Annotated in this window: 57 protein-coding genes and 6 pseudogenes (2 of these 63 only partly in view); 24 read left to right on the top strand and 39 right to left on the bottom strand. The window is 59.7% G+C overall.

Features of this window, described 5'->3' with window-relative positions:
• The 6 genes in view from P3R82_RS05550 to P3R82_RS05525 are tightly spaced (at most 54 nt apart) and all read right to left on the bottom strand, a layout consistent with a single transcriptional unit that may run on beyond the window.
• Positions 1–936 carry the beginning of a sugar phosphate isomerase/epimerase and 4-hydroxyphenylpyruvate domain-containing protein gene (locus P3R82_RS05550; RefSeq protein WP_283193336.1) on the bottom strand. 978 nt of this gene lie to the left of the window's left edge, so 936 of the gene's 1,914 nt are visible here — the first part of the coding sequence; its start codon is at positions 934–936; its stop codon lies beyond the left edge, outside the window.
• Positions 933–1,385 (bottom strand): type II 3-dehydroquinate dehydratase, encoded by a 453-nt coding sequence (gene aroQ / locus P3R82_RS05545; protein WP_283193335.1) that lies wholly within the window; start codon positions 1,383–1,385, stop codon positions 933–935. Before aroQ ends, P3R82_RS05550 begins: the two co-directional genes overlap by 4 nt.
• A 52-nt stretch (positions 1,386–1,437) precedes the next feature.
• On the bottom strand, positions 1,438–2,670 hold the full coding sequence (locus tag P3R82_RS05540; protein WP_283193334.1) for an aminotransferase class III-fold pyridoxal phosphate-dependent enzyme: 1,233 nt from the start codon (positions 2,668–2,670) through the stop codon (positions 1,438–1,440).
• 4 nt (positions 2,671–2,674) lie between these two features.
• Complete coding sequence (locus P3R82_RS05535; RefSeq protein WP_283193333.1) at positions 2,675–3,961, bottom strand: TRAP transporter large permease; 1,287 nt, start codon at positions 3,959–3,961, stop codon at positions 2,675–2,677.
• Positions 3,958–4,425 carry a TRAP transporter small permease subunit gene (locus P3R82_RS05530; RefSeq protein ID WP_283193332.1) on the bottom strand — a complete coding sequence of 156 codons (468 nt, stop codon included), beginning with the start codon at positions 4,423–4,425 and terminating at the stop codon, positions 3,958–3,960. The genes P3R82_RS05535 and P3R82_RS05530 overlap by 4 nt, the downstream gene beginning before the upstream one ends.
• Before the next feature lie 54 nt (positions 4,426–4,479).
• Positions 4,480–5,412 carry a TRAP transporter substrate-binding protein gene (locus P3R82_RS05525; protein ID WP_349294040.1) on the bottom strand — a complete coding sequence of 311 codons (933 nt, stop codon included), beginning with the start codon at positions 5,410–5,412 and terminating at the stop codon, positions 4,480–4,482.
• A gap of 210 nt (positions 5,413–5,622) precedes the next feature.
• Here P3R82_RS05525 and P3R82_RS05520 point away from each other — a divergent pair, with 210 nt between their 5' ends.
• On the top strand, positions 5,623–6,504 hold the full coding sequence (locus P3R82_RS05520) for a LysR family transcriptional regulator (RefSeq protein ID WP_283193330.1): 882 nt from the start codon (positions 5,623–5,625) through the stop codon (positions 6,502–6,504).
• 79 nt (positions 6,505–6,583) lie between these two features.
• Here the strand turns inward: P3R82_RS05520 and pcaQ are convergent, their stop codons facing one another.
• Positions 6,584–7,492: a pca operon transcription factor PcaQ gene (gene pcaQ / locus P3R82_RS05515; protein WP_283193329.1), complete on the bottom strand. Its 909-nt coding sequence runs from the start codon at positions 7,490–7,492 to the stop codon at positions 6,584–6,586.
• 96 nt (positions 7,493–7,588) lie between these two features.
• Here pcaQ and pcaD point away from each other — a divergent pair.
• The 5 genes and pseudogenes from pcaD to P3R82_RS05490 all read left to right on the top strand — a co-directional run bounded on the left by pcaD (position 7,589) and on the right by P3R82_RS05490 (position 11,280).
• Positions 7,589–8,399: pseudogene (gene pcaD / locus P3R82_RS05510) on the top strand (3-oxoadipate enol-lactonase).
• Positions 8,399–8,812 carry a 4-carboxymuconolactone decarboxylase gene (pcaC, locus tag P3R82_RS05505; RefSeq protein ID WP_283193328.1) on the top strand — a complete coding sequence of 138 codons (414 nt, stop codon included), beginning with the start codon at positions 8,399–8,401 and terminating at the stop codon, positions 8,810–8,812. The pseudogene pcaD and the gene pcaC overlap by 1 nt, the downstream one beginning before the upstream one ends.
• 1 nt (position 8,813) lies before the next feature.
• The gene (gene pcaH / locus P3R82_RS05500) at positions 8,814–9,554 is read left to right on the top strand and encodes a protocatechuate 3,4-dioxygenase subunit beta (protein ID WP_283193327.1); all 741 of its coding nucleotides are present in this window, start codon (positions 8,814–8,816) and stop codon (positions 9,552–9,554) included.
• 1 nt (position 9,555) lies between these two features.
• Positions 9,556–10,176: a protocatechuate 3,4-dioxygenase subunit alpha gene (gene pcaG / locus P3R82_RS05495; RefSeq protein WP_283193326.1), complete on the top strand. Its 621-nt coding sequence runs from the start codon at positions 9,556–9,558 to the stop codon at positions 10,174–10,176.
• 18 nt (positions 10,177–10,194) lie between these two features.
• Positions 10,195–11,280: a 3-carboxy-cis,cis-muconate cycloisomerase gene (locus P3R82_RS05490; protein WP_283193325.1), complete on the top strand. Its 1,086-nt coding sequence runs from the start codon at positions 10,195–10,197 to the stop codon at positions 11,278–11,280.
• A 166-nt stretch (positions 11,281–11,446) separates the two neighbouring features.
• Here P3R82_RS05490 and P3R82_RS05485 read toward each other — a convergent pair whose 3' ends face one another.
• The 18 genes and pseudogenes from P3R82_RS05485 to P3R82_RS05400 form a co-directional block, all read right to left on the bottom strand.
• Positions 11,447–11,890: a nuclear transport factor 2 family protein gene (locus P3R82_RS05485; protein WP_283193324.1), complete on the bottom strand. Its 444-nt coding sequence runs from the start codon at positions 11,888–11,890 to the stop codon at positions 11,447–11,449.
• On the bottom strand, positions 11,883–12,395 hold the full coding sequence (locus tag P3R82_RS05480; RefSeq protein ID WP_283193323.1) for an Lrp/AsnC family transcriptional regulator: 513 nt from the start codon (positions 12,393–12,395) through the stop codon (positions 11,883–11,885). The genes P3R82_RS05485 and P3R82_RS05480 overlap by 8 nt, the downstream gene beginning before the upstream one ends.
• A 23-nt stretch (positions 12,396–12,418) precedes the next feature.
• Entirely contained in the window at positions 12,419–12,706 is a 288-nt protein-coding gene (locus tag P3R82_RS05475; protein WP_283193322.1) for a YciI family protein, read from the bottom strand.
• A gap of 11 nt (positions 12,707–12,717) precedes the next feature.
• Positions 12,718–13,605, bottom strand: a complete 888-nt coding sequence (locus tag P3R82_RS05470) for an NAD(P)-dependent oxidoreductase (protein WP_283193321.1) — start codon at positions 13,603–13,605, stop codon at positions 12,718–12,720.
• Positions 13,602–14,084, bottom strand: a complete 483-nt coding sequence (locus P3R82_RS05465) for a VOC family protein (protein ID WP_283193519.1) — start codon at positions 14,082–14,084, stop codon at positions 13,602–13,604. The genes P3R82_RS05470 and P3R82_RS05465 overlap by 4 nt, the downstream gene beginning before the upstream one ends.
• An 86-nt stretch (positions 14,085–14,170) precedes the next feature.
• Positions 14,171–14,479, bottom strand: coding sequence for a putative quinol monooxygenase (locus P3R82_RS05460; protein WP_283193320.1), 309 nt, complete (start codon positions 14,477–14,479; stop codon positions 14,171–14,173).
• Between the two features lie 114 nt (positions 14,480–14,593).
• Complete coding sequence (locus tag P3R82_RS05455) at positions 14,594–15,643, bottom strand: extracellular solute-binding protein (protein WP_283193319.1); 1,050 nt, start codon at positions 15,641–15,643, stop codon at positions 14,594–14,596.
• A gap of 29 nt (positions 15,644–15,672) precedes the next feature.
• The gene (locus P3R82_RS05450; protein ID WP_283193318.1) at positions 15,673–17,376 is read right to left on the bottom strand and encodes a putative 2-aminoethylphosphonate ABC transporter permease subunit; all 1,704 of its coding nucleotides are present in this window, start codon (positions 17,374–17,376) and stop codon (positions 15,673–15,675) included.
• Position 17,377: 1 nt separating this feature from the next.
• The gene (locus P3R82_RS05445; protein ID WP_283193317.1) at positions 17,378–18,562 is read right to left on the bottom strand and encodes a putative 2-aminoethylphosphonate ABC transporter ATP-binding protein; all 1,185 of its coding nucleotides are present in this window, start codon (positions 18,560–18,562) and stop codon (positions 17,378–17,380) included.
• Positions 18,563–18,621: 59 nt separating this feature from the next.
• Positions 18,622–19,458, bottom strand: a complete 837-nt coding sequence (locus P3R82_RS05440) for an aldolase/citrate lyase family protein (RefSeq protein ID WP_283193316.1) — start codon at positions 19,456–19,458, stop codon at positions 18,622–18,624.
• A pseudogene (locus P3R82_RS05435) lies at positions 19,451–20,601 on the bottom strand (NADH:flavin oxidoreductase/NADH oxidase). Before P3R82_RS05435 ends, P3R82_RS05440 begins: the two are co-directional and overlap by 8 nt.
• Entirely contained in the window at positions 20,598–21,764 is a 1,167-nt protein-coding gene (locus P3R82_RS05430) for a CoA transferase (protein WP_283193315.1), read from the bottom strand. The pseudogene P3R82_RS05435 and the gene P3R82_RS05430 overlap by 4 nt, the downstream one beginning before the upstream one ends.
• Entirely contained in the window at positions 21,761–22,936 is a 1,176-nt protein-coding gene (locus P3R82_RS05425) for a CoA transferase (protein WP_283193314.1), read from the bottom strand. The genes P3R82_RS05430 and P3R82_RS05425 overlap by 4 nt, the downstream gene beginning before the upstream one ends.
• Position 22,937: 1 nt before the next feature.
• Positions 22,938–23,297 (bottom strand): MaoC family dehydratase, encoded by a 360-nt coding sequence (locus tag P3R82_RS05420; RefSeq protein WP_283193313.1) that lies wholly within the window; start codon positions 23,295–23,297, stop codon positions 22,938–22,940.
• A gap of 9 nt (positions 23,298–23,306) precedes the next feature.
• Complete coding sequence (locus P3R82_RS05415) at positions 23,307–23,741, bottom strand: hypothetical protein (protein ID WP_283193312.1); 435 nt, start codon at positions 23,739–23,741, stop codon at positions 23,307–23,309.
• A 31-nt stretch (positions 23,742–23,772) separates the two neighbouring features.
• Positions 23,773–24,729: a hydroxymethylglutaryl-CoA lyase gene (locus P3R82_RS05410; protein ID WP_283193311.1), complete on the bottom strand. Its 957-nt coding sequence runs from the start codon at positions 24,727–24,729 to the stop codon at positions 23,773–23,775.
• Between the two features lie 21 nt (positions 24,730–24,750).
• A complete protein-coding gene (locus P3R82_RS05405; RefSeq protein ID WP_283193310.1) occupies positions 24,751–25,224 on the bottom strand; it encodes an acyl dehydratase in 474 nt (157 codons plus the stop codon).
• A 9-nt stretch (positions 25,225–25,233) separates the two neighbouring features.
• Positions 25,234–25,788 (bottom strand): MaoC family dehydratase N-terminal domain-containing protein, encoded by a 555-nt coding sequence (locus tag P3R82_RS05400; protein WP_283193309.1) that lies wholly within the window; start codon positions 25,786–25,788, stop codon positions 25,234–25,236.
• A gap of 194 nt (positions 25,789–25,982) precedes the next feature.
• Between P3R82_RS05400 and P3R82_RS05395 the strand changes: the two genes are divergently transcribed.
• From P3R82_RS05395 to panB, 4 genes and pseudogenes are all read left to right on the top strand, one after another.
• A complete protein-coding gene (locus P3R82_RS05395) occupies positions 25,983–27,044 on the top strand; it encodes a maleylacetate reductase (protein WP_283193308.1) in 1,062 nt (353 codons plus the stop codon).
• Positions 27,045–27,100: 56 nt separating this feature from the next.
• Positions 27,101–27,956: pseudogene (locus P3R82_RS05390) on the top strand (dioxygenase).
• Positions 27,956–28,132, top strand: coding sequence for a hypothetical protein (locus P3R82_RS05385; protein ID WP_283193307.1), 177 nt, complete (start codon positions 27,956–27,958; stop codon positions 28,130–28,132). Before P3R82_RS05390 ends, P3R82_RS05385 begins: the two are co-directional and overlap by 1 nt.
• Positions 28,129–29,007 carry a 3-methyl-2-oxobutanoate hydroxymethyltransferase gene (panB, locus tag P3R82_RS05380; RefSeq protein WP_283193306.1) on the top strand — a complete coding sequence of 293 codons (879 nt, stop codon included), beginning with the start codon at positions 28,129–28,131 and terminating at the stop codon, positions 29,005–29,007. The genes P3R82_RS05385 and panB overlap by 4 nt, the downstream gene beginning before the upstream one ends.
• 315 nt (positions 29,008–29,322) lie before the next feature.
• Here panB and pcaF read toward each other — a convergent pair whose 3' ends face one another.
• Genes pcaF through P3R82_RS05365 form a run of 3 tightly spaced genes read right to left on the bottom strand, consistent with a single transcriptional unit; the run spans position 29,323 to position 31,977 of the window.
• The gene (pcaF, locus tag P3R82_RS05375) at positions 29,323–30,528 is read right to left on the bottom strand and encodes a 3-oxoadipyl-CoA thiolase (RefSeq protein WP_283193305.1); all 1,206 of its coding nucleotides are present in this window, start codon (positions 30,526–30,528) and stop codon (positions 29,323–29,325) included.
• Between the two features lie 10 nt (positions 30,529–30,538).
• Positions 30,539–31,243: a CoA transferase subunit B gene (locus P3R82_RS05370; protein ID WP_283193304.1), complete on the bottom strand. Its 705-nt coding sequence runs from the start codon at positions 31,241–31,243 to the stop codon at positions 30,539–30,541.
• Positions 31,240–31,977 (bottom strand): 3-oxoacid CoA-transferase subunit A, encoded by a 738-nt coding sequence (locus P3R82_RS05365; RefSeq protein ID WP_283193303.1) that lies wholly within the window; start codon positions 31,975–31,977, stop codon positions 31,240–31,242. Before P3R82_RS05365 ends, P3R82_RS05370 begins: the two co-directional genes overlap by 4 nt.
• 127 nt (positions 31,978–32,104) lie before the next feature.
• Between P3R82_RS05365 and P3R82_RS05360 the strand changes: the two genes are divergently transcribed.
• Both P3R82_RS05360 and P3R82_RS05355 read left to right on the top strand, forming a co-directional pair.
• A complete protein-coding gene (locus P3R82_RS05360; protein ID WP_283193518.1) occupies positions 32,105–32,863 on the top strand; it encodes an IclR family transcriptional regulator C-terminal domain-containing protein in 759 nt (252 codons plus the stop codon).
• 712 nt (positions 32,864–33,575) lie between these two features.
• Positions 33,576–34,043: a DUF4437 domain-containing protein gene (locus P3R82_RS05355; RefSeq protein WP_283193302.1), complete on the top strand. Its 468-nt coding sequence runs from the start codon at positions 33,576–33,578 to the stop codon at positions 34,041–34,043.
• Positions 34,044–34,326: 283 nt separating this feature from the next.
• Here the strand turns inward: P3R82_RS05355 and P3R82_RS05350 are convergent, their stop codons facing one another.
• Complete coding sequence (locus P3R82_RS05350) at positions 34,327–35,487, bottom strand: ROK family transcriptional regulator (protein ID WP_283193301.1); 1,161 nt, start codon at positions 35,485–35,487, stop codon at positions 34,327–34,329.
• A 184-nt stretch (positions 35,488–35,671) separates the two neighbouring features.
• On the opposite strand from P3R82_RS05350, the gene P3R82_RS05345 reads away from it, so the two are divergent.
• The 7 genes from P3R82_RS05345 (at position 35,672) to P3R82_RS05315 (ending at position 42,501) form a co-directional block, all read left to right on the top strand.
• On the top strand, positions 35,672–36,979 hold the full coding sequence (locus tag P3R82_RS05345) for an extracellular solute-binding protein (RefSeq protein WP_283193300.1): 1,308 nt from the start codon (positions 35,672–35,674) through the stop codon (positions 36,977–36,979).
• 71 nt (positions 36,980–37,050) lie between these two features.
• Positions 37,051–37,941: a sugar ABC transporter permease gene (locus P3R82_RS05340; protein WP_283193299.1), complete on the top strand. Its 891-nt coding sequence runs from the start codon at positions 37,051–37,053 to the stop codon at positions 37,939–37,941.
• A gap of 3 nt (positions 37,942–37,944) precedes the next feature.
• Positions 37,945–38,862, top strand: a complete 918-nt coding sequence (locus P3R82_RS05335) for an ABC transporter permease subunit (RefSeq protein WP_183898607.1) — start codon at positions 37,945–37,947, stop codon at positions 38,860–38,862.
• A gap of 4 nt (positions 38,863–38,866) precedes the next feature.
• Positions 38,867–39,991 (top strand): sn-glycerol-3-phosphate ABC transporter ATP-binding protein UgpC, encoded by a 1,125-nt coding sequence (ugpC, locus tag P3R82_RS05330; RefSeq protein ID WP_283193298.1) that lies wholly within the window; start codon positions 38,867–38,869, stop codon positions 39,989–39,991.
• Positions 39,988–40,818 carry a glycerophosphodiester phosphodiesterase family protein gene (locus P3R82_RS05325; RefSeq protein WP_283193297.1) on the top strand — a complete coding sequence of 277 codons (831 nt, stop codon included), beginning with the start codon at positions 39,988–39,990 and terminating at the stop codon, positions 40,816–40,818. The genes ugpC and P3R82_RS05325 overlap by 4 nt, the downstream gene beginning before the upstream one ends.
• 19 nt (positions 40,819–40,837) lie before the next feature.
• On the top strand, positions 40,838–41,668 hold the full coding sequence (locus P3R82_RS05320; RefSeq protein ID WP_283193296.1) for a glycerophosphodiester phosphodiesterase family protein: 831 nt from the start codon (positions 40,838–40,840) through the stop codon (positions 41,666–41,668).
• Positions 41,665–42,501: an inositol monophosphatase gene (locus tag P3R82_RS05315; RefSeq protein ID WP_283193295.1), complete on the top strand. Its 837-nt coding sequence runs from the start codon at positions 41,665–41,667 to the stop codon at positions 42,499–42,501. The genes P3R82_RS05320 and P3R82_RS05315 overlap by 4 nt, the downstream gene beginning before the upstream one ends.
• 35 nt (positions 42,502–42,536) lie before the next feature.
• On the opposite strand, the pseudogene P3R82_RS05310 reads toward P3R82_RS05315, so the two are convergent.
• The 7 genes and pseudogenes from P3R82_RS05310 to P3R82_RS05280 form a co-directional block, all read right to left on the bottom strand.
• Positions 42,537–42,672: pseudogene (locus P3R82_RS05310) on the bottom strand (ATP-binding cassette domain-containing protein); the annotation flags it as partial.
• A 41-nt stretch (positions 42,673–42,713) separates the two neighbouring features.
• Entirely contained in the window at positions 42,714–43,085 is a 372-nt protein-coding gene (gene mnhG, locus P3R82_RS05305) for a monovalent cation/H(+) antiporter subunit G (protein WP_283193293.1), read from the bottom strand.
• Entirely contained in the window at positions 43,082–43,363 is a 282-nt protein-coding gene (locus P3R82_RS05300; protein ID WP_283193292.1) for a K+/H+ antiporter subunit F, read from the bottom strand. The genes mnhG and P3R82_RS05300 overlap by 4 nt, the downstream gene beginning before the upstream one ends.
• Complete coding sequence (locus tag P3R82_RS05295; protein WP_283193291.1) at positions 43,360–43,836, bottom strand: Na+/H+ antiporter subunit E; 477 nt, start codon at positions 43,834–43,836, stop codon at positions 43,360–43,362. Before P3R82_RS05295 ends, P3R82_RS05300 begins: the two co-directional genes overlap by 4 nt.
• A complete protein-coding gene (locus P3R82_RS05290) occupies positions 43,836–45,467 on the bottom strand; it encodes a monovalent cation/H+ antiporter subunit D (RefSeq protein WP_283193290.1) in 1,632 nt (543 codons plus the stop codon). The genes P3R82_RS05295 and P3R82_RS05290 overlap by 1 nt, the downstream gene beginning before the upstream one ends.
• Positions 45,464–45,799, bottom strand: coding sequence for a Na+/H+ antiporter subunit C (locus P3R82_RS05285; RefSeq protein ID WP_283193289.1), 336 nt, complete (start codon positions 45,797–45,799; stop codon positions 45,464–45,466). The genes P3R82_RS05290 and P3R82_RS05285 overlap by 4 nt, the downstream gene beginning before the upstream one ends.
• Positions 45,799–48,703: pseudogene (locus P3R82_RS05280) on the bottom strand (monovalent cation/H+ antiporter subunit A). The gene P3R82_RS05285 and the pseudogene P3R82_RS05280 overlap by 1 nt, the downstream one beginning before the upstream one ends.
• 105 nt (positions 48,704–48,808) lie before the next feature.
• On the opposite strand from P3R82_RS05280, the gene P3R82_RS05275 reads away from it, so the two are divergent.
• A complete protein-coding gene (locus tag P3R82_RS05275) occupies positions 48,809–49,099 on the top strand; it encodes a helix-turn-helix transcriptional regulator (protein WP_183898596.1) in 291 nt (96 codons plus the stop codon).
• 9 nt (positions 49,100–49,108) lie between these two features.
• Here P3R82_RS05275 and P3R82_RS05270 read toward each other — a convergent pair whose 3' ends face one another.
• Positions 49,109–49,975 carry an MBL fold metallo-hydrolase gene (locus P3R82_RS05270; protein WP_283193288.1) on the bottom strand — a complete coding sequence of 289 codons (867 nt, stop codon included), beginning with the start codon at positions 49,973–49,975 and terminating at the stop codon, positions 49,109–49,111.
• A 137-nt stretch (positions 49,976–50,112) separates the two neighbouring features.
• Between P3R82_RS05270 and P3R82_RS05265 the strand changes: the two genes are divergently transcribed.
• On the top strand, positions 50,113–50,736 hold the full coding sequence (locus P3R82_RS05265) for a TetR family transcriptional regulator C-terminal domain-containing protein (protein WP_349294034.1): 624 nt from the start codon (positions 50,113–50,115) through the stop codon (positions 50,734–50,736).
• A gap of 170 nt (positions 50,737–50,906) precedes the next feature.
• Here P3R82_RS05265 and P3R82_RS05260 read toward each other — a convergent pair whose 3' ends face one another.
• Positions 50,907–51,221, bottom strand: a complete 315-nt coding sequence (locus P3R82_RS05260) for a PepSY domain-containing protein (protein WP_283193286.1) — start codon at positions 51,219–51,221, stop codon at positions 50,907–50,909.
• A 131-nt stretch (positions 51,222–51,352) separates the two neighbouring features.
• Here P3R82_RS05260 and P3R82_RS05255 point away from each other — a divergent pair, with 131 nt between their 5' ends.
• From P3R82_RS05255 to P3R82_RS05245, 3 genes and pseudogenes are all read left to right on the top strand, one after another.
• Positions 51,353–51,646, top strand: a complete 294-nt coding sequence (locus P3R82_RS05255) for a PepSY domain-containing protein (RefSeq protein WP_283193285.1) — start codon at positions 51,353–51,355, stop codon at positions 51,644–51,646.
• Positions 51,646–52,310, top strand: a pseudogene (locus P3R82_RS05250) (response regulator transcription factor). Before P3R82_RS05255 ends, P3R82_RS05250 begins: the two are co-directional and overlap by 1 nt.
• A complete protein-coding gene (locus tag P3R82_RS05245; RefSeq protein ID WP_283193284.1) occupies positions 52,297–53,658 on the top strand; it encodes a HAMP domain-containing sensor histidine kinase in 1,362 nt (453 codons plus the stop codon). Before P3R82_RS05250 ends, P3R82_RS05245 begins: the two are co-directional and overlap by 14 nt.
• 179 nt (positions 53,659–53,837) lie before the next feature.
• On the opposite strand, the gene P3R82_RS05240 is transcribed toward P3R82_RS05245, so the two are convergent.
• Positions 53,838–55,508, bottom strand: partial view of an ABC transporter substrate-binding protein gene (locus P3R82_RS05240; RefSeq protein WP_283193283.1) — the 3' portion only. The gene runs 27 nt beyond the window's last position; the window shows 1,671 of its 1,698 coding nt (coding positions 28–1,698); the start codon falls outside the window, past its right edge — the gene reads right to left on this strand; its stop codon occupies positions 53,838–53,840.

Raw genomic sequence — 55,508 nt, 5'->3', positions numbered from 1 at the left:
CGTTGACAGGATTGCTTCGAGCTCGGGCTGTTGTGTCTCATCGGTGGTGAACTCGAGAAATTCGACGCCTTCGGCCCGAACTCGATTGGGCATGACGTGATCGTCGGTGCGAATGTCGGGTTCCTGGCGAACGACCTGATCCATGAGATAGACCAGAGAGCGATGGCCGTCTTCGGCGATTGCTCGGGCGGACCCGCCGCGGAACTGGTCGTTGAAAATCTCGAGGGAGAGCGGACCGTCATAACCGGTGGCAGCCACCGCCGACATAAAGTCGACCACGGGCAGATCGCCTTCGCCCGGCATGTTTCGGAAGTGCCTGCTCCAATACAAGAGATCCATGTCGATCATCGGAGCATCGGCGAGCTGAACGATGAAAATCTTGTCGCCGGGGATCGAGCGGATCGTGTTCGGGTCGATCTTGCGGGAGAGCGTGTGGAAGCTGTCAAGGATCAGACCGATACTCGGATGATCCGCTCTTCGCACGATCTCCCACGCATCACGGTGATCATTGACGTGGCGCCCCCAAGCAAGCGCCTCATATCCGACCCGAACGCCATGCTCGGCGGCGAGTTCTCCCAACTGACGAAAATCCTTCGCGGCACGATCAATGCCGCCAAGAGAGATTGGCGACACGTTCGAGCAGATCAACATCAAGTCGGTGCCGAGCTCGCCCATCACGTCGAATTTGCGCTTAGCCCGCTCGAATGCGCGGGCGCGATGCGGCTCGGGCATTCCCTCAAAGTCGCGAAAGGGCTGGAAGAGGGTGATCTCCAGCCCATGATCGCGCACCATCGCGGCGACCTCTCGAGGAGAAGCATCGAAGGTCAGAAAATCGTTCTCGAAGATTTCGACACCGGTGAAACCAGCCTTGGCGATCGCCGCGAGCTTGTCGGGAAATTCACCACTGATGGAAACGGTCGCGATCGAGGTTTTCATTTGCTGTCTCGACTTGCGTTGAATTTCGAGATCGCGCCGCGGAGCGCCAGCTGATAGCCGTCAGTCCCCATGCCAACGACGATCCCATCGGCGCGATGCGAGACGAACGAGTGATGCCGGAAGCTCTCGCGTTTATGCACGTTGGAAATGTGTATTTCGATGACCGGGCCCTCGAAGGTGTTCAAGGCATCCAGGATCGCAACGGAAGTATGCGTGAACGCGGCCGGATTGATCACGATGGCGGCGCCGTCTTCTCGCGCCTCGTGGACCCAGTCGATGATCTCGTATTCTCTGTTGCTCTGGTGAAAGCGGATCTCGAAGCCGAGTTCTTTCGCCAGCGCTTGGAGCTCGACCTCGACATCCGCGAGAGTCTTGCTTCCGTAAATATGCGGCTGCCGTTTTCCCAAAAGGTTCAGGTTCGGTCCGTTGAGGATGTAGATTACAGGCATCTTTTTCACTCCCTTGATGCAAAGTCGGCCGGAACTGGTCCGGCCGATGTTGTCATGCTGCTATCTGCTTTGCCGCGTCCGCGAAGCTCTCGGCGAGCTGGTGCATCACCGCCTCGCTGTTGCGGGCCGAAATGTAATGCCTGCCATAGGTGCTGAACATCGACATTACGCCTGCCCGCCGAAGAGCGATGTGCATGTCGGCGGTGAAGGACGGATCGGCCTTCTGAACCGCCTCCTGGTAGTCGGCAGGTGGTTGCCCGCCGCGCCAGAGGGTGAAGACCGTTCCGTACCCGCTCGTCGTGACGTCGAACCCTCTTTCCGCGAACGATGAGCGGATGCTTTCGCGTAGCGCATCGCCAGATTGACGAAGACGCTCGTAGTCGATCGTGTCGATGATCTCCATCGATGCCTTGACCGCAGCGCAGGCGACGGGATTGCCGTTGTAGGTGCCGGCGCGCCCGACACGCTGATCTTCAAAGGCCGACATGATATCCGGCCGTCCAACCAGCGCGGCGACCGCATAGCCATTGCCGATAGCCTTGCCGACTGTTGCCAGATCCGGTGACACGCCCAGGAAGTGCGAGGCAAGGCCCGCGTGGACGCGGAAGCCCATGAGAACTTCATCCATGATGACGAGAGCGCCGTTCCGCCGCGCAAGCGAGACGACGTGCTCCAGGTAACCCGGCTTCGCGACGACGCATCCCGCATTTGCCATCATCGGCTCCAGGACAATCGCCGCGATGTCGTCGCACTCGGAGAAGAGAAGTTCGGCGTCGGCGATATCGTTGAACCGGAGCAGCAACGTGTCGCCGCTGCTCGGGCGAATGTTCGTCCCCATAAGAGCCTCCGGGGAGCCGGCATTGCCAAAGGCAACGTCGTCGAACCAGCCGTCATATCCCGCGGCCATCTTGACGATCTTCCTCTTGCCGGTCACCGCACGCGCGGTCCGGCAGGCCAGATGAACCGCCTCGCTTCCGGAGTTCAGGAAGATGACCTTGCTGAGATCCCCGGTGTGAGCTGCCAGCGTCGCGGCAGCATCCTCTTCGAGTGCGTGGGCATAAGCAGGCATGGAGCCGCGTTCCATCGCAACGCGCACAGCTTCCGTTACTTGCGGGTCCGTGTGGCCGAGAAACGTCGCGCCGAAGCCGAGAGCGGTATCGACGTACTGCCGACCATTCTGATCCCAGACATAAGGTCCCTGGGCTTTGTCGACGAGGAACCGTTCTCCGTCCAGCTCAGGCACCACCCGACCCGCGCTGGAGATTCCACAGACAAGATGTTGCATTGTATTAAACTCCAAATAGCTTCGGAAGCCATTCTGTCAGCTGAGGAAAGGCAACCAGACCGGCGACACAGATGACGCTTGCGATCCAGTAGGGAACAAGCCAAACCGATACCGACCACATGTCGAGTTTGGCGACGTTGCACACGACGAAGATGTTCGTACCGATTGGCGGGGTGAAGAGACCGATACCCAACGTCATCGTGAACACGATCCCCGTCTGATATGGCGTCAATCCCGCCGCGAGAGCGATAGGAACGAGGATCGGCGCGAGAATGATCAGGGCGGGGCCGAGGTCGAGCCAGAAGCCGACGATCTTCAGCAGGACAAGGACAAGAATGATCGTGACGATCGGGCTTGTGTCCAATCCGGTGATCCACGCCGCGGCGTTGGCGGGCACCTGCTCTACGGTCAATATCCAGCCGAATGGCGTTGCAAGCGCCATGATCATCATGATCACGCCTGTCGTCGCCACCGCCGCCGATGCGGCGGCATAAAGCGAACGGAGCGGCAGTTCGCGATAAACGAGAATTCCGACGAGGAAGGAGTAGACAACTGCCAGCGCCGACGCTTCGGTCGCGGTGGCGATACCACCGATGATCGATCCGAGGACGAGAACTGGCATCAGGAGTGCCGGCAAGGCGCCGACGATGTCCCTGCCTATCTCGCCCCACGCCACGGGAACCTCGTTTCTCGGGAAATTGTGCCGCTTCGCAACGATATACGACGTGATCATAAACGTCGCTGCAATGAAGGCGCCCGGCACGAGAGCAGCAACCAGGAGGCCACCAATGGACGTGTTGGTGAGAACGCCGTAGAGGATGAGGATCACGCTTTGCGGACCGATGATCCCGAGAGTTCCAGACGCCGCGGTTACGGCGGCGGCGAACGCCTTCGGATAGCCGCGCTGTGCCATCGCGGGGATCATGATCGAGCCGACGGCACCGGTATCGGCCGTGGCCGAGCCGCTGATGCCACCGTAAACCAGCGCAGTTGCTACGTTGACAAGCCCGAGGCCGCCGGTAATTCGACCGAATATGTGTTCAGCGACACGCATGATGCGCGCCGTGAGCCCGCCGCGGTTCATCAATTCGCCCGCGAAGAGGAAGAGCGGGATCGCCGCCAGAGTTATCGCGTCGGCGCCGCGTAGCGTCTGCTGCGCGAACCACGCCGTGGGCAAGTTGAGGCCGCCGGCATAGATGGTGATGAGGCTGGCAACGCCCATGCACCATGCAATCGGGACGCCGATGAGCAGGAGGAAGGTAAAACTAACGATGAGAACTGCAACGGTCATGTCCGCACCTCTTTCTGTCGCTTCGCGAAGACAGTGAGAGCCAGCAGCCTTCTGGCGCCGATCACCAACGCGCCGATCCCGAGTACGAGAACGGTTGCGGTGATCACACCCGTCGGCATGCGCAGCACGGCCGTCGGGACCATTGCGGAGCGCTGCCATACGGCAAGCCCGCTGATCAGAAACGCCGCGCCCATGGTGACAAGGGCCAAGACGGAAATCAGATCCAACACGCGCTTCAACCCAGCCGGCGCGGCGTGGTTGAGCGCTTCGAAGGCGACATTCTCGCCCCGCAATTCAGCGTTCAACAGGCCAATGAAGGTGATCCAGATGAAGGCGATGCCCGCCACCTCGAACGACCACTCCACGCCACCGAACTCGAAGTAGCGTGCGATCACGCCGAGCAGTGTGGAGAAGAACATGACAACGAAGGAAACGACGCCCAACAACTCGAGGGCGCGCGCCACCGGCCCCGCCGCAACGGCGGGGCAGACGTTTCTAACGGCTCCATGGGTTCAACCTCAGTTCGCCGACGCGGCTTTTTCGACCGCCGACACCAGATCAGCGCCCCATTCCTTGGCGAACTGGGCGTATACGGGCTTTACCATCGCCGAGAAGGGAGCGGTATCGACCTTGGTGACGGTTACGCCCTTCGATTCCAGCGCGCTCTGGGTTTCTGCGTAAGCGCGGTCGAGTTCGCTTCTGTACCAGGCGACCGTATCGGTCGCTGCCTTGCGGATCGCCGCCTGTTCTTCCGGCGCCAGCTGATCGAACCGATCCTTGTTCATGAACCACCAGTTGGCGGTCCAAATGTAGTTGGAGATGGTGAGCTGCTTTGCGACTTCATACCACTTGGAATCGTAGTAATCGCGCATTTCCGGCTCGACAGCCGCGACGACATGCGACTGGAGCGCGGTATAGACCTGACCGAATGGAATGGACTCGGCCAGCGCACCGAACTGCTTCATCGTTGCGAGAATTACCGGGTTCGGAGGCGTGCGAATTTTGACGCCGGCGAGATCGGCCGGCTTTTCGATGGGCTTGCTGGTCGCGAACTGGCGGAAGCCCGAATCCAGGGCTCCGAGGATCATATAGCCACGATCCGCACCAAAACCCTGGACGGTCTGGCCTTGCTCGCTGTCCAGAAACTTGTGAACGTTCGCCGCGTCCTTGAAGAGAAATGGGAGCGACAAAACGTTGAGCCGAGGATCGATTGCATCGATCGAACCGCCCAGGCCGATATCAATGGCGCCGGCTCCGACGCCATCGGCGATCGGCCCTTCGTCGCCGAGCTGACCATTCGGGAAGATCTGGACCACGACGGATCCCTTGCTCTCCTCCTTGACCTCGGCGGCGAACTTCTCGACGGCCTTGTTGATCAAGCTTTCCGGCGAAGAAGCGTGCGCAAGACGAAGCGTGGTCTCAGCGGCAGCGGTGGTAGCGAACGCGCACATGGCCGAGCCGGCCAGAAGTGCTGCGACAATTGTAGAAGTGAATCCGAGTTTCACGTTGTTCCCCTGTTTTTGGTGTCGGTAGACCTCTAGAAACATAATCGGATGATCGTCGGACGAAAGGAGAGATTTCTTATCGATGCATAAGCGTCACTGATCTTTCACAAAATGCCCGCGGCGCGTATAGTCACGGGGCAAACATGGCGTGGTGACATGAGAAATCTCGATAGCGATGCTTTGGCCGCTTTTTTGGCCGTGGCGGAAACCGGCAGCTTTACCGCGGCAGCTGAGAGGCTGGGACGAACGCAGGCAGCGGTCAGCATGGCCATCGCCAAATGGGAAGAGAAACTGGACCTTCGTCTGTTCGATCGAGCGCATAGGCGCGTCTCCCTCACCCCAACCGGAGACCGTTTGCTGGAATATGCGCGTCGGATCAGAGCGATAGAGGACGAAGCCCTGGCAATGCTGCTGGAAGGGCGTAGCGAGAGCCGGGTGCGGCTCGGAATGCCGGATGACTACCTGACACTTTTCGGCAGAGCGCTTCTCGATCGCTTTGTTCCGCGCCACCCCAACGTCAGTCTGGACCTTAGGCACGATTTCTCCCATCGATTGGAGCAGATGGTGGATACGCGGGATCTGGACATCGCAATCGTGACCCAAGGCCTGTCCGAAGCGAAAGGCGAGGTTATCCGCGAGGAGCGCCAGATCTGGTGTTGCGCGCCTTCGCGTTCACCCGAGACCGCAACCAACCTGCATCTGGCGCTGTTTCCCGAGGGTTGCCGCGCACGTCCTCACATTCTTTCGGCGCTCGACAAGGTTGCGAGGACCTGGAGGGTCGTCTACTCGTCGTCGGACATAGCGGGCATCAAACTGGCGGTGGCATCCGGTGACGTGTTGACCGTTCTGCCCGAAAGCGCCGTCCCGGAGGATTGGCGTCGTCTTGACGAAAGTGACGGACTTCCCGCCTTGCCGCTTCTTCGGCTCGCAATGATCTTGCCGATGCATCCACGCCTGCCGGTTCGACAGCTTGCGTCATTCCTCAGATCTGAATTTCAGTCGCCCTACCAGCAGCTTCATGTAGCTCAAGCCGTGTGATCTTCCGTGTCGATCTCGGTCGATGACGTCAAGCCGCGACCGGCGTCGCACGCCTATATCGCGACGACGGCGGCATCCGTTACTGCACCGCCGATCTTATTGCCCGCAGAAGCAGGTCCATTGGCAAGGAGGACATTGCACCCGCTCTCACGGTGAGGCCTACCGGGCCGCGCGTGTCGCCAGTGTCGATTGGAAGAGCTGCGAGAAGTCCGTCGGCAATATCCCCGGCGACCACTCCCTCCGAGATAATCCACACGGCATCGGTTGCCCGAAGGAACGAACGACCGAAAGCGTCCGACACCGTCTCAACCTGCCTCGTTGAGAGAGAGATCCCGTTGGCGATCAGAAACTGCTCGACGATCGGCCGAATGACTGAATCGCGAGTTGGCATGAGCATCGCAAATGTCGATAGACCGGCAAATACGTTCGCTCCAGGGGCGAGAAGCGGGTGTCCGGCGCGCACGACAAAAAGGACTTGCTCGGAATAAAGATGTTCGAACGATAGACCGGTCATCTTCTCCGCGGACGCGAGCCGCCCAACGACGAGATCCAACTCGCCGATCTTCAATTGCTCCAGGAGCACGGAATTTTCCCCGGTCACGATTTTCACGGGGGTTCGCGTATCTTCGGCAAGGAAACGCGACATGGCCTTGGGCATCACCCGAGCCGATACGGTCGGTAGCGCGCCAACACGCAATGGCGGCCCGGCCTGTTCGAAATCCGGAGAAACGGCATCCAGTGCCTGTCGCAGAGCGGTGAGCGTTGCCCCGGCGTGCCTGAGAAAAACCTCGCCTTGTGTCGTCGGCCGAATGCCGCGCCCATCACGCTCGAAAAGGGGAATCTGCAAGACGTCCTCAAGTTCGCGGATTGTCTTGGTCACAGCCGGCTGGCTGATGTTGAGAGCTTCGGCGGCCATTTTGACGCTTCTGAGACGCGCAACCTCAACGAAGGCGTGCAACTGCCGGATCTTAACACGGGACTTGATCATGCTTTCATAACCAATGGGTTATTTATATCGGCCATTTTGTCATTTTACTTAACCACATCTCATTTGCAATAACGGTGCTTAGGCATGGAGGCGCGAATGGATTTTCTGGCTGTCGACGACATTTCGCTGCATTTCCGAATTCAGAACCTGCCAACCCGCGCGCAAGACAGACCCATTATCGTGTTCTGCAATTCGCTCGGCACGGACTTCCGGATTTGGGACGAGGTCATTGCGGCCATGGGCGATGAGTTTGGCTACGTGCTTTACGACCAACGCGGACAGGGATTGTCGGGGGTCGGCACAACGCCATACTCGATAGAAAGTCATGCGGAGGACTTGATAAGGCTGCTCGATCATCTGGAACTCGGCGACTTGATGATCTGGGGCTTGTCTGTCGGCGGCCTCATTGCCCAGTCGGTTTATGCGAAGCGACCAGATCTCGTGCGGGCGCTGGTGTTATCGAATACGGCACACAAGATCGGCACCGCCGAGACCTGGAACGCGCGTATCGATATTGCTCGCGGCGGCGGCCTGGCGGCGCTGGTCGATCCGGTCATGGAGCGCTGGTTTACGCCCGCGTTTCGCCGGCCGGACAACGCCCTTTTTCTGGGATGCCGCGCCATGCTCGCCCGTCAACCGGTCGATGGTTACTGCGGAACATGTGAAGCAATTCGCGATGCGGATTTCAGCGATGTGTCTGCCCGCATCGCCGTCCCAACGCTCTGTGTCGCGGGCGACCAGGACGGCGCAACTCCACCGCCACTTGTCCAGGAGTGCGCGAACCTGATCCCTCATTCCCGCTATGCGGAAATCTCCGGATTGCGGCCATATTCCCTGCGTCGAACAACCCGCGCTCTACGCCGCTACCGTGAGTGCCTTTCTCAATAATTTGTCGGAGCTCAATTGATGACACACGGTGGCAACCAAGCCGATCGCTACAGCCTGGGCATGGCGACGCGCCGCTCTGTTCTGGGTGATGCGCATGTGGACCGCGCAACGGCCCAGGCGGACGACTTCGACCAGGCGTTCCAGACGCTGATAACCGAGAGCGCATGGGGAACCGTATGGTCGAGCACGCAGTTGACGAAACGGGAGCGGTCCATTGTCACCATTGCGCTTCTGGCGGCTCTCGGCCAGGACGAAGAGCTGGCGATGCACGTTCGCGCGACAACCAACACCGGCGCAACGAAGGATGATATCCGTGAGGCGCTGATGCATGTCGCCATCTATGCCGGCGTACCGGCGGCCAATCATGCATTCAAGATCACAAAGCGGACGCTCGCCGACATGAGTGACGGCAAAGACGAGAACAGGAGCTGACATGGCTGATCATCCACCGGAAACTGGGCCATTCTTCGCGCGCGACCGGGCGACACAGCCGCCAGCCCATACTCCGTGGTATAAAACGAGCATTCTGCGGTCGCCCCAGCGGGCGCTGATCTCGCTGGATGGAACGAAGAGCGAGATCACCGGACCGGTCTTCGGCCACGGAATGCTGAATGCGCTCGACAACGATCTCATCCTCAACTACGCCCGCCCCGGCGAAATGCCGATTGGTCCGCGCATCCTGGTGCATGGCCGGGTTCTCGATGAGCGCGGCCTCGGCGTGGCTGGCGCGCTCTTGGAGTTCTGGCAGGCAAATGCCGGCGGGCGCTACCGCCACAAAAAGGAAACCTACCTCGCCGCCATCGATCCGAATTTCGGCGGCGTCGGCCGTACCATCACCGACGAGAACGGCTACTACTGGTTCAAGACCATCCAGCCGGGCGCCTATCCCTGGCCGAACGGTGTAAACGACTGGCGGCCCGCACATATTCATTTCTCGGTTTTCGGACATGGCTTTGCCCAACGCCTGATTACTCAGATGTATTTCGAAGGGGACCCGATGATCTGGAACTGTCCCATCGTCAAAACCATCCCCGACGAGAGCGCGATCCGGCAGCTGATCGCTCCGCTTGACATGAATGCCACGATCCCGATGGACATGCGTGCCTACAGGTTCGACATCGTCTTGCGCGGTCGCCGCTCGACTTTCTTCGAGAACCGCCCGGAGGGCAACTGAGATGGTTCAATCACTGTCCTACCTCAAGGAAAGCGCTTCGCAGACGGCCGGCCCCTATGTCCACATTGGCTGCACGCCGAACTTCGCGGGCATAAAGGGGGTATTCGAGAAGGATCTTGGTTCCGGTGCGCTCTATGACGAGCAGACGCAGGGCACGCGCATCACCATCCGAGGGACTGTCTATGATGGTGGCGAAAATGCGCTGAAGGATGCGCTGATCGAGATCTGGCAGGCGGACGCTGCCGGTCTTTACAACAGCCCCGGCGAGACGCGCGGAACTGCCGACCCCACCTTCCTTGGTTGGGGCCGCTCGCCGGGCGACATGGAGACTGGCGAGTTCGTTTTCGAGACGATCAAACCCGGCAGCGTGCCGTTCAGAGATGGCCGCTGGATGGCGCCTCATGTCACCTTCTGGATCGTTGCACGCGGCATCAACATCGGCTTGCAGACGCGCATGTACTTCTCCGACGATGAGGCCGCGAATGCACAGGACCCGGTGCTTGCCCGCATTGAACACAAGGCCCGCATTTCTACGCTGATCGGCAAGAAGGAAGGCGACAGCACCTATCGCTTCGACATCCATCTCCAGGGCGATAAGGAAACCGTCTTTTTCGACATCTAGAGGATTGCCAGCGAAATCATGAGTGTATGCGCATTTGAACACCCGATCCTGTCGGGCCTGCTCGGTGACGGGGAGCTTGCAGCCTTGTTTGACAGCGAGGCGGATATTGCCGCCATGCTGCGCTTCGAGCTTGCTCTTGCGCAGGCGCAAGCCGAATGCGGCGTGATATCGAACCAGGACGCCGAGAACATCGCATCGGCGATTGCGAAATTCCGGCTGGATCTTTCCGCTCTTCGGGCGGCTCTTGGGATCGACGGTGTTGTCGTTCCGGAATTGGTAAGGCAGTTGCGAGCAACCGTCGGCCAGCCAAGCGACGCCAAGGTTCATTTCGGCGCCACCAGTCAGGACGTCATCGACAGCAGCTTGATGCTAAGGCTGAAGGCAGCCGCCAACGTTCTCGTCAGACGGCTTGCGGCAGTTGCCGACAGCCTCTCCGCACTTGTCCAACGCGACGGTCACCGCTCGCTTATGGGTTACACCCGCATGCAGGCAGCGATCCCGATCGGCGCCGCCGATCGGATCATGACCTGGCAAGCGCCTTTGGAAAGAGACCTGTCTCGGCTCTCGGTACTTTTGGAAGCGAATTTTGCAATTCAGTTCGGTGGTGCGGCCGGAACTCTCGAAAAACTTGGCGACAAGGGTTCGGCCGTGCGGGCCGCGCTTGCCACACGTCTCGATCTCGTTGACCTGCCGCAGTGGCACAATCAGCGAGATTTGCTCGCCGAGTTCGCCGGAGTGCTCTCTCTGATCACAGGGACCCTTGGAAAGTTCGGGCAGGATATCGCGCTTATGGCCGAAGTCGGCGGCGAGATCGTGCTGGCGGGCGGGGGTGGGTCCTCGGCGATGCCGCACAAGCAGAACCCCGTGGCAGCCGAACTCCTGGTGACGCTTGCGCGGTTCAATGCCGCCCAGATATCAGCCATCCATCATTCGTTGGTGCACGAACAGGAGCGCTCCGGCTCAGCGTGGGTTTTGGAGTGGCTTGTCTTGCCGCCGATGGTTTCAGCCACGGGCGTGGCGCTACTGACGGCGGACCGTCTCCTCGGACAAATTCAGATGATTGGCCGAGGTTCCGGGGGCTTGATCGACGACAGCGGTATCTAGCGCCGCGACGACGGATTCCTGCGTGGCCGGTCGGCCACCACGTTCATCGTCGCTTGCTCGTGGCAAGCTGTAGATACTGTATGCACCCCCAAGTTCGGCCATACCGCGAAGTAAACTGTCAATTGCCGACCGGAAAATGGACCGCATCCGAAGTGGCTTCCCGCGTTCAGTTCTGCGTAGGCCAGATTGATCGCGCGATGACGTCCACCTGCCGTCGAGAAAATTTCCACACACCATCAATCCGCAGATAGCTGTCGTCATAAACGATCTGAAAGGTGTGACATGCCCCGGACTGGTACCTGTCGCCGATGTGGCTCACGTTCAGAAAATGATGGGCGGTGCAATACACCGTTCCGGTGGCCGAATTTCCATTGAGCTCGACAAGCTGCGTTGAAACGAGATGCTGTGTTTTCGAATACCGCGCCAGTTGTACGGCAGGCATTCTGAGAACCTCGCCCAGCGATCTTGGCGGTGCGGCGCCACTCGTCAGGATCATTTCATCGCAAAACAAATCCCGCCACATAGCGTCATTGCCCGTGTCCAACGCTACTGCATAGCGATGGGACAGGCTTTTGACTTTCTCTGTCTCGATGATGGGATCTTCAATCATTGTTCTTGTTCGGGAAGATTTCGAAGTCGTTGCTGCGCTTCAATATCCTCGTAATGCTCGTGGTCGACATTTGCTGACATCCCGGCAACGAATGTATGCGCCGGATCAACTCGTAGGCATCGACCCTGGTACGGGCCACTCCCGCCGCGCGGATGTCGAAGGTTCCGATACAGACGCCGACAAAGATCATCTGCTCCATGTCGTTCAGCTGCTCGGCCATTTCCTCGAGATGGCCGGACTTCACGATGATATCGAAATTCAGATAGTGATCGTAGCCCGCCATCAGCGGGTTGATCCAGGCGCCGAACCGGATTGCCTTGCTGTTCTGCAGCCTCGCCAGTCTCTTGCGAACGGTCGCTTCGGAAATGTCCAGCTGGCGCGCGACGTCGGTGTTCTGCAGCCTGCCATCGCGTCGCAATATATTGATGAGTTTCGCATCGACATCGTCGATGATCACCCGTGCGCCCTCGACTTCCGCGGGATCGTCCTTATCGTTCTGGCTCACTCGTCTTTTCCTCATGGTTGGGTTCATCCCTGTCGTTTGACGAACCCGGTAATGCTTGTCGAGCACCAAATACCGGCTTTGTGGAAGGGATCAGCTCGATTGAAACTTTCGACCGCATCTTTTGAAGCCGCCTCGACGACAAAGAGACTCCCGATCATAGTCTCGCTTACGTCATCGATCAAAGGGCCCGACATGACGATCTTCACGCCGAACCCCGATGTATCCGCCAGAAATGCCTTATGCGCGTCATAATGAGCGAGGCGGTTGTCAAGGCTGCCTTCGTGATCGAGGGCGTGGATAACGTAGAGCATTGATTTTCTCCTTAGACCCGAGCCGGTTCAGCAAGACCCGAGCGCCGTTCGATCGACTTGACGATCGCGATGAAATCCTCGTCGCCGAGCCCCTCTTCGACCAGGGCGGAGAATGAAGACCGCACGAGCCTTGCAATCGGGGTGACCACGTTCGACGCTTCCGCGGCACCCACAACCAGCTCGAGGTCCTTGAGCATCTGCTTGCCGGAGAATGTCGAGGAAAAGTCGCGTTGCTTGAGTGGCGAAACCTTGTAGCGCACAACCGGCGAGGCGACCGCACTTTCATCGAGCAGATCAAGCATGTCGTTCCAGCCGATATTGCCCGCACGCGCGAGCGAAAGCGATTCCGCCATCATACCCGCCGTTGTCGCAACCATCAGATTGAGCGCAAGCTTGGCATAGCGCGCCTCGTCGGCGTGTCCGAGATAGCGTTGTGCCTTGGAAAAGCAGGCGAGCAACGGCAGCGCTTCATCGAAGGCCACCCTCGGGCCGGAGGCGAGTGCCGTCAGCGTGCCGGCTTCCGCAAGGGTTGGGCCGCCGGAAAGAGGGCAACGGAGATAGGCGATCCCCTGTTGCTCGCACAGACTTGCCAAGGCTGCGGACGCGGCCGGGCTGACCGTGCTCGTCTCGATCAGCGTACTTCCTTTCGCCATGCTGCCCAGCATGCCGCCGTCACCAAAGACGGCCTGTAGGGCCCCATCGTCGGGCAGGGAACTGACGACGAAGCGGCTCCCGGCCGCTTCCTGCGCGAAATCCGTGCCGATCTTGACGGATCGCTGCTTTGCCAAGGCAAGGCGCTCGGGCGAACGGTCATAAGCCACCACCGCAAATCCACCCGCCACAAGCCGGCCTGCCATCGGCAACCCGAGCTTGCCAAGTCCGATCCAGGACACGGTCATAGCGATGCTCCTTCGACGGTTTTGTCGCAAGCCAGGCCATTCGGATAGCTGACCAACTCGAGTTGCATGCCCCACGGAGCAAGAAAATAGATCCAGGTCAGGCCGGCGGAAGGGCCTTCGGTCATTGTCACAGGTCCCTTCAAAACCTTCACGGAATGGTCGCGAAGATAGCGCACGGCGGCATCCATATCTTCGACATACAAACCGATGTGACTTGCGCCGAAGTCGGAGTTGGCGGGGATATGCGTCTTCTGATCGGGCGCCTGATACTCGAAAAGTTCGATCATCGTGCCGTTACCGGTATCGAGCATCCGCAATTTTCGAATGACGCTGCGCGGGTGAACGAGAAGATAGTCCTGCATCCAGTCGTCATCCGCAATGAAGGGACCGACATCATACAGAACCTTGCAGCCGAGCATGCCGGCGAAGAAATCGGTCGCCTGCTCGATATCGGGCACCGTTACACCGATATGGTCCATTCCACGCCTGCCGGGTAAGCCCTGTTTCATTTCTCTACCTCCCTTCGAACATGAAGGGCAGGCGCGTGAAGCGCCTGCCTGAGTGATCACTTGACGCCCGATGGATGGGCGCTTTCCATGTCGTAGAAGGTGATGTCGGCATCCTTGGTCAGGTAGGAGAGGCGGTTTTCCCAAAATCCCTTGAGATGCGGCGTTTCCAGATGTTCCTCGAAAGCCTTCCGGTCCTTCCAGTTCTCGTAGAACATGAAATGAAGCCGATCGTCCGAAGATCGATGGAAATGATAGTCAACGCAGCCCGCCTCCTGGCGGGTAGGCGCGGCGAAGGCGTGAAGCACTTCTTCAAGCTCCGCAGCTTTTTCGGGCTTGGCGTGAAGATGGGCGATGAGTGTAAGCATGAGTTCCTCCTTTGGTTGCATTTCAGCCCGTTTCGGGCACAGGGAGTCCTGGCCGCCGGCCGCTCGGGTCGGCGGAAACATTGTCGATGCAGTTGGATGGGCGGTGCCGGCGAACTACTTCGCTGGCTTTGGCTCGGACTTCGCCTGGTACTGAGCGCCCCATTTGTTCAGTATGCGATCGCGGTTGTCGTTGCCCCACGCAATATCGATCTTCAAGGCGCGCTGATCGCCGTTTTCAACGGCATTGGGTTGGCTGCTTTTGATACCGTTTCGCGCCACGATTCCGTAGTATTTTGCGTAGGCTTCGTTCGCCTTCTGGCTGATCGAGAAATCGAGAAGCAGTTTCGCGAGTTCAGGCTTCTTGGAACCCTTTGGCAGGGCCGACGCCTCGATACCCCAGCCCGTTCCATCGGACGGCACCAGCAGATCGATCGGCGCGCCCTTCGACTTCAGCGGCGAGGCGTTGAAGTCCGTCGACAGGCCCACGACGTATTCACCGGCGGCGGCCTGCTTGCAGGGCGTGGAGCTGGAATTGGTATACGACGCCACGTTCTTATTGAGCGCGTCGATATAGGTCCAGGCTTTGTCCTCTCCCATAGATTGGATCCAGGCCATGATGTAGGCGTAACCAGTGCCGGACATCTGCGGACTGGGCATCGTAATCTGGCCCGCGTAAACAGGCTTCGTCAGATCCGCCCAGGATTCCGGCTTGGGAATACCGCGCTTTTCCGCTTCCACCGTATTGAAGCAGATCAGGTTCAGGAACATGTCCAGACCGGTCCATGCCGGCGGCTTGTTGACCGCATCAACGAAAAGCGGTTTCAGCTCCTCCACTCCCTTTGGCGAGTAGCGCTCGATAAGACCCGCCTGGTCGAGCGTGATGATCTCGGGAACAGGCAGGCCCCAGATGACATCCGCTTTCGGGTCCGCCTTTTCCGCGATAATCCTCGCGGCCAGCATTCCGCCAGCCTCGCGTACCCAGTTAATCTTTACGTCTGGATACGCCTCGTTGAAGGCGGCCGCGTAAGGTGCTAGGACCGACGGCAGCAGCGCCGTGTAAACCGTAAGCTGACCGGAAGGCTGCTGAGCGAAACCGGAACCGCCGGCGCCGATCGCGGCCAGGCATACGACGCCTGCCATCAAGTGCTTCATCCTGCTTTTCATGCTTGTTCTCCTCCACTTCGTTATGGTTTTCATCGATGCGCCTGCCGCCATCTCTGCGTATGGGTCAGCAGATATTTCGTGACCACGGTTTGGCAGAGCTTCACGATGGCGGACGTCAACAGGATCATCACCGCCATGGCCGCCGCGTAGGCGGTGTCGCCGGTGTCGTCCATTTCGACGACCGCGATGGAAGCAAGCTTGCCGCCGGGTCCGTAGAGAAAGATCACCGCTGCAACTGTTGTCATCGCATTGACGAAGAAGAACGTCGCGATGTCGATCAATGCCGGGACGCAGATGGGTAGCGTCACCCGCCACATCGTCTTCCAGAACGGCGTTCCAAGCGCCTCGGAGGCCGCTTCGAATTCCTCGTCGAGTTGCCTCAAGGCGGTGACCGCCGTCAGATGCGGAACGGTGTAGTAGTGGGCAATCGTCACCATCACCAGGATGGCGGTTGTTCCGTAAAGGAAATTCAACGGGTTGCTGGGCGAGTTGAAGAAGAAAATATAGCCGAGACCAAGCGTGATGCCGGGTATCGCGATGGGCATCATCGCGAAAAGCTGCATGATGCCACGGAGCGCGAAAGGCACTTTCGTCTTCTCCGCCAGATATGCGCCGACGAACACCACCGCCGTGCCGACAATCGCCGTCCAGGCCGCCATCCGCAAACTATTCACATAGGATGACCATCCGGACGTATTGACGACCGAGAAGTCGTAATTGCCGAGCGCAAGCGTCAGATCATAGGGCCAGAATGTCACCAGAGAGGCAAAAATCGCCACGCCGATTATGAACAATATGATGGCGGCAACGATGACCGTGAAAGCCGTCACGGCTATATCGGTCAACGGGCGGCTTTTCGGGCGCAGAAGCACGGACCGGGCGCTCAGTTGCGACGTCTGACCGCGCCTGGCCAAGCGTTCAATGGTAAAGGTCACAATCGTCGGAAGAATAAGCAGTACACCGATAACCGCACCCAGCTGGAATTTCTGCTGGCCGATAATCTGCTTGTACACCTCGATCGCCAACACCGAATATTGCCCGCCGATGACCTTGACGATACCGAAGTCCACGATCGCGATCGTGAACACGACCGCCGCCGCATTGACCAGGCCGTAACGGGCGGCGGGAAGCGTGATCGTCCGAAACGTACGATAGGGCGAGGTTGCGAGCGTTTCGGCGACTTCGTAAAGGCGGGCATCCGAGTTCGCCAAGGCCGTCGTCAGGATCAGCGTCGCGAAGGGAAAGGCGTAGAAAACCTGCGCCGTCACGATACCGATCGGCCCGTAGATACTCTGGCCCTGCAGAGCGTAAGTCAGAAAACCCTGGTTACCGAAAATGTAGATCAGAGCGATGGCAGGCAGCAGCGAAGGTGCCAGGATGGGCAGGTATGCGATGCCCTTGAACAAGGCTTTGAACGGCAAGCGCGTTCGCGTCAACGCGTACGAATAACCGAATGCAAGCGGCACGGTGATCGACGTGGTCAACACAGCAATGAAGAGGCTGTTCACAATCGACTGACGCAAAGCCGGGTTCGCAAAATACGCCTGATAGTTGCTCAGTCCGACGAAATTCCCTTTGTCATCAAACATGCTTTGAGACAGGAGCGAAAAGATAGGAATGACAACCAGGATCAGCAGCAACAGGACACATGCCAGCATGGCAATCGTCCGGATGGTGCGTTCCATTCCGCCGGTGCCGGAAGAGGAGGAAATAACGGACACGGTCGATGCCATATCAGCCCCTCTCGACATTCTGCTCGGCTGCGAAATAGGTGAAGTGTTGCGGGCTAAAGATCATCCGCACGGCTTCACCTACCTGAAAGGACAGCTCGTTCTGAGTGCCGGCGGACAGATCGATGATGATCGGCGTCTTTGATAGTGCGTCCGATGACACCGCTACCCGATAGAAACTTCCGAGAAATTCGACTTTCTCAACGCGTCCCAGCGTTCCGCCGGAGGTTGCCCCCGGTGAAGTGAGCTGAATATGCTCGGGCCTGACGCAAATATCGATGGCGCCGTCCGAAAGCTTGTCGCCTTCCATCGTGGGGAACGTATTCTGGGCGATCTGGATCAGCGTGCCGGATACGTTGCCGCCGATGAAATTTGCCTTTCCGACGAAGTTGGCGACAAAGCGCGTCGAAGGCCTTTTGTAAATTTCGATAGGCGCTCCAACCTGGTCGATTCTGCCTTGATTCATGACCACGATCCGGTCGGCCATGGTCAGCGCCTCTTCTTGATCGTGGGTGACCATGATTGTCGTCAGGCCGAGTTGCTTCTGCAGTTCCCTGATCTTCTCCCGCAAGTAAACGCGAACCTTGGCATCAAGCGCTGACAGCGGTTCGTCCAGCAGGAGAAGCTTGGGAGACGGTGCGATTGCGCGGGCCAGCGCCACACGCTGCTGTTGCCCGCCAGAGAGCTGTCTTGGGTATTTCTGTTCAGACCCGGTGAGCTCGACCAATTGAAGGAGCTCCTTCACCCGGCGATCGATGACGTCGGCGGAGAGCTTCTGATTGTGCAATCCGTAGGCGACGTTCTCGCGTACCGTCAGGTTGGGGAAAAGCGCATAGGATTGAAAGAGAATGCCGAAATGGCGGGCTGCCGCCGAATCGCCGGAGATGTCGCGATCACGGTGGGAAATCGTCCCCGCCGTCTGCTGTTCTAGCCCTGCGATAATTCGCAGCAAGGTCGACTTTCCGCACCCCGACGGCCCGAGAAAACATACGAACTCGCCTTCCTGAATATCGAGATCGATACCTTCGAGGGCGGTGAAGGCTCCGAACGCCTTGTTGACGTTCTTCAAGGACAGGAAAGATGGTGCGTTTCTCGCCCCGTCAGCCGACGACGGGCCGGAAACGGAATGCAGGTCCCTGCTGTCGGCTCCGGACGCAGTTCTCTCAACAGTATCTGCAATCACGCTCATTCCTCCTCACATCACGATGCCGCTCCTCCGCGGCAAATATTTCGCTTACGTCCTTAGGCCTAATAACTTCCGGATTTTGCAACAACCTCCTTTGTCGGCTCCCCCGTACTCCTCCATCCAGCAGCAGCATTCACCGACTGCTTCCCTCCCTGAGACAGAAGGCCCACATCGGAACCGAGCGGCAGAATCGTCACGCCCTGCGACACCATCGAGGCGACTTCGGAATCCGAGACCGCAAGTCCGTGCGCGGCTGGCACGCCATGCCTTCTTGCCGCACCGAAAATCTGGCTCAAGGCGTCCGCGACGGCCGGATGGTTGGCAAATGGCGTGCTGCCGATGGAAAAGGCGAGATCGGCGGGTCCCGAGCAGACCGCATCCAGCCCAGGCGTGGTCACGATCGCATCCAGCTCCGGCAAAGCCTTGATGTCCTCGATCTGTATCATCACGATCAGATCGTCATTGGCACACTCCGCGTATTTGGCAGCGCCCGCGAAATATGAGGACGCTCGCCACGGCCCCCAGCCTCGGATGCCCGCAGGCGGGTATTTTGTTGCACGAACCACTTCGCTCGCCTGCTGCGCCGTCAGCACATTGGGCACGAGGATACCCGCCGCACCGATATCCAGGACCCTCTTGATATGGTGAGGATCACTTCCCGGCACGCGCACGATCGGAACAGTGGCGGATGCTTCCAAGGCAGCGAGCATTGTCTGCAAGGTACCGAGATCGATCGCCGTATGTTCGAGATCGATGAAAAGCCAATCGTAGCCGCAAGCTCCCATGATTTCCGTAACCATCGGCGAGCCGATCGCGTGCCAGGCGCCGAATGTGGGCTCACCCTGGCGCCAGCGCTGCTTGAGACGACGTGCTTTCTGAAGAACCGAGAGATCAGGCACGGCGGCTCTCCCCCACTGCCCGGTCTTTATCCGCATCGACCAGAACACGCGGTTTGCGAAGGCGGGCGCGCTCGTATTGAGGCGGATAGAACGACTTCTCGCCGAGTTCCGCGGCAGCTCGCCAGGGCCAGCGCGGCTCCCTCAACGCGGCCCGACCGATGGCGATCAGATCAGCCGACTGTTCGGTGAGAATGCGTTCAGCCTGCACGGGCTGCTCGATCAGCCCAACCGCGATGGTGGGGATGTCGCATTCCTTGCGGATGCGTGCACTGAGATGCACCTGATATCCCGGGCCGATGGGAATGCGCTGCAAGTCGCTGATGCCTCCCGACGATACGTCGATGGCATCGACGCCGGCAGCGGCAAGCTCGCGCGCGATATCGATCGTATCTTCGAGCGCAAGGCCGCCATCGACCCAATCCGTCGCGGAGACGCGGACGATAACGGCACGTCTTTTGTCCAGAACGTTCCGAACCGCGCGAACCACTTCCAGCAGGAGCCTCTGCCGATTTTGCAGAGATCCGCCATACCTGTCCGACCGGCGATTGCTGATGGGCGACAGAAACTGGTGCAGCAGATAGCCATGGGCGGCGTGGACCTCCACGACATCGAAACCGAGCCGGTTCGCGCGCGCCGCGGATTCCGCAAAAGCCTCGACGACGCGATTTATCTCGGCTTCGTCCATCTCCACAGGCGCCGGCCAGTCCGGGAGGTGAGGCAGAGCCGATGCACCGATCGTCGGCCATGGATCGTCCTCGGGCGCGAGTGGCGAACTCCCCGTCACGAAGGGCCGCGCCGCGCCCAGGGCAGATGGACGGATCCTTTTCTTCCGGTGTGGCTGAGCTGAATACCGATCTTGGAAGGCCCGATGCCGCGAATGAACGACAGAAGTTTCCGAAGGGCCTCTTCGTTCTCATCCGAGTAAAGGCCCAGATCGCCATGCGTGATGCGCCCTTCCGGGCTTACGGCCGTCGCTTCCAGCATGATCAACCCTGGTCCGGCAGCGGCAAATTGGCCCAGATGCATGGCGTGCCAATCCGTGGCGCTGCCGTTTACCGCGCTGTACTGACACATCGGCGAGATGACGATGCGGTTTTCAAGGTGCACCGCGCCGAGATCGAAGGAACTGAACAGGTGGCTCATACGATCACCCCCTCCGTCACCAGACGATCGATTTCCTCCGGCGGGATGCCCAGGAGATCGCCAAAAACATACTGGTTCGCGTCGCCAAGCGCGGGCGCAGCGCTCGTGCGACCCCGTTTGCCGCCGATATCCTTCCATGGAAGAGCGATCGTCTTGAGGTGCTCAACATCGGGGAAGAGACCCGAACCGGCTTTTGTGTGCTCGTCGATGACGTCGGCGATCGAACGGGATCTTGCCGCTGACAGGCCGTTCGAGACGAGCAATCGTTCCACGACATCCGCATCCTCATCCGCCAGCCAGCCAGCGACCATCGCATTGAGATCGTCTCGCTTCGAAATTCGTGCTTCCCTCGTCGCATAGCGTTCGTCCTGAAACAGTTCAGGCCGCCTCATCAGACCGCACAGGGCCTTCCATTCGGCATCGCCGGCAACCGAGAGCGCGACCCAGGCATCCGCACCAGCACACTTGAAGCATCCTGCCGGCGCGCAATCGGCGGTACGATTTCCGCCCTGTTCGCGCGTTTCCAGCCCCAGTTGCAGCCGGATGACAGATTCCGGGAGGAGCGCCACGGTGCTTTCCAGCATGGACAGATCGATATAGCTGCCCATGCCCGTGACCTTGCGATGCCGCAAGGCGGTCACGATCGCCAGCACTTCCCACATCGCGGTGACCGGATCGGTCCAGGCTGGGAGAATGCCCATGGATTCTCCACGCGGATTGGGCTCACCGATCATCCCGACCCGTCCGCTATAGGACTGCAGCAAGGTACCGTAGGCGAGGTAATCCTTTTGCGGTCCGCTGCGGCCCACGCCGGAGGCCGAGACATAGATCATCCGCTCGTTGATACGCTTGACGCTTTCGTAGTCGAGCCCGTGGCCCTTGAGAACGCGTGCGCTGAAATTCTCGACGAGAATGTCGCTCTTGCGAATAAGCTCCCGAACGATTTCCTTGCCCTCGGGCGTGGTGAAATTGATCGTCGAGCTTTTCTTGTTGTTGTTGACGACGGCCGGCCAGCCCTGGCGCTTGCGGTATTCGGGCCGCAGGCCGGACTCGACCTTGATGACCTCGGCACCCATCGCGCCCAGCATCTTGGTGGTCATTGGCCCAGCCAGAACCCAGCTGAAATCGACGACGCGAATACCTTCAAGGAGTTTCTCGATCATAACGCCAAGGCTCCTTCACGCTGCATTTCGTCAACGGAACGGGCGCCCAAGACGGTCTCGGCGTCCGCAATCGCGCCGATGCGGATGGTCCGCTCCTGCTCCAGGCACTTCCCATCCGCGCTGACCATATGGAACGGCAGGCCAGGTATCCGGATGGCGCGGCCATCCGGCAAGACCGCGTGGTCGAAGAAGCGACGCGCTGCGAGCTGTTCGTTCGCAAGCAGATCGTCGGGCGTGTTGATCGGGAAGCAGGGCACCCGGGCGCCTTGCGCCATCCCGAAAATATCCGTCTTGGATCGCTGCCGCGACCAATCCGACATCAGTGCCTGCAGTCGAAGCGCATTGCGGCTGCGGCTTGCGCCATCGCCACACAAGTCGGCGTCCCCGGACCAGTCCGGCGTATCGATGAGTTCGATCCAGCGATCCCATTGATGCTGCTCGCGAGGCGAGATCACCACCCATCCGTCGGCACATTGCAAAAGCCAGATCAGGCCTCCCGCGATCTCGGGACCGCGGCCTTCCAACCCCTTGCGGGCAAATGTTCGATCGCCCGCAACCCAATCGGCGACCGGTTCGACCAGCAAATGCGAATAGAAGTCGGAGAGCGAGAAGCGAATATGCTCGCCCTTGACCTGTTTGTCACCGTTGGCGATCAGGGATACGGCAGCGCCGGCCATGGCAACCGCTGCCGCAAGCGGGCCCTCGAGATCGGCTCCGGCGATGGGCGGCTGGCTTTCCGGCGAACTGACGGGAGCAGCCTGGTGCCAGGCCAACCCGGAAGCGTGCTGCACGATCATATCGCTGTTGGCCGCCCGGTTCACATCGTTGAACGCGGATACCGAAACGACATGGAGCGTCGGGCAGCTTGCGGCCAGATCGGCCGGGACGCCCAGGACATGCGTGTCGTGCAGGAAGACATCCGCGCGGCACAGCAGCTTGACAAGGAGCTCCTGCCCCCGCGCTGACGACAGGTCAAGTCCGACCCGGTGTTTCTGCCCATTCAGATAGACGTTCAATGCCTCGGCTATGCCACCTTTCGAGCAGACGGATGATGCCTCTTCTATGCGAACGACCTCAGCGCCAAGCGATGCCAGCAGCCGTGCGCCATAAGACACGACATGGGAACTTCCCGCTTCGACGATCCGTACTCCCGAAAGGGGCAATAACGACATATCACGCTCCAACGCTGGCTTTGCCGACGGTGACCTTTTCACCCTGCTGGTTTTCAAGCCAGACATCGCAGTGCATGCGTCCTGCCTCGGTTTCCGTCACTTCACCCTTGGTCACGACGGTCTCGCCGGCCTTGACGGTCTTGATGAAGCTGACGGCAATCTCGCCGCTTTCGAGATAGCGCTTGCCGAACGTGGCGATCATCATTTCACTCAGATAGCCGGCAAGCTGCCCGCCCTGAACGATGGCACCGGAGAGACCGACCTTCTTGGCCGCCTCCTCATCACTGTGAAAGTTTCCGTCGCCGGAATAACGGGTCATCCGCGGCAGATCGATCGTCTTTCTGATTTCTGCGAATTGCATGGGGCTCTCCTATTCCGCCGCGGCGGCTTTTTCGGCCAACATCAGCTGGGTCCGGCGATCGGTCAGCAATGCGTTGCCCTTGTCATCGCGGAACACTGCTTCCAGCGTCACGAAGTTCTTCCCACGCTTTTCGTATTTCTCGACGACATATCCGGTCGCCGTCAGCGTCTGGTTGGCGTGGACGGCGCCGGAGAAGACGAAACTCTGCTTGGCGCGCATGTTCGGTCCGACCTCGTGCATCAGAAAGTTCTGGAACAGATCGTCCATTCCGAGCTTGCCGAGCATGTCGGAAGGCAGCAATCGCGCCTGCCCCGGCGTGGCCTCGAAAAGCTTGTGGTCGAGTTGCATGATGTCGAGATATTCGTCGAGCATCGCATCGCTGACGGCGAGCGTGGTCCGCCCTGTCTGCGTTCCGATCTCGAGCTCCTCCCAAGTTACGGGCATTCTTAAACCTCCTAGAATGATGATGGCGGCTTTATGCTGCCTTGGCTTCGGCGAAGCGGGCTCGTGTTCCGCCGGTGTAGACCTTGCTGGATACGGGATGCCCGACCAGGCGTTCCGCGAGTGCGGTGGCGACAAGCAGCCGATCGAGGTCGATACCTGTCTCGATCCCCATCTCGTTGCACATGAACACGAGATCTTCCGTGCTGACATTCCCCGCCGCACCCTTGTGACCGGCGAACGGGCAGCCTCCGAGCCCGCCGACGGCGGTATCGAATTCGCGAACGCCGAGCTCCATGGCCGCGATCGTGTTCGACATCGCTGTCCCGCGCGTATCGTGGAGATGCATCTTGAGCTTGACCGTCGGCCAACGGTTGCGGATGCCCTCGATCAGCGCCCGCGTCCGCTTCGGCGTGCCCCAGCCCATGGTATCGGCCAGGATGACCCGCTTGAGACCGGCCTGCCCTTCGGGCAGAAGCTCCGCGACGCGGGCGAGCAGTTCGATAACCTTCTGCGGCGCGATATCGCCTTCGAAATTGCAGCCGAAGGCGGCCATGACGCCGATGCCGTCGGGCGCGACGCCTGCCGCGACATAGCGCTCGATCCACTCAGGCATTTCCGCGATTACCTGGTCGATATTGCGGTTCTGGTTGCGCTGCACGAAGGCTTCGCTCGCCGTGACGATCAGATTGCCTTCGAGATGCAGCTTGCCGGCGGCGACCGCCTGGTCGAGACCGCGTGCGTTCAGCCACAGGGCGCGATAACGAACGTCGTCGAGGACGGGGAGCTCTGCCACGAGTTCCGCCGTGTTCGCCATCTGCGGCACGGCCTTGGGATTGACGTAAGAACCGACTTCGAGGTCCTTGACGCCCGCTTGCAGCAGGGCGTCAATCAGTTCCTTTTTCTCTTCGAGCGTCAGGATCTTCGGCTCGTTCTGGATTCCGTCCCTCAGCCCGACTTCGGTGAGGTGGATGCTGGATGGATAATTCATGGAAACATTCCTTGCAAATCGTCAGGCGAGAACAGCCGGATTGAACGGATACGGCACTGCGGCGCCACCTTTCAGAGGCACGACGACCACGGCGGTGCCCGGCGTTCCCTCGGCGCCCTTGTCGTTGCGCAACCCGACTTCGAGGCTGACGACGCCATATCCTTTTTCGACCCGCTTTTCGGTCACACGCCCCCAGGCGGTCAGCGTCTCGTTGGGAAGGTTCATGCCGCGGAACTGGAATGCGAGCTTCCAGAGCCAGCCGGTCTCGCCGACCCAATCGCTCAGCAGCTGGATCAGCACGTTCTGCTTGTAGGCACCGCTGATCAGGACGTCCGGCAGCTTGTCGTGTTCCGTTGCGTACTTCCAGTCGTAGTGGATCTTGTGCCAGTTCTCCATGGCGGCCGACCAGCGCATCATATGACCCGTCGTAATCGGCCCCTTGTTCAGAACCGGCACTTCGCTGCCAACCTCGATATCTTCAAACGCGAGCGTCATGGTTCCCCCCTAGCGCAGAATGTTGGTCGATACGGCCGTGTAGAGAGGCCGGTCGTCCTGGGTGAAGTAATCTTCCTGGATCAGGATGAAGACCATCGGTCCATTCTTGCCATCCCGCTGATAGATGTCCTTGTAGCTGGCCCGGCAGAAAATCCGGTCTCCGACCCGTGCATTCGAATGGAATTCGTACTCGTAGCCGCCATTGAGCAGCCGGGGCAGCGGTATGTTGACCGGCGGCAGGCCCGGACGAAGCGAGCGCTGCACGCCGTCGAAATCCGACGCGCCGGAAACTTCGAGCGGATCGGGCTCGGTTGGTCCGCGACGAATGATGTAGAGGGCCGGGAATGCAAGCGGCGCCACAAGGCCGCCGTACCGGCTTTCCTTCGCCCACTCCGGATCGGTGTACTTGGGCGAGAAGTCAGAAATCGCCTGGAAAAAGCGACGGACCTCGCTCGCCTCCACCGGATGCGGAGCTTCTTTGACTGGGCCGGAAACACCGATCAGAGCGGTGATCTCCTCCGTTATGTAATTGGTGCCGACCAGGCTTTCCGCTGCCTGTGACATGTGCGCCTCCCTTTGCTGTCGCTTCGATATGCACTCAGAACAATCCAAAAAAAAACGTAAGTCAACACTAATTTTCAAAAAAAATACGAATATCGTCGATTGACGCGCATTAATTGCTTGTGTCAGTAATCAGTACGCCATCATTGGACGAAATTCGTCACAGTGCGACAAAAAGACAACCTGAAGGGGTTTCCATGTCCAACCGATCATTCGAATACTCAGGAAGATCGCCCCATGTGATATTCGCGACAGGCAGCCGCTCTCGCCTCGCCGAGCAAGCGAAGAAGCTGGACTGCGGCACGCTGATCGTACTGGCGACGCCAGAGCAACAGGATATCGCCGAGGAGATGCATGGCCATCTGGGCTCGGCATCGGCGGGAATTTTCGCGAAGGCGACGATGCATACGCCGGTTCATGTGACGGAACAGGCCATGCAGGAACTTCGAGACCGCAAAGCAGGCGGAATCCTTGCGGTTGGTGGAGGGTCGACGATCGGATTGGGAAAGGCTCTGAAACTGCGAAGCCGCCTTCCTTACATCGCCCTGCCCACGACCTATGCCGGTTCGGAAGTCACGCCGATCCTTGGAGAAACTTCGGGAGGCGAAAAGACGACGATACGTGATCACAGCCTGATGCCGGATATCGTTATCTACGACCCCGACCTCACGACAAGCCTGCCTGTTTCGATGAGCATCGTCAGCGGAATAAACGCGATCGCCCACGCGGCGGAGGGCCTTTACGCAGCGGACCGCAATCCCATCAGCTCCATCGCGGCTATCGAAGGCATACGAGCGCTTCGCACCGCCCTGCCCGTCATAAAATCATCTCCACAAGACAAGAAGGGCCGAGCTGACGCGCTCTATGGCGCCTGGCTTTGCGGAAGCGTCCTCGGCAGCGTCGGCATGGCGCTGCATCACAAGATCTGCCATGTTCTGGGTGGAAGCTTCGACCTACCGCATGCCGAAACCCATGCCATTATGCTTCCGCATTCGATATCCTACAATGCGGACGCCGCCACCGAAGCCCTGGCGCCACTGCGGGAACTGTTTGGCGAACGGATTGCCGGAGGGCTCTACGATTTTGCGGCCTCCCTCGGCGCTCCCCTTGCTCTTCGAAACTTCGGCCTGACGGAACGCGATCTCGATAAGGCGTCGGATCTCGCGGTAAAAAATCCCTATCTCAACCCGCGCCCCATCGAGCGTGGCGCGATCCGCGAAATGCTGCAGAACGCTTGGGAAGGCAATCGACCTGAATAGAGCTGGGCATTCTGTTGCGACGCGCTCGCCGAATGCTCAATACGAAAGAGGACGGCATGATGCAGTATTTTACCGAACAGAACTCAGTCGAGGCCGTCAATGCGCGCATCGGGAAGGATATCGACCCGCGATTCCAGGAAATCATGGAGTGTCTGACCAGACACCTGCATGCATTCGCGAAGGAAATTCATCTGACGCAGGAGGAATGGTCGCAAGGGATCGATTTCCTCACGAGAGTAGGGGCAGACCTGCAGCGGAGAAAGGCAAGAGTTCATTCTTCTCTCCGATACGCTTGGATTGTCGATGCTCGTGGACGCCATCAACAACCGGCGCCCGTCCACCGCGACCGAAAATACCGTTCTGGGACCTTTCCATGTCGAAAATGCTCCCATCCGGTCGATGGGCGATTCCATAATTCTGGATGGCAAGGGCGAACGCTGTCTCTACGAGGGCCAGGTCCTCGATCTCGACAACCGTCCGATCAAAGGCGCCCGCATTGACGTCTGGTCGGATAACGCCGACGGATTCTACGACGTCCAGCAGCCCGATATCCAGCCGAAGTGGAACAACCGAGGTGTGTTCATCACCGGCGCCGACGGACGCTACAGCTTTATCGGGATAAAGCCGGTTTCTTACCCCATACCCGACGACGGACCCGTTGGTGAGATGCTTCAAGGGCTCCGGCGCCACCCCCACCGTCCGGCACACATGCATTATCTCGTAACGGCCGCGGGCTATCAAAATGTCATCACCCATACATTTGTCGGGGACGATCCCTACCTGGCTTCCGACGCCGTGTTCGGTGTCAAGTCTTCGCTGATCGCACCGTTCGAAACCATGTCGGAAGGCACCGCCGAATGGCGATCTCACTTCGATTTCAGGCTTGTGCCCAACCAGCGAGGTGATCTCTGATGAAGGAAGCGCAGGAAATGCGGCTCACTTCGACGGTTGAGGCGATGCGTCCGGCACTTGCCGGCGCCAACGCGAACCTGCTTGTCGTCGCGCTGCTCGCCCCGGTCAGCACCACGAGATTTCTGAACCATCGCGTCATTGCCAACAAGCCCGAAGCAGAGGGAGTTCTTCCATGAGCGCAGCGTCACGCCCCAGTCGCCTTACCGCAAATCGAATCCGGGCCATGAAAGGCGGCACCCCGATCGTCTGCCTGACCGCCTACACGACACCCATTGCCAAAATTCTGGACGAGCATTGCGATCTTTTGCTGGTCGGAGATTCGGTAGGCATGGTCCTCTATGGCATGGAAAGCACCATCCCGGTGACACTCGACATGATGATCGCCCATGGCAAGGCGGTGATGCGCGGCTCCAAGAGAGCATGCGTCGTCGTCGACATGCCTTATGGGAGCTATCAGGAATCGAAGGAGCAGGCCTACCGAAACGCGGTGCGCATTCTCCAGGAAACCGGCTGCGACGCCGTCAAACTGGAGGGCGGCGAGGAAATGGCCGAGACGATCTCCTTCCTGTCGGCACGCGGCGTTCCCGTGTTGGCGCATATTGGCCTGATGCCGCAACAGGTGCATACAACCGGCTATCGATCCGTTGGCCATACCGAAGCGGAGACCGCGAAAATACGCCGTGACGCGACCGCGATCGGGGGATCGGGGGCATTCGCGATCGTCCTGGAAGGCACGGTGGAATCGGTGGCGCGCGAAGTCACGGACGTTCTCCAAATCCCGACAATCGGCATTGGCGCTTCGGCGGCATGCGACGGCCAGATTCTGGTTTCCGACGATATGCTCGGGCTCTTCAGCGAATTTACGCCTCGTTTCGTAAAACGATATGATGAGCTCGGCAGGAGGGTGGAGCGAGCGGTAGCCGCATACGCGAGCGATGTACGCGTTCGGCTTTTCCCGGGTGAGGAACATACGTTCAAGCGCCGGGAGCACGCTCGGAAGACGTACGGCAGTGCAACCGATGCGCCGTCCTTGGCGACCATCGAAAGCTAGCTCTGCTCAACTCCTGGTGCGGAGGACTGCCGAAACCACGCTGAAGCGCCAGATCATCGATTTACCTGCCGCTTGTCCGGTGATGCATTCGAAATGCCTTCGCCGGCTTCGTCCCCGGCCGGAAATGCCGCGACGCTTGCGGCTCGGGCCGCTGCCAATCGCCGGTGGCAGTGCGGACGAACGCTTGGACAAGCATAGGCCCGCCCGACGTTCAAACGCGCCTGCACGGTACAAACAGGGATCTGGCTTATATCCTGCCGGATCGCAATTTTCGACGCTCCGAGGTAGCGGGCGCAGGATGGCGAACTTCCTGCTTCAGACACGCTCCATGGCAATGGCGATGCCCTGACCGACGCCGATGCACATGGTGGCCAAGGCCAGCTTGCCATGGCGGAGTGAGAGCTCGAGCGCGGCGGTGCCGGCAATCCGCGCACCGGACATGCCGAGCGGATGGCCAAGCGCGATGGCTCCACCATTCGGATTGACGTGCCCGGCGTCCTCGGCGATACCGAGTTCCCGTAGCACGGCGATGCCTTGGCTCGCAAAAGCCTCATTCAGTTCGATGACGTCGAAATCCTTGGGCGAAATCCCAAGGCGGGCGCAAAGCTTCTGGGTTGCCGGTGCCGGACCGATCCCCATGATGCGAGGCGGAACGCCGGCCGCCGCCCCACCGAGAATGCGGGCGATCGGCGTCAACCCGTATTTTTTTGCCGCCGCCTCCGACGCGATGATGAGCGCCGCTGCGCCGTCGTTGACGCCCGATGCGTTGCCGGCGGTGACGGTGCCGCCTTCGATCCTGTTCAGCGGCTTCAAACTTGCCAAGGCTTCGAGGTCAGTGGCCCGTGGATGCTCGTCACGATCGACGATGACGGGATCGCCCTTGCGCCGCGGCACGCTGACAGGCGTGATTTCGCGGGCGAGACGACCGCTTTCCTGCGCTGCAGCCGCCCTCGCCTGCGAACGCACAGCAAAGGCATCCTGATCCGCGCGGGATACATGATAGTCGATCGCCACGTTATCCCCCGTCTCGGGCATGGAATCGACACCATACTGCTTCTTCATCAGTGGATTGACGAAGCGCCAGCCGATCGTCGTGTCGTGGACTTCCGTATTGCGCGAGAAGGCGGTCTCGGCCTTCGGCATGACGAACGGCGCGCGGCTCATGCTTTCCGCGCCACCGGCAATCACCAGCTCCGCCTCGCCCGCCTTGATGGCGCGGGCGGCGGTGATGACGGCATCCATGCCGGAGCCGCATAGCCGGTTGATGGTCGTTCCCGCGACCGAGAGTGGTAGGCCGGCAAGAAGCAGCGACATGCGGGCGATGTTGCGGTTATCCTCGCCCGCCTGGTTGGCACAGCCGTAGATCACATCGCTCAAAGCCTCCCAATCGACGGTGGCGTTGCGCTCCATGAGGGCCTTCAGAGGGATAGCGCCGAGGTCGTCGGCGCGGACCGACGACAGCGCGCCTCCGAAGCGGCCGATCGGGGTGCGGATGTAATCGCAGATGAATGCTTCGGTCATCGCTTGCTCCTCACAATTCCGGCACGACGAGATCGGCAATGGGTCCATCGACATGCAACCTGGCCCCCGTCATTGCCTGCAACTCCTCGACGCTCATGGCGGCGCGCTTTTCGCGCAGCACGAAATGGCCGTCGCGAATGTCGATAACAGCATGACTGGTGTAGATGCGGGTGATGCAGCCGACGCCGGTCAGCGGGAAGGTGCATTTTTCGACCAGCTTGGGGTCGCCGTTCTTGGTGAGGTGCTCGGTGATGACGAAGACCTGTTTGGCGCCATGGACCAGATCCATCGCGCCGCCGACGGCCGGGACGCCCTTCGAACCGACCCGCCAGTTCGCGAGGTCACCGTTCTCGGCGACCTGCAGCGCACCAAGGATCGCCACGTCCAGGTGCCCCCCGCGTACCATGGCAAAGCTGTCGGCGTGATGGAAGAAGGACGCGCCCGGCTTCAGCGTCACCGCCTTTTTCCCCGCATTGATAAGGTCCCAGTCCTCTTCGCCGGGCTTGGGCGCCTCACCAAAATTGAGAAGGCCGTTTTCCGTGTGAAAGATGGCCTGACGGCCGGGCGGCTGGTAGCGGGCAACCATTTCCGGAAAACCGATACCAAGATTGACATAGGCGCCGTCGGCAATGTCCTGCGCGGCGCGCCAGGCGATCTGAGCGTTGGAAAGCTTGATATCGTCCCGCGCGTTTGCGGTATGCGGCTCGGTGGTCATGCGTAGATCCCTCCCTCGTAGATCATCCCGGCGCGGATCATCGCCTCTTCCTGTTGCGGGCTGGAAACTTCGACGAGGCGATCAACGAAAATGCCCGGCGTCACCACGTGCTCGGGATCGATGCAGCCGACCTCCACCGCCCGGGAAACCTGCACGATCGTCTTGGCGGCAGCCATGCACATCAACGGATTGAAGTTGCGCGCGGCCTTGTTGTAGGTCAGGTTGCCGAAGGTATCGCCGACATGCGCCTTGATGATCGCGAAATCGGCTTTCAGCCAGCGCTCTTGAACATATTGCTTCCCGTCGAATTCTCCGATCGGCTTACCCTCGGCAAGCTCGGTCCCCAAGGCGGTGGGCGTGTAGAAGGCCGGAATCCCCGCGCCACCGGCCCTGATCCGCTCGGCCAACGTGCCCTGCGGCACCAGCTCCAGCTCGATCTGGCCAGCCAGATAGCGATCGGTGAAAGCGCGCGGATCGGAAGACTTCGGGAATGAGCAGATCATCTTGCGGACCATGCCGGCATCGATCATCGCGGCGATGCCGATCTTGCCGTTTCCGGCGTTGTTGTTGATCACCGTCAAGTTCCTTGGGCTGCCGGTGGCAACGAAGCGATCGATCAGCGAATGGATAAGCTCGATCGGGGCACCGGAGCCACCAAATCCACCGATCATCACAACAGCGTCGTCGCCGATCTCGGCGACCGCTTCGGCAAGGCCGTCAACTCTCTTGTCCACTTCCGATCTCCCACAATCCCATCTCCAAAGTCGGAGCGTCTGTCTGGACTACTCCCGGTCGGAGTCGACCTCAACATGTTTGTGCGATATTCTTTATTTGTTACGTAATCGCACAACAGGGAACATTATGATGAAACCAGGCGACGTGATGGGCGGCCTAGCGAAGGGCCTGCGGGTCATTGAAGCCTTCACGGCCGAAACACCGCGTTTGAGTATCGCGGAAGCCGCCCAGATCGCGGGACTGGATAGAGCGACAACGCGGCGTTGTCTGTTGACGTTGTCCGAACAGGGCTATTGTTCCTATGACGGGAAATTCTTCACCGTCACACCGCGGGTCCTGAGGCTGGGGACCGGATGTCTGGCGTCGATGCCACTTCCGCGCATCGTCCAGCCTTGGCTGGACGCGCTTTCCGAGGAGATCGGACAAAGCACCTCCGTCGCAATTCTGGACGATACGGAGATCGTCTACGTGGCACGCGCCATGCAGCGAAAGGTCATGTCGATCGCGCTCATGCCCGGATCGAGACTTCCGGCATACTGCACATCCCTTGGACGCGTCATGCTCGCCGCGCTCGATGTGGATGAAGCGCGAGAACAACTTCGCCGCCGGCCGCTCGTTGCAAGGACACCGCGCACGGTTACGGACGAGAACGCTTTGATGGCCGAACTCGATCGCGTCAGGTCACAGGGATATGCGGCGGTAGACGAAGAAGTTGAAGACGGGCTCCGATCCGTGGCGGTTCCACTGAGAAACGCCCGCGGCATCGTCGTCGCCGCTCTCAATACAGGTTTCGCTGTCACGACGGAGCCAATGCGGGATGCAGTCGCCGGTTACCTTGAACCGTTGCAGCGCGTAGGCCGCGAGCTTCGAGGAATCGTCGCCTGACCCGGATATCGAGGCTGACTGGACAGCCTCGACCATTTGACGAGAGGAAAAAGCGCGCACCGTGTACTGACCTGGAACTCTCTCCATCCGATCCTGGCTGTAGCGCGATAGATCACGCCAGCCCCATCCTCTGGACCGGCTAGCGACGAGCTGGATCGATACCTGGCTGCAAGCATCACCACGCAGTCCGTGCAGTCCCCAGTGCGTATGGGTGCGAAGAACTTACATGCGCGACGAGTTCCTTAACAGAAACCGCGCAATTGCCTGGGCAAGTAAGATTGTACGTTGCCAGATGCTTCAACAATTCTTCGGCGTTTTTCTTTTCGCTTAGTGGGAAACTAACAACCACGAACAATCCTCCTGCTTGATGTAGTTGGATTAACCTCATAGTTCTTTCGCATTGCAACGAGAAATTTTTAATTCAGAAATTAAAATCGATTAGTTTGAAATACGCGGTTTTTTAAATCGATCTAAAATTCTTTGGCCTCAAGTCCGTCCACGATCTCGCCCGCGACATCGCGGCAACCGTACTGGAATTCAGCCGAGACTCTATCGAGCACAGGTGTTCGCGCGCAGGCAGGAGGCGGACGCCCATAAGCCGCAAGAGACCATTCCACCGAATAGCAGTCTACATTCCCACGTAAATAGCCGATTTGTCATGAGGTCAGAGTGCGGCGCCACAGAGTGCAGCACCAAGTTCAAAGGATGACCGATGTACAAATTCAGCACCGTTAGCTGGCTGGCCGCAACAGCAATAGCAATAGCAATCCTTCCGACGGGCGTAAGTCAGGCGGAAGAGGCCAATGCATTCTACAGCGATAGTTCGAAAGCTGTCCCTGTGACGAAGCTGGAATTCTATCAGAACAAGGAAGGCCTGACGATTGCCAACGGCTGGGGCGATCCGGCATCCGGTCCGCACAGCAACTTCATCAAAATTGTCGGGGGCGAAGGCAGCACGCTGCACTCGCATTCCTCGTCTTATTACGGCGTGGTCATTTCCGGCGTCGTTGCGAACGAGGCCGCCGATTCCAAGGCGGATCAGGCACTCGCGGCCGGTTCCTACTGGTATCAGAAAGGTGGCGAGCCGCATTACACGAAATGCCTCTCGCAGACAGAATGCCTGTTCTTCGTAACATCGCCCGGCGCGTTCGATTATATCCCCACGCCGTCGTCGAAGTAGCGTCCGCTGAAAGCTCGATCAAATCTTTTCCGAGCGATGATCGCCACGCCTGCGCACCCGCTGTGGTGTGCGGGCGTCGATAACGCCACCTCCCCACGAGCCTTCAGCGTTCGAGCGGGTAAAGGCCGTACTTTGCAGCTTGCCGGTGGACGTTCTCGCCTTTTCCGACGGTTCGTTCTTTGCCGTGACCGGGGTTAGCCACCCCGCGATCCAGCAACTCATCAAGATGAGTTTCAGCGCCCTGTCTCCGCGAGCGGACAAGGCAATGATCGTCAGCCAGAAACTAATAAAACATCCTGCGGAACGGCATGATGGCGGCGCCCATCGCGGCCGCGTCGCTGGCGATATCGGACACGATCAGCTTCGGGCCGCCGCGGTGTACGCCGTAGCGGGGACGATCGAAAATCTTTGTCCTTTCGATCAGCATGGACGCCAGAGCGGATGGGATCTGGCCGCCGAACACGATCGCCTGTGGGTCGAGTGTGGCGCGTATGGCGTTGACGAGCCGGATGTAGGCAGGCGTTACCTCGTCGACCCATTCCGACACGCCCGGCCAGTTACGGTCGAAGTGGCGGCGCATGTAATGGATCGAGGGTACCTCGATGCCATTCCGGTTTACCCGATCGATCAGATATTGCAGGGCCGGGCGTCGTTCCGTTTCGATTTCATCATAGAGCCCAGAGAATTCGCCGGCATTGCCGTTGCCGCCCTGCAGCAGCTCCCCGTCGATAATGACGCCGCCACCGAAGCCGTAGTTGAAACTCAGATAGGCAAAATGCCGGATGAACCGGCCGATGCCGAACATCGACTCCGCGATAGCCCCGGACTTCCCACCGTTGATCACCCATGCCGGCCTGTCAAACAGGCTCGTGATGATCGGACCGAGTTCTATCATCGACCATTCGTGAAGCGGCAGGGGCGCGTTATGCCGCGTGCCATCGACGTGGTAGCCGGCGATCGCAAAGCCGACGCCGAAAAAATCGTCCTGGGCAAGGCTGTTTTGCCGCTGCAACTCCTCGACCTGCTGCTTCACCAGCTGGAGCGCCTGATGCATTGTCGTCTCGCGCAGCGGAACTTCCCGCTCGCCAAGAATTTTCCCGGCGAGGTCGACGATGCAGATGCCAATGATGTCGGTGTTTACCGAGATGCCGCAGGCATAGGCGTAGGTGCCGTTCAGGGTGAGCATCGGGCTTGGTTGGCCACGTCCCAGCCCCGGCTTTGCCGACCCCAGCAGGACGACATTACGTTCGGCGAGATGGTCGAGGATGCGATGGACAGATTGCTGCGTCAGGTCGGTATGCCCGGTAACTTCCGATCGGGAAATACCGGGATTGCGCCAGATGAGCTGCAACAACTTGCGCTCATTGGGGGAAACGACCGTCGCCTCTCCCGGTCGCAGAAAACGCGGGGCAATCAATACCTCTGGAACGTAAACACCTGCCAAGCCGTATACCTTACTGCAAACGTGTAATAATCACATTGCATCTGCTGCAACCAAAGCCTGAATACTGTTGAATGTCGAGGGTTTCAAGCGATTTCAAGCGTCATGGAAATGTTACACATAAAGTGTAGTAAGCCGTCGTCAGAGATCGAGCGAGGCTCGGTCGACCAAAAGGACGAGGGCGATGATGAACAAGTTTACTTTGGCGGCCATAGCGGCCGTGATGGCGAGCGCAGGCTCGGCTCAGGCGGCCGACATCGAATTCTGGTACGGCAATACCGGTCCGGTCGAGACCGCGATCAAGGCTCAATGCGATGCCTTCAATGCTTCGCAGAGCAAGGACAGGGTCAATTGCGTCGGCCAGGGCTCCTACGAGGTGTCCATGCAGAAGGCGATTGCCGCGTATCGCGCCAAGAACAATCCGGTGCTCATCCAGTTCTTTGACGCCGGCACCCTCGACCTGATGCTCTCGGATGCCATCGAGCCGGTTCAAGACCTGATGCCAGATGTCAAGTGGGACCAGTACATCGCCGGCGCCCGCGCCTATTACGAGACCTCGGGCGGAAAACTCGTCGCTCAGCCCTACAATTCCTCGACGCTGCTGTTCTACACCAACAAGACCCTGCTTGAAAAAGCGGGTATCATGCAGACGCCGACGACGTGGGAAGAGGTCATCGACGCGGCCCGCAAGCTGAAAGCCGCCGGCAATGCCTGCCCGCTCGTCACCGATGGCGATACCTGGCGTGTGCTGGAGCAGTTCTCCGCGCGCCACGGCCTGCCCATCGCCACGAAAAACAATGGCTATGACGGTCTCGACGCGGAATACGTCATGAACACCACCTTCGCTGCCAAGCACCTCGCCAACCTGGTCGAGTGGCGCAATGAAGGCCTCGTGCGCCTCGCCGCCGACACCAAGGCCGGCAACTATACCGCGGCCTTCAATGCCGGCGAATGCGCCATGATGGAGCAGTCCTCCGGCTCCTACGCGGCGGCCGCCAAAGCTTTCGATGGCAAGTACGAGCTGACGGTTACGATGGCTCCGATGTACAAGGGTTATGAGCGCCGAAACACGTTCGTCGGCGGCGCTTCCATCTATGTCATGAAGGGGCGTGGCAAGGATGAGATCGAGGCTGCCAAGGCGTTTCTCGACTTTCTCCGCAAGCCGGAGCAGCAGATGTCCTTCACAGCGAATACAGGTTATGTACCTGTGACGAACGACGTTCTGGATGCGATCGCCAGGAGCGATGAAGCGAATTCGCCGAAATATGCCACCGCCAAGGTCGGCGTCGAATCCATGAACCAACCGGCAACGCCTGATACCCGCGGCATCCGTCTCGGCTTCTATGTCCAGTTCCGAGAAGTGTTCATGGAAGAGACCCAAAAGGCCTTTGCTGGCCAGCAGACCATGCAGGTTGCGCTCGATAACACCAAGAAGCGTGGCGACCAGCTGCTGCGCCGTTTCGAGCAGACCTACAAGGGCAAGCAGCTTCCCTGATCCATTCCGCTCAGCCTTCGTCGCATGGGGCGCAACTCGCCCCATGCCTTCTCTTTCTCGGAAGTGCCTCCATGTCGTCGGATTCCTCCCTTTTCAGTCATCGCTGGCTGCCGGCTCTCCTGCTGGCGCCGATGATGCTGTTGATTGTGCTGTTCTTCTATGTGCCGGTCTTCCAGGCATTCTACTGGTCATTCTTCCTTGAACAACCGTTCGGCGGCGGCTCGGAATTCGTCGGCCTGCAGAATTTCCAGCGCGTGCTCGGCGATCCCGAATTCTGGGCGGCCACCGGTCGCACGGTCATCTTCATGCTGACGGCATCCGCGCTTGCGGTTGTCGTGCCGCTTATGCTGGCGATCGCTGCCGATCGCAAGATTGGCATGTCCTATCCGGCCCGCAACATTCTGGTCTGGCCGAAGGGCATTGCCGGCGCCTCGATCGGTGTCGTCTTCGCCTTCATCTTCAACCCGTTCGTGGGGCTGATGGCGCCGCTCAATGCGCTGTTTCCGGGTCTGTGGAACCCGGGCATCGATGGCACGGACGCGTTCGTGACGCTGGTGGCAGCCCATGTCTGGAGTGGCATTCCGTTCAACTTCGTCATCCTGCTGGCCGGCCTGCGCTCGATCCCGCCCACCATGTACCAAGCCGCCGCCATGGATGGCGCCGGCCCTTGGCGCCGCATCTTCGATGTGCAGCTGCCGCTGATCATGCCGCAGCTGTTCCTGACCTTCGTTCTGGAATTCACGGAAAGCATCACCTCGGTCTTCGCGCTGATCGACACCATTACCGGCGGCGGTCCGGGCGGTTCGACCACGCTGCTCGTCTACAAGATCTATGTCGATGGTTTCCGTGGTTTCGATCTTTCCGGCGCCTCCACCCAGACGGCCATCCTGATGGTCTTCGTTCTTATCCTCGCAGCCTGCCAGTTCTACTTCCTCGGCCGGCGCATCAATTACGAGCGCTAAATCATGGTCGAGAACGCACGCTCCATCAACATCGCGGCCAGTATCCTGCTGGCCATCGGCATCCTCTATATCGTCGGGCCGCTATACCTGACGTTGTCCACGGCCTCGCAGTCCTATGAGTACATGCTGCGCAATGGCCTCGCCTGGGTGCCGGGCACCGAGCTTTTCAGCAATATGCGCAAGGTCATCCAGGATACGCGCATCCCGATCCAGATGCTCAACAGCCTGATCGTCGCCTTCTCCAACGCGCTCGCCACCTGCGTCCTGTCATTCCTGTCAGCCTACGCGATCGTGTATTTCCGTATCCGCTGGGCGGGCGTGGCCTTCGCGCTGATCCTAGCGACGATCATGCTGCCGCTCGATATCCGCGTTATCACCACCTATCAGGTGGCCGCCAACATCTTTTCGCCGCTCAATGCCGTGCTCGATTTTACCGGCCTCAACAGCCTGATCGAGATGGCTTTCGGCGCACCGGTCCAGCTCGAACTCAGCGTGCTCGACACCCATTTTGGCCTGATCGCGCCACTGGTCGCGCATGGCACGGGCACGTTCCTGTTTCGCCAGTTTTTCCTGACACTGCCGAAGGACCTCTTCAAGGCTGCGCGCATGGATGGGGCGGGGCCGATCCGCTTCCTCATCGATATCCTCCTGCCGCTTGCCCGCACCAGCTTCGCCTCGCTGTTCGTGCTCACCTTCCTCAGCGGCTGGACACAATATCTGTGGCCGCTGGTCGGCGCCTCGACGCCCGACATGCAGACCGCCGTTGTCGGGCTTGCCCGCCTCGTGCCGGATGCCGACGGCCAGGTTCCCGATTTTCCGATGATCATGGCCGGTGCCGTGCTCGTCTCACTCGTTCCCCTCACGATGATCGCCCTTCTGCAGCGCTTTCTCGTCCAGGGCCTCGTTCTTTCGGAGAAATGATCCCATGACCGCCATCGACTTAAGCATCCGCGCCGCCGCGGCGGAGATCGATCTGATCGGCGTCACCAAGTCCTATGACGCCAAAAACACCATCATCCCGCCGATCGACGTCACCTTGCGTCCTGGTGAATTCACCGTCGTGCTCGGCCCGTCGGGCTGCGGCAAGTCCACGCTTCTGCAGATGATCGCCGGTCTGGAGCGCGTCTCCGGCGGCAAGATCGTTATCGGCGGTCGTGAAGTGCAGGATCTGGAACCGAAACATCGTGGCTGCGCCATGGTGTTCCAAAACTACGCGCTCTATCCGCATATGACCGTGGCTGAAAACATGGCCTACAGTCTGAAGGTCGCTGGTGTCTCCAAGGCCGAGCGCACCAGGCGTGTTGGCGACGTTGCCAAGATGCTCGGCCTGGCCGATTTCCTCGCCCGCAAGCCGGGCCAACTGTCGGGTGGCCAGCGCCAGCGTGTCGCGATCGGCCGCGCCATCATTCGTGAGCCGGGGGTACTTCTGTTCGACGAGCCGTTGTCCAACCTCGATGCTCAGCTGCGTCACGACATGCGGGTAGAGCTTGCCGAACTGCATCGCCGCATTGGTGCCACCAGCGTCTTCGTGACTCATGATCAGGTCGAGGCGATGACGCTTGCCGACCGTATTCTCATCCTCAACAAGGGCCACATCGAGCAGTTCGATACGCCGAAGGCGATCTATCACCATCCGGCTTCCGTCTTCGTCGCCAAATTCATCGGCTCGCCACCGATGAACATCCTGCAGGTCGAAGGTGACGGCTCGGTTCTGCGGCTGGCCGATGGTCAGTCGGTTGCCAACTATTCCGGCAAGGGCAAATTTCAACTCGGCATCCGTCCGGAAGATATTGTCGTCAACGCAGGTGGGTCGATCAAGACGGAAATCCGTTATCGCGAAGACCTCGGCTCGCACGAAATTCTGGAAACGAAGATCGCCGAGCAGAACCTAAGGATCGCCATGCCCTTCGGCGTCGAGATCGATACGACGCAGACCTTGTCGCTCTCCTTCCCGCAGGCGCGCCTGCATCTCTTCGAGGGTGAAAGCGGCCGCGCCATCGCCAACGCATTCGGCGACGCGCAACCGGCTTCGGCGAAGGAATACCAGTGAATTACAGGGAATTTATTGCCGACAAGACCCGCGATTGTGCCGTGGTTGCGCATCGCGGCATCTGGCGCGATGCGCCGGAAAACAGCCTGTCCGCCATCGAGCGCGCCATTGCCGAAGGATATGATGTCGTTGAGATCGACGTCCGCCGCAGTGCCGATGACGGGTTGTTTCTGCTGCATGATGAAACGCTGGAACGCATGGCCGGGCTTGATCTGAGGTCGGAAGCTCTCGCATCGGGCGACTTGGCGGTGCTGCGCCTGCGCAACCGGGATGGCGGGGAGGACAATGCCTTCACGTTGGAAAGGCTGCCGAGCCTCGCCGAAGTGTTCGAGCTGACACGCGACCGCATTTTTTTGCATCTTGACGTCAAGGATCGTGAGGTCATCCCGGATGTGATCGCCCTCGCAAAGGCTATGGGCGTCGAGTGTCGAGTCGATTTCTGGGCATCGCTGAAAAGCGAAAAAGACCTCAGCTGGATACGCGAGACAGTCTTGCCGCATGACGTGCTCTTTATGGCCAAGACCCGGCTCAACGTGCCTGGTGCCGCAGCGCAGCTGGCGCTGCTCGGCGAACTGATGCCTGGCGTCTGCGAGATCTATTTCGATGACCTTCAACAGCTCTCCGCGCTCAACGACATCCGGCGCCGAAACGGCATGGCGCTCTGGGTGAACACGCTCGACAGCATCGCCTGCGCTGATTTCACCGATACCGCGGCCCTAGCCGATCCCGATGCCGTCTGGGGACGGCTGATCGATGCCGGCATTTCGGTCATCCAGACCGATGAGGCCGCCGCCCTCAAATCCTATCTCGCGGCCCGCCGCGCCTGACTGACCAAGGAAGAATGAAATGACGCATTACGTAGATTATATCGCCGACCAGAAACGTGATCCCGCCATTGTTGCCCATCGCGGCGCCTGGCATGGCGCGCCGGAAAACAGCCTCGCGGCCATCGAACGTGCGATCGCGGTTGGCGCCAACGTCGTCGAACTCGATATCCGCAAGAGCGCTGACGGCGAACTTTTCATCATGCACGACGACACGCTGCTGCGCATGGCCGGTATCGATCGTGATGCCGAAACCTTCACCATTGCGGAACTGCAGGCCATCGCGCTTCGTGAAGACGATGGCGGCGAACATCGCGCCACGACGGATCAGCGCATTCCGACACTGAAACAGGCGCTGGAAATCATCCGCGGTCGTATCTTCGCCGATCTCGATCTCAAGGATCGCGGCCTGTTTTCCGAAGTTGCCGCCTGCGCCCGCGAAATGAATGCCGCATCCTATGTGGACCTGAAGACCCGCGTCATGAGCCGCGCGGAACTGGACTGGGTTCGCGCACAAGATATCGACGGCGTTGCCTTCATGGCGATGTCGAAATTCACAAGCGCGAGCATCCACGACACCATGGCGCTGCTGTCTGAAATCAAGCCGTTCATGTGCGAAATGCGCTTCGACCGGCTGGAGACGGTCATCGAACATCGCGAGGCATTCCGCGATGCTGGAATGGCGCTGTGGATGAACACGCTCAATATGGAAGCCAGTGGCGAATGGGTGGACAAGACGGCGCTTGTCGATCCCGACCGTATCTGGGGCCGGTTGATCGACGCCGGCATCAGCGTCTTCCAGACCGACGAGCCGGAAACGCTGAAGGACTATCTGGAGGCACGCCGGGCATGAAAACCGTCAACGACGACCTGCTTGATGAACTCATGAGCTATGTGCGCGAGGCGGCGGTGGAAGAGATCCTGCCACGCTTCCGGTCGATATCGTCGGACAGCATTCGCGCCAAGACGGTGGCCGACGATATCGTCACCGACGCCGATATCGCATCCGAGCGGGCTATGAGCAAAAGGCTGGAAGCACGCCTGCCCGGTATCACCATTGTCGGGGAAGAGGCGGTGTCGGACGACCCTTCCATTCTCGGGCATCTTGCCGATGCCGAACTTGCCGCCGTCATCGATCCGGTCGACGGCACATGGCATTTCGCGCACGGCACGCCGATGTTCGGCAGCATCCTTGCGATCGTATCCGGCGGCAGAACCATCGCCGGCATCATACATTATCCGGTGCTGGGCGACTTCCTCGTTGCACGACCGGGCAAGGGTGCGTGGCATGTGGCGGCAGACGGCGTTCGCACGCGTCTCCTGGCCGCAGCCGCCGCCCCGGTGAACGAAATGCATGGTTTCATTCCGCTCCACATGTTCGCTCCCGACCTCAGGAGCAAACTTGCGCCGAGATTGCTGAAGTTCCTTCGGGTCACGACGTGGCGCTGCTCCGCGTGGGAATACCGAATGCTGGCAACAGGGGCGATGAGCTTCTGCCTCAACGAGAGCCTGAAGCCCTGGGATCACGCCGCCGGTGTCCTGATCCACGCGGAAGCAGGCGGCTATGCGGCAACCGTCGCAGGTGAGGCATATCGGCCATCGATGACTGAAGGGCATCTGCTCACGGCACCCGACGAGACATCCTGGCATGCAGTTCGCGAGGCTATCTCGATGGACGATCTGTAGCCACGGTTCCTGCTTGGCAAGATCGTGCAGCTTCCCGCCTGGATTGTCACATCAAGCGCCATCGTCGGCTTCATCGGCGATCAGAAGACGTGGCGAGCAGGCGGGCGCCATGGCGATGACCACACGCTGGCGCATGCCGCCGGAACGTTCGTGCAAGCATTGGCCAAGGCGTGGATACCAAACTCTGCGAATTTGGAACCTAATCTCGGAATTCACGAGTTACTATCGGGCTCCGGCGTTTGCTTTGGCGGCGCCTTGCCATTTCGCTCCACGCGGTCACGGTGGAGTGCGGCGCGGGCAAGCATCATCAAGGTTATCGGCGTGGTCAATGTTACGAAGACGCCGATCAGAATTTCATGTATCGCCAGCCGTGAAGCCGCGGCACTGAAATAAACCATCGATCCCAGCATCACACCCCCTATACCCCAACTCGTGCCGAGTGTCGGGGCATGGATGCGTTCGTAAAACGTGGGAAGCCGAAGGAAGCCAATCGAGCCGATCAACGCAAGCAGCGCGCCGGCGATAAGGAGAAAGGCAACGCAGACGGCCACCCATACGGGAATATCCAGCGCGGAATACATCATTCGATCACCTCGCCACGCATCAGGAATTTCGCCAGCGCGACGGAGGCAACGAACCCAAGCATGCCGATCACCAGCGCGGCCTCGAAATAAATGACGCGGCCGGTTCCGACGCCGAAGGTGACGAGAAGCAGCATGGCGTTGACGTAGAATGTATCAAGACCGATGATCCGGTCCTGCGCGCGTGGCCCGATGAATATCCGCACGGAAACGATTGCCATCGCGGCAACGAGCATGATCTGGGCAATCGAAACGGCGGTAAAGAGAATGATGGCGCTCACGCGAAGATCTCCAGCAGCAGTTTCTCGTAGCGGTTCTTGATCGTGTCACGCCATGTGGTCTCGTTGTCGATGTCGAGCACATGAAGCAGGACGGAATGATCATTGGAATCATATTCGAGCCAGGCAGATCCCGGGGTACTCGTGAGGATCACGGCGAGCAAGGCAAGCGCGAACTGGTTTCTGATATCCAGATGAACAGTCACAAATCCGGGCTTATGGCGTCGCGAACCGCTGCGCAAAATAATCCATGCCACCGCGATGTTCGACTTCACGATGTCGCAGAGCACGAACCAACACAACTTTGGCAGAAGGTACCATTTTTTCAGGCGTGCCTTTTCCGGCCGCAATGATGCCATCGCCCAACAGGCGAACACGGCAACGAGCGACCCCAAGATGAGGTGCCCGATGGAAAAGCGGTTAAGCAGCAACCACATTATAACCAGACTGAGCGCAAGGAACGGATATGGCAACATCAGTTGCTCTCCACTTCGCTCGAGGATGATTTGACATCAGCGCCAGTCGGTGCTGCCGTGCGAACGGCATCGATATAGAGGGATGGCTTGCTGAGCGTTCGAATGGTGGTGTCCATATACTGCATGGCGGGTCCCGCCTGAACGGTCAGGGCCAGCGTCAGCCCGAGCAGGAACATGACCGGCAATATCTCGATCACAAGCACGCGCGGGACAGTCCCTTCAATGGAACTCCAAAACGTGCGTATACCTGCTCGCGTCATCGAAATCAGCGCGGCAATGCCGGACAGGATGACGAGCACGATCAACGACCAGATGGCGGCCGTAGGCGGAACACCAATCGCTCCCGTTCCCATCATCGCCGACAGCATCGCGAATTTGGCGATGAATCCCGAAAGCGGCGGCAGGCCGGAGAGAAGAATGCCGCAGGCGGCAAAGCAGATGCCCAGCACGGCCATGGTGCCGGGCATGGTTACGCCCTGCTCTTCCGGAACCTCTTCGTCGGCGGCGTCGCCATATGCTTCCATGGTAACGGCAAGAACATTGGCGCCCGCATCCTGCCCCCGTTCCACCAGTTCGATGAGCAGGAAGAACGCGCTGATCGTCAGGGTCGAGCTGACCAGATATAGCAATGCGCCGGATGAAACGGCACCGTCGTTGATGCCGATAACCATCAGCAGGGTGCCGGATGAAACGAGCACGGAATATCCCGCGACCCTTCCCAGCGCCTGGGATGCCAGCACGCCGATGATCCCGAATACGAGCGTTGCCATGCCACCGTAAAACAGCACCTGCGCTCCGAAACCCGCAGATGGCCCCTCAACGAACAGAAGCATCGTCAGCCTGAGTATCACATAGATGCCGAGCTTGCTCATGATCGCGAAAATGCCCGCGACCGGCGCCGAGGCTGCGCTATAGGCGGTGGGTAGCCAGAAGCACAACGGCCACATGCCGGCTTTTATGAGAAAGACGACGCCGAGAATTCCGGCGCCCGCTTCCATCAACATTCGGCGATCCGGCTCCATCTCGGGTATTCTCGCCGCCAAATCCGCCATGTTGAGCGTTCCCGCCGTACCGTAGATCAAACTGACGCCGATCAGGAACAGCAGTGCCGCCACCAGGTTGACGGCAATATAGTGCAGCCCGGCCTTGACCCGCAGCTGCCCCGATCCATGCAGCAGCAATCCATAGGAGGCGGCCAGCATGACTTCGAAGAAAACAAAGAGATTGAAGAGATCGCCGGTCAGGAACGCACCGTTGACGCCCATCAGCAGCAATTGGAACATGCTGTGAAAATGCGCGCCGACCGCGTGCCAGCGCGCGAACGAAAACACCAGCGAGGCCACCGCCAGCAACGCCGTCAGCAGCAGCATCATCGCCGAGAGGCCATCGAGGACCAAAACGATACCGAAGGGCGCTGCCCAGTTTCCGACGAGATAGACGCCCTCAAAACCACTCGGGCCGCTTTCGATGGCGAACAGGATAACCGCAATCGCCGTCAGCACTATGGTCGAGGCCAGGCTGACCATTGCCTTGGCGACCCGCCGCCGCTCGTCGATAACAAGCAATATCGCACAGGCAACAAGAGGCACGAGAATCGGTGCGACAATCAGATGATTGGACCAACCGTTCATTTCGGTTCATTTCTCCCGTCAACATGGTCGCTTCCCGTCAGGCCCCGTGACGCGAGCAGCACCACGAGAAACAGTGCCGTGGTGGCGAAGCCGATAACGATGGCGGTCAGCACCAGCGCCTGCGGGACCGGGTCTGCCAGAACGGACGGATCGTCGGCGCCAAGGATAGGCGGGACATTTGCCTTGACCCCTCCGACGCCGAAGATGAACAGGTTGACGGCATAGGACAGGAGCGACAGTCCGACGATCACCTGATAGGTCCGGGGACGCAGGATCAGCCAGACGCCACAGCTGGTCATCACACCGATTGCAATCGACAATGTCAGTTCCATCAGCCCTCCTCCGACTTTGCCGCCTCGATGGCGCGAAGGCGATTGATGCGAAGAGACTGGTGCGCCAGGGCGACGAGAATGAGCACGGTCGATCCAACAACCAGGAGGAAGACGCCGAGATCAAACAGCAATGCCGTTGCGGCGGGCACCTTTCCGATCATGGGCAGGTCGATGTAGCGTGTATGTGATGTCAGGAAGGGATAGCCCAGAAACCACGCGCCAATACCAGTCATGACCGCCGTCATCAGGCCCGCCGCCATCCAGCGCAACGGAAGGATCCGGATACGATCCTCGGCCCAGCGCGTGCCGCCGGCGAGATATTGCAGCAGAAATGCAATCGACAGTGTCAGGCCCGCCGAAAAGCCGCCGCCCGGCAGGTCGTGACCGCGCATGAAAAGATAGATGGAGAGTGTGATGACCACCGGAAACATCCATTGCATGATCACCGATGGGACCAGCAGATAATCGCGAACCGTATCGCCGGCGGACCGTTCCGGCCGCTCGTCGTCGAAGCGGTTTTGGGCCTGCTGCTGTTCCGGCATGCTCATGCTGTCCGCCGCCGGTCGGAAGCGGCGAAGCAAGGCGAAGACAGTCAGTGATACAACGCCGAGCACCGCGATTTCTCCCAGCGTGTCGAAGCCACGGAAATCGACCAGAATAACGTTTACCACATTGCGGCCGCCGCCTAGCGTATAGGCATTTTCGAGGAAATAGTTGGCGATCGCATCGGGCACCGGCATCGTCATGACCGCGTAGGCGATCGACGAAATCGCGACTCCGCAGACGACGGCAAGCGCGAAATCTCGAAACCGACGGGATCTTGCCCGCAATGTCATCGGCTCGCCGATCTCCTCTGAACGTTTCGGCAACCAGCGCAGGCCGAGGAGAATGAGGACGGTGGTGACGATTTCGACGAGCAGCTGGGTTATGGCCAGATCGGGAGCAGACAGCCAGGCGAACGTTATGCAGACGATCAATCCGACGCCACCAAGCATCATCAGGGCCGCGAGACGATGATACTTGGCCATGTAGGCCGTACCGATTGCAAGGCACACACCGATCACCCACAGCGCTGCGAAGATTGGATCAGCGCCGGTATAGGAAAACTGGCGGGCTTCGAAGCCACGCAGATAAAGCGGAAGGGCGCCGGCGCCAAGACCTGCGACGACCAGCCAGCGAAGCTGCGGCTGCAGCTTGCGGGTACCCAAACGCCGCTCGGCGACACGCGCCCAGCGCCAGGAGACCTCCACCAGGATTCTGTTCGAAAATACGCTGGCCCTTGAGGCGCCGGATCAGGGGCGGCCCATCGTCGCATCGTGAAAGATAACCTTTCAGCACCACGTAGATGGCGGTTCCGGCGATCAGCGCGATGACGCTCATGAGCAGCGGAACGCTGAACCCATGCCATAGCGCAAGACTGTACTGCGGCGTGTCCTTTCCGAGAACGCTGACCACCGCGCTATGAAGAAACGGCCCGATCGACAATGCCGGAACAATGCCGACAACCAGGCAGAGCACGACCAGGAGCTCGATCGGAAAGCGCATCCAGCGCGGCGGCTCGTGCGGACGCGCGATCGGCAGATCGGTCGGTGGCGGCCCAAAGAAGACGGTGTGAATGAACCGCAATGAGTAGGCAACGCTGAAAGCACCGGCCAGCGTCGCGACATATGGCAGGATACGATCCAGTATGGAATCGGCATTGGTCTCGACCGCCTCGGCGAAGAACATCTCCTTCGAAATGAACCCGTTCAGCAGCGGCACGCCCGCCATGGCAGCGCTGGCGACAATCGCAAGCGTTGCCGTGATCGGCATGAACCGGAACAACCCGCTCAACCTGCGCATGTCCCGCGTTCCGGTCTCGTGGTCGATGATGCCCGCTGCCATGAACAACGACGCTTTGAAAGTCGCGTGATTGAGCATGTGGAAAATCGCCGCCACCGTCGCTAGCGGGCTTCCCAGGCTCAGCAGTGTCGTGATCAATCCGAGATGGCTGATTGTCGAATAGGCGAGCAGTCCCTTCAGATCGCGCTGGAATATCGCGAAATAGGCGCCAAGCAGCAGGGTGCTCATTCCGGCAACGCCGAGAATCCAGAACCACTCGTAGGTTCCGGACAAGACTGGCCAGAAACGCACGAGCAGGAAGACGCCTGCCTTCACCATCGTTGCCGAATGCAGGAAGGCTGACACCGGCGTCGGCGCCGACATGGCGTTCGGCAGCCAGAAATGGAATGGAAACTGAGCGCTCTTGGTCAGCGCTCCGAGGAGAATGAATATCAGCGCCGGCAGATAGAGTTGGTGATTGCGGATCAAGTCGCCCGAAGCCAGGATCTTGTCCAGGTCGTAGCTGCCGACGATGTTGCCAAGCAGGATCAGGCCGATCAAAAGGCAGAAGCCGCCGATCCCGGTGATTGTCAGCGCCATTCTCGCGCCATCGCGGGCGGAGGAATTATTGTGCCAATAGCTGATCAGCAGGAACGAGAAAACACTCGTCAGCTCCCAGAATACCGACAGCAGGATCACATTGCCGGAAATGACAATGCCGAGCATTGCTCCCATGAACGCAAGCAGGAACGAGAAGAACCGAGGAACAGGGTCCTCCTCCGACATGTAATAGCGAGCGTAAAGGATCACCAGGAAGCCGATGGCGGTGATCAGCATGGAAAAAATCCATGCAAAGCCGTCCATTCGCAGCGTCAGATCAAGGCCAAGCTGCGGCAGCCATTGGGCGTTGAAACGCACGACGCCGCCGTCGGAGACTTGCGGATACAGGGAGGCAGTGAGCAGCAGCGAGAAAAGCACGACAAGGCCCGCGAGGCCAGCGGGCAGGCGACGTGATGCGGTTCTCAGGAAGAAGACCGATAGAATGCTTCCCGCGAACGGGAGAAGCAGCAGGGTAACGAGCATGAATGGTCCGGCAGTTATCCCAATGCTTCTGCCCTTTCGAACTATCAACCACCAGGTCTGCCGCCTTTCGGCGACCACCTAGTAATTGTTCTAAAATTACGCTATATGATCTATATCAACCAATATGGGCGACTAGGCAACATGGGTCAAGCTCCCGACTGCAAGATTTTGACGCCAGCCCTCTGTCGAGCGGCCCGCGGGATCGTTGATTGGACGCAGATGGAATTATCCGAGCGCGCCGGCGTTTCGCGTAGCACGGTTCGAGATTACGAAGGTGGGCGCCACGATGTTCATCGCGCGACCGCGGCGCAATTGAAACTCGCGCTGGAAAGTGGCGGCGTCAATTTCGTCGATCTGGAGAATGGTAAGGTCGCTGTTTGCTCTAATAAAGAGTAGCAAGGCTCCTCAGGCCTGCCTCTTGGCGATGTTCGCAGCTCCCCAGAGCGAGCCGACATTGATCCGATTGGGATAGAGCTGCAGCATGGCGTCATAGAGTTCGCGCGCAGTCGTCGTCGCTTCGTTCAAGCGATTGAAGTCGCGGATATATTGCCGCGTTTCGCCGATGATGCGCGGATCGTCGGGATTTTCCGGCACCTTGTGTCCTGCGATCACCGTGCGGGGTGCCAGCGCTTCGAGCTTGTCCAGCGTGGATATCCATTCTCGCCGGCTCTCCGTCGTGGTTTCGCCGAGATAAGGGTGAATGCCGTTGTAGACGACGTCGCCGCCGACGATCAGCCCCACCGATGGGACATGCAGGCTTGTTGATACCGCCGTATCGGTTCGGCCGGCATTCACCGCCACAAGCTTATGCCCCTCCAGCTCCAGCTCATTGCTTTCCAGAGGTTCGGCCGCAATCAGCCGCTCGGGGATCTGGCCTGGAAAGAGCCTGCGCCAGAAGTTGTCGACCGAGACGGGCGACAGATGCTCATGCATGGCCTCGACCACGGCCGGCGTCGCGACGGCCCTGGCATCAGGAAAGCGCTCAAGGAGCGGCGCAAGTCCGAAAAAGTGATCGCCATGCCCGTGGGTGATATAGATGGCGGTCAGGTTCCTGCCGGCAGCTGTAACCCAATCCGACAGTGTCTGCGTCTGTTCGATGGTGAGGAACGTGTCGATCAGGACGGCATCGCGTTCGCCGTAGATCAGCGTGGATGAATTCGCCACCCACATCAGCTCTTCGTGCCCGGGTGGCACATCGCGGCTGAGCCCCGGGCGCTTGATATTCAGGGTCTTCCAGGAAAGTCCATCATCTGAGGCTGAGCGTGCGGTCATCTTTCTCTCCTTAGTTTGAGAAGGGTGGCCCGGTCTTGAAACCACGGCTTTTCTCCTCACGGCAAATGGCGTTTCTTGACACCGGCTTGCTGGTGGTATTAATTACAAGGTGACCGGTCGGAATTAAATAGTCAAGGATGCCTCGAATGAAATCTTCTTCACCTGGCCGAAGGGGTCCAAAACCGAAGCCTGGAACTCGCGACAATCTCGTTCAGGCGGGTTTGCGGATGTTTCACACAGACGGCTATGCCGCGACGGGTGTCCAGGGTATCGCCGAGAGCGTCGGCGTCCCCAAGGGATCGTTCTACAATCACTTCGCCAGCAAGGAGGTTTTCGGCGCCGAAGTCCTCGATGCCTATTTTGATCGAAACGAAGACAGGCTGCGCGGCATGCTTTGCGATGCGGAAATTGCCCCCGTTGCCCGTTTGGCGGGCTATTTTGACGACAGGATCGAGGCGTTCAGAGCGGCCGGCTTCGTCAGGGGGTGCCTGCTTGGAAACATCAGCGCCGAGATCGCCGATCACAGCGTGCTCATGCGCGAGCGTCTATCAATGCACTTTGGATCTTGGACCCGTTTCTTCGAGGCTTGCATTGTACAGGCACAGGATGAGGGAACGATCAGTGACGCGCTGCCGGCGCCGCTTCTGGCCCGCTTTGTGCTGAACAGTTGGGAGGGTGCATTGCTGCGGATGCGGGCTGAAACGAGTGATGAGCCTCTGCTCGACTTCAAGAGGACCATATTCGATCTCGTCCTGAAATAGCTCGCCGACCTCTGATCCGAAAGACAATCCAGCCCCGCTCCTCCGGCGACCGGTGGGTGGAGACCGGGGCGCCTGCCCGGTCTGCCCAAAGGCATGACGGCATCCTACTTCGCAATCCACCGGGAACCCCGGCCTGGCATCCGCCAGACCGGAGCAAGAACCGCCGTCGATCAATGATCGTCGTCATTGTTGTCGTGGCTGCCGTTGGAGCCGTTGTGTGCAGCCGATCGTGCCAGGGGCTCGCCCGTCGCGCGATCGACATGCATGTCGCTGCGCACGTTATTCTTATCCGTCACGTCGACATCGTAGTGTCCGTCATCGCGGCTGATCTCGCGTACCGAATAGCCCTGGGCTTCGAATTTTGCGGTGAGTTGGCTGGCCGCCATCCAGGCTGGCTCGTTCGTTGGCGTCTGGGCGGTGGCCACGCCGGCGGTGACGGCGACCACGCCGATAGCGACAATCAACTTACGGTAATGTGCGATCATGGAAAGCTCCTTTTGGACTTCGGCAACCGAACCACTCGGCTGCTTCGATGCCCTTATGCAACAGGGCCGCTGATCGCATCCTGATGCCGCTTGTCAGCTTGTTGTCAGGGCCATTTCGATAGAGAGGTGGGATGGTCCGTTTGATTGCGATATCGCTGCTGGTGTGTGCGACGTCTTATGCACAGGCGGCCGAGGATTCCGACTTGGCCCGCGAGGCGATGAAGCGCGGAGAAATCCTGCCGCTCTCCCGTATTCTGTCGATTGCCGAGCAGGTGACCGGCGGGCGAATGATGGATCTCGAACTGGATCGCCACGGCGGCCGCTATGTCTACGATCTCAAGATGATCGACACCAAGGGACAAATGATCGAATTGAAGCTGGATGCGTCCAACGGACGCATTCTAGAGCTGGAGACCGATGACTGATGCGCATCCTTGCCGTTGAAGACGACCGGCGCATTGCCACCGACATCAAGGCCGCGCTCACGTCAGCCGGGTTCCTCGTGGAGCATTCCGCGAACGGCGAAGAGGCCTGGTTTCTCGGCGATACCGAAGATTATGCCCTCGTCGTGCTCGATCTTGGCCTGCCCGACATGGACGGATTATCGGTGCTCAAGAGGTGGCGCGCGGCGGACCGGCACATGCCGGTGCTGGTGCTGTCGGCTCGCGGAACATGGCAAGAACGCGTTGAGGGTATCGATGCGGGTGCCGACGACTACTTGCCGAAACCGTTTCGCATGGAAGAACTCGTCGCGCGCGTCCGCTCGCTGGTGCGTCGCGCCTCGGGCCGCGGTGCATCACAGCAGGATATTGGTCCGCTCAGCATCGATCTCAACAGGATGACCGTATCCGTCAACGGCGTGCCAGCGATCTCACCGGGCTTGAATATCGGGTGCTGGCCTATCTTTCCCTGAACCAGGAACGGTCGGTCACGCCCCACGAGTTGCAGGATCATCTTTATGGCGACGGCAACGCGCGCGAGGCCAATGCGCTTGAAGCGGTGATTGCGCGCCTGCGCCGAAAACTTGGCGCCAACGCAATCATCACCCGCCGCGGTTTCGGCTATTCGATCGGCGGTGATCGCCTGTGAGCAGGCTTTCGCTGCATCGCCGGCTGGCGCTTTACGGGGCGCGGCAATCCTGCTCGCCCTCGCCGCCGCCGCGATGGGGCTCACATGGCTGTTCGGCATTCATGTCGAGCGGCGCGCCGTTGCCGAGATGGAAGTTCAGCTTGAGCAGGTTCTCTCTGGCCTGACAATCGCCGGCGGCAAGCTGACCGCTGACAAACTGCCGATGGATCCTCGCTACTCCCGGCCTTATGGCGGTCGTTACTGGCAGGTTCAAAAGGGCGGAGAAACCTTGCGCTCGCGGTCGTTATGGGATGAAACACTGTCAATCGACGGCGAGAGCGCCCCGTCCGGAGAAGTCCGGATCTACCGCCAGAGGGGGCCGGGAGGCACTCCAGTCCTCGGCATAGAGCGCACAGTCAGATTGCCCGCGACACTGCGGGGCGGCGAGGCAAAACTGACGGTGGCGATGGACGCGTCGGAACTGACCGAGGCGAAAAAGGCCTTTGCGTTGGATCTCGTGCCCTCTCTTGTGCTGCTGGCGGCTCTCCTGATTGGCGCTCAGCTTGCGCAGCAAGTCTACGGGCTGCGCCCGCTCAAGCAGATCGGCCGCCGTGTCAGCGACCTCCGGACCGGCCGGGCAAGCCGCATGGGCGCGGATTGGCCGGACGAGATGCGCCCGCTGACGAACGAAATCGATGCGCTGATCGAAGAGCGCTCCGCCGATATAGAGCGCGCGCGATTTCGCGCAGGCGATCTGGCGCATGGCTTGAAAACACCTCTGCAAGCCCTCCTGGGCGAGGCAAATCGTCTGAGTGAAAAAGGCGATGAGGCCGCCGCCTCGGCCATTGAAAGCGTCGCGGACAGCATGCTTGCGCATGTCAATCGCGAACTCGCACGAACGCGGATGGCGGCGCGCCAGAGCGGGACGCAGGCGCGCGCAAATCTCGCGGAAGTCGCAGGGCGCGTTGTCGCCGTAGTGAAGCGCACGCCTGATGGCGCCCGGCTCGAATGGACCGTCGAAGCTGCCGACAATCTTGTCGCGGTGATCGATCCAGCGGATCTTGCGGAAGCTATCGGCGCATTGGCGGAAAATGCGGCGCGTTATGCCGAGAAGGCCGTCAGGATTTCGGCGAGGCGCGCCAAATCGAAACTGACAATTCACGTTTGTGACGATGGCCCCGGCATACCTGATGAAGATCTGATGCGCGTGCTGGAACGCGGGCGCCGTCTTGATGAGGGCAGTGTCGGCGAAGGGCTGGGCCTTGCTATTGCAACCGACATCGCCGAGGCCGCCAGGGGCCGACTGACCCTCGAACCAGGCAAGGAAGGCCTCTGCGCTGTACTTGAACTAACGGCTGCCGGCACATAGCACAGCGCTACGCCGCCCTTTATCGAGGCGTCAGGCGCCGGGCCCGCCGGGAGGCATTTTTGCGCTGATGCAACGCGCCATATGCCTCGGATCGAAGTTGACAGGCTTCGCCGCAGCTTGAAGAGCCTGACAGAGAGACACCTGCCTAAGATCAGAGGTGCTGGTTAGAAATCGCGGCGTCACGCGCACCACGGCGGTGTCCGGATACTGCCGGTCGCGTACGGCGCCGGGCCAATAATGGTGTTCCGGCCGTTCTGCACCTGAAAGATCAGGTGAGCCTGGCTGATCGACTGATCGCTTGTGTCGTCGGGAAAGGCGAGCCCAACCTGCCCTTGGCTTCCAAGAAAGTAGGAGCCGTTCAGTCCGCGGCTGATCGACGTTCGCAGCTCGTATGACACTTCCTTGAACAGGCGAGGATGCGCGGCTCTGAGCCAGGCACCGACGAGCAGATGGACACGGTCGTAAGCAAGGCTGGCCTGTGAGCTACCCGGGTCGGCGTTGAAGGATCGGCGATATCTCTCTCGAAAGCTCTCCGCGATCGGATCTGAATAGAGGCCACTCGTGGTGGCCCACACGACGCCTTCGGCATGGTCGCCAAGTTCGCTCTGGAACTGCGGTACAGATGGCCCGTAGATATCGTAGACGATCGCGCGAAGCGGATTGTCGAGAAAGGCTCGCTGAAACGCAACCGAATCCTCGACGAAGTAGGAGGCAAGCATGATGAGCGAGGAATCCAGCTGGTGAAGCTTGCGGACCGCCTCTTGCCAGCAGTTGCTTCTTTCCAAAGCGACATCGACGATGTCGATCTGCCATCCTCGCCGCCCGAGTTCCGTCTCGAGATGCGCAAGGCCAATATCCAGACCCGCCCAGAACGGCTTGAGGATCGCCAGCCGTCTTTTCTGAGCGCACCAATGCTTGGCTGCATGAAGATGGTGGACAAATCGCGCAAGCCCAAGGCCGTAGTTCACATCGCTTGCACAGGTCTGGAAAATGTTGCCGAGCCGGGCACGGCTATCGCGCACCCGCTCGACGGCGTGATGCATGGTCGCGGCATGGAGATACGGGATTCCTGCCTCTCCGACGGCATCATGGACCTGCTCTGAATAGCAGGCATAGCCCGCGGTGATGCCATCGACCTCCTTTTCGATCAGATCGCGATAGGCCGCGGCCGTGCTGGTCGGATCGCCGCTTTCAAAGGCCACCGGCTCAAGACAAAGCGGTCGCCCGGAAATACCGCCCCTCGCATTGATCTCGGCAACAGCAAGCGTGGCGCCGTTCAACATCTCGATCGAGTCGGCTTTTCCACGGCCGCTTTCGGCAAAGGGCAGACCGATGATCAGCGGTCGCACGCTCGTTGGACGGGGCCGACTTGGTTCCTGGCGCTCGAGGCCCGGCTCGCGAAGGCTTGCCGCGGCCTCTTCTATTTCGGTTAGGCCAAGGCCAAGGTTGTGTACGCCGCCTGGCGTGGGCAGCCGGCAGATGCCCTGCTGTATCGCGTAGCTGGCCAGTGCCGCGCGGCTCCACAATTGCATCTTGCCGAAAAGATTCTCGACATGCTTTTGGATCGTCCGCTTGCTGATATCGAGCCGAAGGGCGATGTTTTCGTTGCTGAGGCCGATCGCAACGAGGGTGAGAATATCCAGTTCCCGCACCGTCAGGTTAAACGGGGGAGAAACGAGCGTCATCTGGACCGTTGCCACCCGGCGACCAAGGAGGGCGGCGTGCCGCGAGATCTCTACACGGTGCCATCGGCTCTGATGATCGGCCAGATGAAAGACGATACGCTCACGATCGAGCTCAAGCAGGGCGCGCGCATACTGCGTCACCTCCCGGAAGGCGACGATGTATTG

The organism is Rhizobium sp. AN80A (assembly GCF_030053015.1).
GTDB classification, from domain to species: Bacteria; Pseudomonadota; Alphaproteobacteria; order Rhizobiales; family Rhizobiaceae; genus Rhizobium; species Rhizobium metallidurans.
This window is presented reverse-complemented; position numbering and strand designations above follow the sequence as displayed.

What these genes read in the sequence shown, in the direction of transcription:
- ugpC (WP_283193298.1), top strand. Translation starts at nt 38,867, where the DNA reads ATGACCGCCATCGACTTAAGCATCCGCGCCGCCGCGGCGGAGATCGAT.
- P3R82_RS05475 (WP_283193322.1), bottom strand. Translation starts at nt 12,706, where the DNA reads ATGCTCTACGTTATCCACGCCCTCGATCACGAAGGCAGCCTTGACAAC.
- P3R82_RS05465 (WP_283193519.1), bottom strand. Translation starts at nt 14,084, where the DNA reads ATGGACCATATCGGTGTAACGGTGCCCGATATCGAGCAGGCGACCGAT.
- pcaH (WP_283193327.1), top strand. Translation starts at nt 8,814, where the DNA reads ATGGCTGATCATCCACCGGAAACTGGGCCATTCTTCGCGCGCGACCGG.
- P3R82_RS05540 (WP_283193334.1), bottom strand. Translation starts at nt 2,670, where the DNA reads ATGCAACATCTTGTCTGTGGAATCTCCAGCGCGGGTCGGGTGGTGCCT.
- P3R82_RS05485 (WP_283193324.1), bottom strand. Translation starts at nt 11,890, where the DNA reads ATGATTGAAGATCCCATCATCGAGACAGAGAAAGTCAAAAGCCTGTCC.
- P3R82_RS05400 (WP_283193309.1), bottom strand. Translation starts at nt 25,788, where the DNA reads ATGTCACAGGCAGCGGAAAGCCTGGTCGGCACCAATTACATAACGGAG.
- P3R82_RS05470 (WP_283193321.1), bottom strand. Translation starts at nt 13,605, where the DNA reads ATGACCGTGTCCTGGATCGGACTTGGCAAGCTCGGGTTGCCGATGGCA.
- pcaC (WP_283193328.1), top strand. Translation starts at nt 8,399, where the DNA reads ATGACACACGGTGGCAACCAAGCCGATCGCTACAGCCTGGGCATGGCG.
- P3R82_RS05360 (WP_283193518.1), top strand. Translation starts at nt 32,105, where the DNA reads ATGATGAAACCAGGCGACGTGATGGGCGGCCTAGCGAAGGGCCTGCGG.
- panB (WP_283193306.1), top strand. Translation starts at nt 28,129, where the DNA reads ATGAGCGCAGCGTCACGCCCCAGTCGCCTTACCGCAAATCGAATCCGG.
- P3R82_RS05415 (WP_283193312.1), bottom strand. Translation starts at nt 23,741, where the DNA reads ATGCCCGTAACTTGGGAGGAGCTCGAGATCGGAACGCAGACAGGGCGG.
- P3R82_RS05395 (WP_283193308.1), top strand. Translation starts at nt 25,983, where the DNA reads ATGTCCAACCGATCATTCGAATACTCAGGAAGATCGCCCCATGTGATA.
- P3R82_RS05405 (WP_283193310.1), bottom strand. Translation starts at nt 25,224, where the DNA reads ATGACGCTCGCGTTTGAAGATATCGAGGTTGGCAGCGAAGTGCCGGTT.
- P3R82_RS05460 (WP_283193320.1), bottom strand. Translation starts at nt 14,479, where the DNA reads ATGCTTACACTCATCGCCCATCTTCACGCCAAGCCCGAAAAAGCTGCG.
- P3R82_RS05345 (WP_283193300.1), top strand. Translation starts at nt 35,672, where the DNA reads ATGAACAAGTTTACTTTGGCGGCCATAGCGGCCGTGATGGCGAGCGCA.
- P3R82_RS05430 (WP_283193315.1), bottom strand. Translation starts at nt 21,764, where the DNA reads ATGATCGAGAAACTCCTTGAAGGTATTCGCGTCGTCGATTTCAGCTGG.
- P3R82_RS05265 (WP_349294034.1), top strand. Translation starts at nt 50,113, where the DNA reads ATGCCTCGAATGAAATCTTCTTCACCTGGCCGAAGGGGTCCAAAACCG.
- aroQ (WP_283193335.1), bottom strand. Translation starts at nt 1,385, where the DNA reads ATGCCTGTAATCTACATCCTCAACGGACCGAACCTGAACCTTTTGGGA.
- P3R82_RS05445 (WP_283193317.1), bottom strand. Translation starts at nt 18,562, where the DNA reads ATGAGCGTGATTGCAGATACTGTTGAGAGAACTGCGTCCGGAGCCGAC.
- pcaQ (WP_283193329.1), bottom strand. Translation starts at nt 7,492, where the DNA reads ATGATCAAGTCCCGTGTTAAGATCCGGCAGTTGCACGCCTTCGTTGAG.
- P3R82_RS05425 (WP_283193314.1), bottom strand. Translation starts at nt 22,936, where the DNA reads ATGTCGTTATTGCCCCTTTCGGGAGTACGGATCGTCGAAGCGGGAAGT.
- P3R82_RS05535 (WP_283193333.1), bottom strand. Translation starts at nt 3,961, where the DNA reads ATGACCGTTGCAGTTCTCATCGTTAGTTTTACCTTCCTCCTGCTCATC.
- pcaF (WP_283193305.1), bottom strand. Translation starts at nt 30,528, where the DNA reads ATGACCGAAGCATTCATCTGCGATTACATCCGCACCCCGATCGGCCGC.
- P3R82_RS05335 (WP_183898607.1), top strand. Translation starts at nt 37,945, where the DNA reads ATGGTCGAGAACGCACGCTCCATCAACATCGCGGCCAGTATCCTGCTG.
- P3R82_RS05385 (WP_283193307.1), top strand. Translation starts at nt 27,956, where the DNA reads ATGAAGGAAGCGCAGGAAATGCGGCTCACTTCGACGGTTGAGGCGATG.
- P3R82_RS05285 (WP_283193289.1), bottom strand. Translation starts at nt 45,799, where the DNA reads ATGGAACTGACATTGTCGATTGCAATCGGTGTGATGACCAGCTGTGGC.
- P3R82_RS05525 (WP_349294040.1), bottom strand. Translation starts at nt 5,412, where the DNA reads ATGTGCGCGTTCGCTACCACCGCTGCCGCTGAGACCACGCTTCGTCTT.
- P3R82_RS05320 (WP_283193296.1), top strand. Translation starts at nt 40,838, where the DNA reads ATGACGCATTACGTAGATTATATCGCCGACCAGAAACGTGATCCCGCC.
- P3R82_RS05490 (WP_283193325.1), top strand. Translation starts at nt 10,195, where the DNA reads ATGAGTGTATGCGCATTTGAACACCCGATCCTGTCGGGCCTGCTCGGT.
- P3R82_RS05290 (WP_283193290.1), bottom strand. Translation starts at nt 45,467, where the DNA reads ATGAACGGTTGGTCCAATCATCTGATTGTCGCACCGATTCTCGTGCCT.
- P3R82_RS05340 (WP_283193299.1), top strand. Translation starts at nt 37,051, where the DNA reads ATGTCGTCGGATTCCTCCCTTTTCAGTCATCGCTGGCTGCCGGCTCTC.
- P3R82_RS05520 (WP_283193330.1), top strand. Translation starts at nt 5,623, where the DNA reads ATGAGAAATCTCGATAGCGATGCTTTGGCCGCTTTTTTGGCCGTGGCG.
- mnhG (WP_283193293.1), bottom strand. Translation starts at nt 43,085, where the DNA reads ATGATGTATTCCGCGCTGGATATTCCCGTATGGGTGGCCGTCTGCGTT.
- P3R82_RS05455 (WP_283193319.1), bottom strand. Translation starts at nt 15,643, where the DNA reads ATGAAAAGCAGGATGAAGCACTTGATGGCAGGCGTCGTATGCCTGGCC.
- P3R82_RS05355 (WP_283193302.1), top strand. Translation starts at nt 33,576, where the DNA reads ATGTACAAATTCAGCACCGTTAGCTGGCTGGCCGCAACAGCAATAGCA.
- P3R82_RS05420 (WP_283193313.1), bottom strand. Translation starts at nt 23,297, where the DNA reads ATGCAATTCGCAGAAATCAGAAAGACGATCGATCTGCCGCGGATGACC.
- P3R82_RS05270 (WP_283193288.1), bottom strand. Translation starts at nt 49,975, where the DNA reads ATGACCGCACGCTCAGCCTCAGATGATGGACTTTCCTGGAAGACCCTG.
- P3R82_RS05255 (WP_283193285.1), top strand. Translation starts at nt 51,353, where the DNA reads ATGGTCCGTTTGATTGCGATATCGCTGCTGGTGTGTGCGACGTCTTAT.
- P3R82_RS05315 (WP_283193295.1), top strand. Translation starts at nt 41,665, where the DNA reads ATGAAAACCGTCAACGACGACCTGCTTGATGAACTCATGAGCTATGTG.
- P3R82_RS05260 (WP_283193286.1), bottom strand. Translation starts at nt 51,221, where the DNA reads ATGATCGCACATTACCGTAAGTTGATTGTCGCTATCGGCGTGGTCGCC.
- P3R82_RS05410 (WP_283193311.1), bottom strand. Translation starts at nt 24,729, where the DNA reads ATGAATTATCCATCCAGCATCCACCTCACCGAAGTCGGGCTGAGGGAC.
- pcaG (WP_283193326.1), top strand. Translation starts at nt 9,556, where the DNA reads ATGGTTCAATCACTGTCCTACCTCAAGGAAAGCGCTTCGCAGACGGCC.
- P3R82_RS05275 (WP_183898596.1), top strand. Translation starts at nt 48,809, where the DNA reads ATGATCTATATCAACCAATATGGGCGACTAGGCAACATGGGTCAAGCT.
- P3R82_RS05370 (WP_283193304.1), bottom strand. Translation starts at nt 31,243, where the DNA reads ATGACCACCGAGCCGCATACCGCAAACGCGCGGGACGATATCAAGCTT.
- P3R82_RS05295 (WP_283193291.1), bottom strand. Translation starts at nt 43,836, where the DNA reads ATGTTGCCATATCCGTTCCTTGCGCTCAGTCTGGTTATAATGTGGTTG.
- P3R82_RS05450 (WP_283193318.1), bottom strand. Translation starts at nt 17,376, where the DNA reads ATGGCATCGACCGTGTCCGTTATTTCCTCCTCTTCCGGCACCGGCGGA.